This is a genomic window from Methylocapsa sp. S129 (assembly GCF_009765995.1).
GTDB lineage: Bacteria > Pseudomonadota > Alphaproteobacteria > Rhizobiales > Beijerinckiaceae > Roseiarcus.
The window spans coordinates 1-56,361 of record NZ_LMUI01000047.1 but is presented as its reverse complement, the minus strand read 5'-3'; the positions used below and the strand labels follow the sequence as shown (position 1 = coordinate 56,361).

Here is a 56,361-nt window from a genome sequence, read left to right as displayed (position 1 = left end):
TAGGCCCACCGCCGTTGGTCTGGGCGGCCCTCGAAAATTTGAACGATATCGCCCATCGCAGAGCCAATCAGGCGGCAGGATGCGGGCACATTTGCCGGGAGAGGATTCGCAGCCCGCGCCCTCCGACTTTGACGGACCCGATCTAATGACGCCACCCGGTGGCCTGCTTACTTATCTTCTAAATCATTGAAATCGCTGGCTGGGGGGCCTGGATACGTTTAGAACTTTGTCCAAAGCGCTGCATGAAGCGAGAGATCAACGCCGTTAGTCTAACATTCTGTGTTGCCTAAACAAGCCACGTTCCTATTTTGTCCCACCCGTATATACTCGACCTTGGCAATGGATTCGAGGGTTCCCCATGGGGGCTTTGTGTAACCTTATGTGACCGCAACCCACCCTGCGAGGGCTAGGTTGGCACACCAAACGATAGAGAATGACCCAAAAAATGGCCCAACTAGCGCGGAAACAAGAAAAGCCAGCGAACAACGTCCTGCGCTTTCCATCGAAGCTTGAAGTGAAAATCGAAACTTTGGACAACCTGAAGTTCATGCGAAAGCTTGACGATCAGTCGATGCAACTGATTGTAAGTTCTCCGCCATATAACCTTGGAAAGTCTTACGAATCCAAACGCTCTCAGGACATTTATCTCGAAGAGCAAGCCGCAACGATTGCTGAGGCGGTCAGGCTGCTAAAGCCAGAAGGGTCTATCTGCTGGCAAGTTGGAAATCACGTCGCAGATGGAGAAATTTTTCCTCTCGACATCCTTTTGTATCCGCTGTTTCGGAACCACGGATTGATGCTGAGAAATAGAATTGTCTGGACCTTTGGACATGGACTGCATTGCCAAAAGCGCTTTTCGGGACGCCATGAAACAATCCTTTGGTTCACAAAGAGCGACGATTACACCTTCAATCTCGATCCAGTGCGTGTAGCTTCGAAGTATCCTGAGAAAAAGCACTTCAAGGGCCCCAAGAAAGGGCAAATGTCTGGCAACCCGCTCGGTAAAAACCCTTCCGACGTATGGGATATCCCGAACGTCAAGGCCAACCATGTCGAGAAGACGGACCATCCTTGCCAATTTCCCGTCGGCCTGGTTGAACGCTTGGTACTTGCATTGACCAAAGCGGGTGACAACGTGCTCGACCCATATCTTGGAGTGGGTTCGTCTGCGATCGCAGCTTTGAAGAATGGACGCAACGCGTACGGATGCGACAGCCTATCCGAATACACTGCGATCGCGCGCGATCGCGTCCAGAAGTTTTTTGCTGGGGAACTGCGAACGCGCCCCATGAATAAACCTGTGTACGAACCGTTGCCGCAGGAGACCGAATGAGACTCGCGTTCACCTATGATGATCACCACAACGCAGGCGCGGAGTGGGAGCGTCGTGAACTGAAAGAGTGGTTGACCGACGTTTTTGAGGCCCCAGCCTTGAAGATTCAGCAGAAGTGCACCTCGGAAATCCACCAGCACGTCGAGCAGGAATTCGTCAATGAGGGTTGGGCTCTCAACTTTCGTCTCGATCAGCAGCATCAACTAGCGGTGACCGCGATTAAGGACGACTTGGCGTTTCAACTACAAACGGGCAACATGAGCCGCGCGCCGTACGACTTGCTAAAATTGCAGTACCTATATCAAAGTAAACGCATCGCGGCCGCGGCGCTTGCGCTTCCCACGCGGGGTGCCGCTAAAGTCATCGGCGACAATCTGGCTAATGCCGAGCGCGTATGTCGTGAGATGAAACTCTTCGATCGCGTCATCACAGTGCCAATCATTGTTGTTGCATTCCAATAAGAGGCGCAGATGGCGAAATACGAAATCAAGCTTACCCCTCGATCGGAGCGCGAAGCCGTCATTCAAAAGCGGCTTGAGTCGGCGATCGATACTGACGTGCTGTGGGATTTTCGTGGTGAGAAAGCTGTACTGAAAGTTATCAGCCTTCCGGTCGATCTGCCCGTCTACCGCATGGCAAACTGCCGAACTTATTCCGAGCAGGAGGACGCGATCGCTAAGGGCGGACTCGATAAGAACTATTTCGCAAAAGGCCAGGAGCTGAGCACGGTGCAGGCCGCGCAACATGCACTCCTTGCGAAGCTGGCGAAGAAAGAATCCACGTCTGTCTCGTCCATTCTCGATGTGCTGGAAACAGAAGGTCAGCGTAATCCAATTCTCATTACGAGCACTGGGACGGTTGTGAACGGCAATCGTCGCCTGAGCGCCATGCGCGAACTCTACGCGGACGATGAGTCAGTCAATTCGCGATATGCCCACATTAAGTGTTTGGTGCTTCCCGCGGACACCAATCCCGATGAGGTAGATGATATCGAGGCCAACGAGCAAGCACGGCCTCAGACAAAACTCGAGTATGATTGGATCGGCGACGCACAGCTCGTTCGCAGGCAGGTGAACAAAGGAAGACAGCCGAAGGTAGTCGCAGTGCAACTGCGACGCAGCGAAGCCGATGTCCGAAACCTTCTACAATCCATCGATGAGGCCGATCTTTACCTCAATGAGTGGGTCAAAAAACCTGGCCAGTATTCCATCTTGAGTGGTGACGGCGAACAGATTTTCGGCGACTTACCTAGACGGCTTTCCGGTCAGACCGTTGCTCTTCAGAGCGCCAGCCGTGCAATCGCATGGTCGCTGTTTGACAATCGGGACAAGGTCCCGGGGCGGGTCTACTCGTACAATGCCGCTTTTGGCAAACTCGCGCCTGTCGTTCTCGCCATCGTCGCGGAGCAGCTCGATTTGCCAACGGCTTCAGTAACCGGGGCAGACGACGACGATGAAGGGTTCTCGGTCGACATCGCGGGAGGTGCCACGGCGGGCGAGGACTACTCCCGCATTATCGCCGCCCTCAAGAGCGACGAAACGAAAGAAGACGCCGTAGAGGCACTGATTGAAGCTTGCATCAGTACTCTCGAACGCGATCGGGGACAGCGTTCCAAAGGAGCCGCGCTGAAAGCATTCGTCCAAGTGCACGCTAAACTCGCGGGCATTGATCTTTCGACGGCGGGCGTGAACACTTATCTAGGAATCGGCAAGCAGCTCGAATCCATCCGCGAACTTCTTGGCAAGCTCGATACCAAGCTAGCCATTCTGAAGAAATCGCCGCCATCCGACACCGAAGACTAAGGCGCTTCTGTTCATGAGCGACCCGACTTCCATTAAGATCGAATACGGCGCAGGCAATACCGGGTGCTTCGTTATTGCGCCCGAGGACACCTCCGCACCGATATGGTCGCGCATTCGCGCTCTTATTGTCGAGAGCGATCTTAGCGCCAGCATAACGGCATCAACCATCCATCTGGCATGGCCCGACGCGTTGAATGTTGTCCGAGAGTTTGGCTCGAAGGCAACCCAACGCGCCTTGAATTTTCGGTTCAGGCCGGACGAAAGCGCTGCGGCGCGCATTCAAGCTTTTTCCTCGGAAGTGCGGTCCGCGCGAGAATGTCAGCAGGCGCTCGCTCCTGTGCGCACGCCGGAGCAGATTGAGGCCGATCTCTGGTCGATGGGTTTCCAGAGACGGAAACTCAAGGATTTTCAGCTTCGCGACCTCTCACATCTCATGACGCTTGCGAACGGTGCAAATTTCTCGGTCCCCGGCGCGGGCAAAACCACAGTCACATTTGCTTTGCACCTGATGGTCCGCAAGCCTGCTCAGCAACTTTTTGTCGTTGCACCAAAGGCCGCCTTTCAGGCGTGGCGGGACATAGTTGATGAATGCATGATTGCTGATGCATCGGACGGCGCATCAGAACAGTTCATCGTTCTCGATGGGCGCGAACAAGAGACAGCGCTCGCCCTTGTGTCCGGTGCAACACGGTTCCTCATGTCGTACGATCTGATGATCCGTCAGCAAGGGTTGATCGCATCGCATTTCGCGAGCCACTCGATCCATTTGGTTTTGGATGAAGCGCATCGCATGAAGGCTGGGTTGCTTTCGCAGCGCGGTGCATTTTTGCTCAACGTCGCCACGCTGCCTGCCCGGCGCGACATTCTTACCGGGACGCCAATGCCTCAAGCAGCGTCCGACATTCAATCGCAGCTAGATTTTCTTTGGCCAGGCCACGGGCTCGGTGTGGAAGTTGCGCGAGGTAAAGCGCCGCGCGAAGTGCTGGGCAACCTCTACGTCCGCACGACGAAGACCGAATTGGGGCTTCCAAAGGTAAAGCGGCATTTCATCGATATCACGATGAGGCCCGGACAACTCGCACTTTACTCCGTCGTGCGTAGCGAGTTCCTGCGGCAGTTCGCATCGCAAATGAACTATAAGATGGGGCAATCGCAGATATTGAGGGCGCGCCGATCGGTAATGCGGCTCCTCCAACTCTCTGTGAGCCCCAGCCAAGCGCTAACCGCAATGGCAAATGATGAGTATCAAATTGCGTCCGGCATCGCAGACACCGTTATGGAAGAGGGACACTCGGCGAAGCTGAGCGCCGTTATGGATCACGCGCGTGCATTGGCGCACGCGGGCGAAAAGGTTGTGATATGGACTATTTTTACCGACACCATCAGAAGCCTTGCTTCGGCGCTAGCCGACCTCAATCCTGTGGTACTACATGGCGGCGTACCGTCGGGCTCTGAAAGTGATCCCGACACTCGCGAAGGGCGGGTAAACCGCTTCCATGTTGATGGAAGTTGTTCCGTGCTGATCGCCAATCCGGCAGCAGCGGGCGAAGGCATCAGCCTCCATACAGTTTGCCACAACGCTATTTACGTCGATCGAAGCTACATTTCCACCCACTACCTCCAATCGATCGACCGTATCCACCGTCTCGGCTTGGAGGCGCATCAGAAAACAGATATTTTCTTATATCGCTCTAAGGCTCCGCCAGAAATCGGAAGCATCGACCTTTCCGTCAGTCGCAGACTGACCGAGAAAATTCGCAACATGCAGATACTTTTGAACGATCCCGATCTTCATGAAATTGCTCTCGACGAAGAGGAAGCAGATGATCCGATCGACTACGATATCACTACCGATGATATCATAGATCTGATCCGTGAGTTGGAGGGCAAAGGCCTGCCTTCGTCCGAAGAGGACGAATGACCGGCGCGCCTTCAACTGAGAGAGTCTTTGCTCTCTCCGCCTTTGAGGGCGTGCGATTGATTCGGGCTTATTCCGTCAAGCAACCGGACACGCCGATCGTCGAACTTCTGGCAATCATCGAGCACATCGAATCTGACGCACCGAACCTTGATTTAGAGGCTTCGGTGTATCTGCATGGCCTCGTCGAGGCGGAATGTCCGCTGAACGGCGACGGATTCTATCAAGCCTGCATCTCGGCAGTTGTCACAAAACATCAGCCGAATTGGTGCAAGGCCATGAAACAAGGGCGTATGCGGTTCCTGGACTCTTTGGCCACCAACGATCGTGACGTGTTTGCGGCGGCCGGTCTTGCAAAGGACCCACCGCCCATTTCCGTAGTGACGTGGTGGGATACCGTCACGGGCTTTGCGCGACTTATCGCGGATATCGCAAAAATGGAGCAAGCGCGCGAAGCTGAACAGCTTTCGATGGATTACGAGACACAGCGCCTCGCGAAATTGGGACTCAACCGCACGCCCGAGTGGAAGGGATTAGACGATAATTTTGCCGGTTATGATGTCCTCTCTTACGACGCGGGGGAGTTCGGTCCAATCAGCCGCATGATCGAAGTGAAATCCACGATCGCGTCTCCACTTCGCTTTATCATAACTAGGCACGAATGGGATCAGGCGGCGAAAATCGGCCCGGCTTATATCTTCCACGTATGGGACATGGCGAAAGTTCCCCCCGTGCTTTACGAGCGCAAGTCAGAGCAAGTGGCTCCGCACATTCCGCAAGACAACGAGAAAGGAAAGTGGAAGACGGCTGAAATCCCACTTGGAGTTTAATTCATCGCGGCGGTGGCTTCGACCTATTCGTGCAATTGGGTTTCCGCATCGCAAAAGAAATCTGCGAACCTGCGCCCGAGAAGCTTGACAGCCGCCAATCCCGCGACCGAGCCCGAAGCGGAAAGGTGTTCACATGTTTCCTCATGAAGTATCGAACACTATTTTGCCCCCCCCCGCTGATCTTCGAGCGCAGTGAGGAGATTCAGTGACGTGGGTGACGTCGCCAAACCTTTTAGCAGCGTCACAAAATATTATGCAATTATTTCAATTCTTTATTGGCTGGGGGACCTGGATTCGAACCAAGATTGACGGAGTCAGAGTCCGCAGTTCTACCGTTGAACTATCCCCCAAGCGACAGGAGCGTGGGGCCGCTAGATAGCGAAGGCGCGGGCGCGGCGCAAGAGCGGCGAGCGGCGCCGCGCCGCTGTTGTCGCAAAACCCTCTCATTCCGCGCGCACCTATTGCCGCGTGAGGCGTCGCGACTTGCCGCGACGCGGCCGCGAGGGCAAAGTCGTCCCGCTCGCCGGGGCGCCCTGGCGCGGCGCAGGGCGAGCGGGGCTCAAAGGGAGGGGAGACAACCTCATGGTGCAGAAAATTCTCGTCGCCCAGGGGGGCGGGCCCACGGCCGTCATCAACCAGTCGCTGGTCGGCGTCGCGCTGGAGGCGCGTAAATTCGCCAGCGTGGAGCGCGTCTATGGCGCGGCTTTCGGGGTGCGCGGCATCGTCAATGAGGATTTCGTCGATCTGTCGCGCGAGACCAGCCGCAATCTGGAGGCGGTCGCCAATACGCCGTCCTCGGCTCTGGGCTCGACTCGCGACAAGCCGGACCTCGCCTATTGCCAGGAAATTCTCAAAGTCCTGAAGGCCCATGCGATCGGTCATTTCTTCTATATCGGCGGCAATGATTCGTCCGACACCGTGCGCATCGTCGCCGACGAAGCGCGCAAGAGCGGCTATGCCCTGCGCTGCGTGCATATCCCCAAGACCATCGACAACGATCTGGTCGGCAACGACCATACGCCGGGCTTTCCCTCGGCGGCGCGTTTCGTCACGCAGGCGTTCATGGGCGTCAATCTCGACAATGCCGCGCTGAAAGGCGTCTATTGCGCCGTGATCATGGGCCGGCATGCGGGGTTCCTGACCGCGGCTTCGGCTTTGGCGCGCAAATTCCCCGACGATGGCCCCCATCTCATCTATCTGCCCGAACGCACTTTCACGATCGACGGCTTTCTCGCCGATGTGAAGGCGACGTTTGAGAAGCATGGCCGCTGCATCATCGCCGCCTCCGAGGGCATTCATGACGAGCAGGGCGCGCCCATCATCACCAAGCTCGCCAGCACGGTCGAGAAAGACGCGCATGGCAATGTGCAGCTCTCGGGCACCGGCGCGCTCGCCGACCTCTTGTGCGAAGAGATCAAGACCAAGCTTGGCATCAAGCGCGTGCGCGGCGACACGTTCGGCTATCTCCAGCGCTCATTCGCCGGCTGCGTCTCCGACGTCGACCAGCGCGAAGCGCGCGAGGTCGGCGAGAAGGCGGTGCAATATGCGCTCTGGGGACAGACCGACGGCTCGGTCGCCATCCAGCGGACCGGCGCCTACGCCGTCGATTATCCGCTGATCCCGCTGGAGAATGTCGCGGGCAAGACGCGCGTGATGGAGGACGAATTCATCACCAAGGCGGGCAATGACGTGACGGAAGCGTTCCATTCCTATCTGCGCCCGCTGCTTGGCGCGGGGCTGCCCGAAGTCGAGCGGCTGCGGATGAGCAGGGTCGCGAAGATCCTGAAATAGCGGGCAAGGCGCGCGATCTCCCTCTCCCCTTGTGGGGGAGGGTTGGGGTGGGGGGTCGCGCTAACCTCTCAGATTACTGGGCTTTATGAAGATTCGGAGGGGCCGGTGCGACCCCCCTCCCTAACCCTCCCCCACAAGGGGGGAGGGGATTCCCGTGCTCGAATCGTGTCGCCAAATCCGAGTCCACTGAGGCGCGATTCGCTTCAATCGACCGTCTCGCACGCGGCTTAACTTGCGCTATCTCGCAACAACACGACGCCTTCGCGCTGGCGCTGCCTACGCGCGGCTCGATCCCTTGCGCCCTCTTGGCAACTGATATAATGAGTATGTCACGATATCAACGTGCGAAGCCGGTGTATTGGCGGCCGAAAATCACAAACTGGGAGGGTCGAATGAGGGGGTTAGGGTTTTTGGGGCGCGTGGCGGCGTTCAGCGGCATGATGATGGCGGCGGCCGTTCCCGCGCATGCCCAGGCGATCAAATTATGGACGCTGAACTTCGCCAATGACTCGGCCAATCAGGCCTTCCAATCGATCATCAAGCAATTCGAGACCGCCAATCCCGGCATGACCGTTCAGGTCGAAACGCGCGGCGTCGACGAACACAAGGCCGCGCTGCGCGTGGCGGCGGGATCGGATCAAGGTCCCGATATTTTCTTTAGCTGGGCCGGGCTCGGCCTTGGCGGCGAATTCGTCAAATCGGGCCTCGCGCTGCCGATGGACAAATATTACGCCCAATATAAATGGGACGACGAATTCCTTCCCGCGGCGGATATTTTCTCCAAGCAATATGCGGGCGGTCGCTATGGCGTGCCCTACTCATTCCACGGCGAAGCGCTCTATTACAACAAGGCTTTGTTCGCCAAAGCCGGCATCACGAGCGAGCCCAAAACCTACGCCGATCTCTTGGCCGACGCCGATAAGCTCGCCGCCGCCGGAATCCCCGCCATCACCTTCGGCGGCACCGTCAACTGGCATGTAATGCGCCTGCTCGACGAGATTCTGGAGACGCAATGCGGCGCCGAAAAGCATGATGCGCTGATGACCATGCAGGCGAGCTGGGCGAGCGAGCCTTGCGCGACCAAATCCTTCACGGAATTCCACAATTGGTCGTCGAAATATTTCCTGAAGCCGTTCATGGGCATCGGCCAGGATCAATCGTTTAATCTGTTTCTCGCCGGCCGAGCCGGGATGATGCTGGAGGGCGACTGGCTGGTCGGCCAGCTCAAGCAGAACAACAAGCTGGCCGATTATGGGCTGTTTCTGTTCCCCACCGGCGGCAGCCGCCTCTATGGCTTCTCGGAATATAATTACATCAGCTCTAAGAGCAAAAACCCGGATGTCGCCGCCAAATTCCTCGACTTCCTCGCCTCAAAGGACGTGCAGCAGGCCCATCTTGGCGATTTTGGATCGATCTCGATCAACAAGAACGTCAAATACACCAGCACGGAGCCGCTCGATCAGGAATGGGTGAAGATTTTCAATGAGGTCAACGGCACTTTCGTCAACGGCGACCAGGCGTTTCCGCTCGATGTGACGACTGAATATTGGCGCATCATCAATGAGGTCGCGAGCGACAATCTCGATCCGTCCAAGGCGGCCGCCGAGCTTCAGAAGTTCATCGGCAATCGCAAATAAGCTTCTGACGTCGGGCGCTCCGGTTCTCCGCCGGGGCGTTCTTCGTTGGTCCGGAGAACAGGGCGCAGGATGCAATTGAGTCGACGGCTCCAGTCGCCGCCTTTTCAAGGCGCCATGCTGCTCGCCCCTGCTTTGATCGTCTATGGCGTTTTCGCGCTCTATCCGCTGATCGATGTGTTCGGGCTCAGTTTCATGAAATGGAACGGCCTGACGCCGACGCGCACTTTCGTCGGCCTCGATAATTATGTGCAGGTCTTCAATAACGATCCTGTCTTCTGGGGCGCGCTGAGGAACACGATTCTCTGGACGATCATGTCCGTCGCGTTTCCGCCGTTGATTGGATTTGGCCTCGCGCTCGGGCTCAATCAGAACATACCGGGGCGCGCGCCGCTCCGCGCCCTCTATTACATGCCGGTGATCATCGCGCCGATCGCGGTCGCGACGATGTGGCGCTGGATGTACGACCCGTTCTTTGGCCTGTTCAATCAGATGCTCGCCGGCGTCGGGCTGCAGAGCGTGATCAAGGACTGGCTCGGCGACCGCAATGTCGCGCTGTTTTCGGTCTTCATCGCTTATGTCTGGCAGACCGTCGGCTTCTCGATGGTGTTGTTTCTGGCGGGGCTGCAGAGCGTTTCGCAGACACTCGTCGAAGCCTCGCGCATCGACGGGGCAGGGCGGTTCGGCGTGTTCCGTTATGTCACGCTGCCCGCGCTAAAGCCGACCATCACCATTGTCGTCATCCTGTCGCTGATCAATTCGCTCAAAGCCTTTGAGATCGTCTACGGCATGACCGGCGGCGGCCCGGCGCAATCGACGCAGATGCTCGCGATGTGGGCCTATACCGAGGCGATGCAGCTCGGCGATTTCGGCCGCGGCAGCGCCATTTCCGTCGTCCTGCTGCTGATCACGCTGGCGGTCGTCATTCCGTATCTCCGGTGGTCGCTGCGCCGCCAGGACGCCAATCAATGAGCGCGCTCGCCCATCCCTTTCGCCCCGCCGGCGCCAACAAGATCGATCCGGTGCTGGTGATGCTGTGGATCCTTTTGATCGCCGTGGCGGCGCTATGGATCGCGCCCTTCATTTTCATCGTCTTCACCTCGCTCAAATCCAACGCAATGGTAATGGGCACGGGAGCGTTCGCGCCGCCCAGCGAAGCCGATTGGGGCAATTATTCGCGCGCCTGGGCGCGTGGTAAATTCAGCACGACCGTGCTCAACAGCGCCATCATCACCATCATCAAAGTGCCGCTCGGGCTGGCGATCTCAGCGATGGCGGCTTATGCGCTTAGCCGCATCCAGATGGTTGGACGACGCATCGCTTTCCTCGCGATCGTCTTCGGCACGATGATCCCGTTCCAGGTCATGCTGGCGCCGCTTTTCACGCTGGTGAACAGCCTCGGCCTGATCAATACCTATGTCGGCATCATTCTGCCCTATCTGGCGTTCGGCGTGCCTTACCAGGTTTTCATCCTGCATGGCTTCTTCAGGGATGTGCCCAAGGAATTGAGCGAGGCCGCCTTGATCGACGGGGCCTCGCATTTCACCACCTTTCGCCGGATCTTCCTGCCGATTTCGCTGCCCGTTCTGGCGGCCCTGCTGATCCTCGATTTCGTCGCGACATGGAACGAATTCGCGATGGCGCTCGTCATTCTGCAGGACAACAGCAAGTGGACGCTGCCTCTGGGGCTGATGTCGTTTCAGAGCCAGTTCTCGAACGATTATGGTCAGCTCAATTCGGCGATCGTCATGACGGTGCTGCCCGCCACGATCGTCTACCTTATCTTTCAGCGCTATTTCATCAGCGGGCTCACATCGGGCGCCGTCAAGGAATAGATCGAGGATTTTTTCGCTCATCGCCCGAGTCAACGAGGATTTAATGGATCGCCAATCGCCAATCGCCCAATGGGATATTTTCGAGGCCGCCTTCCAGGGGCCAGCGGCGGGCAATCCCTATCTCGACGTGACGATCGAGGCTGTCTTCTCGTTCGGCAATCGCGACGTGCGGGTTCCCGGTTTCTATGACGGCGAGGGGATATTCCGCGTGCGTTTCATGCCGGATGCGCAGGGCGAATGGCGCTATCGCACGATCGCCAATGTGAGCGAGCTCGACGGGCGAACCGGGAGCTTTGCCTGCGGCGGACCCCGCGCGGGCATGCACGGCCCGGTTCACGTGCGCGACAAATTCCATTTCGCTCACGCCGACGGCAAACCCTATTTTCCGTTCGGCACCACCTGTTACGCCTGGACGCACCAGCCGCTCGCCATGCAGGCGCAGACGCTGGCGACGCTGAAAGATACCCGCTTCAACAAGCTGCGCATGGGCGTCTTTCCCAAGGATTACATCTACAATCAGAACGAGCCGCTTTATCCCGCCTTCGAGACGGGGGCCGACGGCAAGGAAGATTTCGATCGCCCGAACGCGACAATGTTCCGCCATTTCGAGAACCAGGTCGGCGCGTTGCGGGAGCTTGGCGTCGAGGCCGACATCATCATCTTCCACCCCTATGACCGCTGGGGCTATTGCGACATGGGCGCCGAGCGGGACTTTCGCTATCTGCGCTATCTCGTCGCGCGGCTCGCCGCCTATGCCAACGTCTGGTGGTCGCTCGCCAACGAATATGACTTTCTGCTCGATTGCAAACCGATCGCCCAATGGGATCGCTATTTCCATATCATCGAGGAAAACGATCCCTATCGACACCTGAAATCGATCCATAACGGCGAGGCGACGATGAATTTCGATCATCGCAAGCCATGGGTCGACCACGTCTGCATCCAGAACTGGGACGTCAAACGCACGGCCGAATGGCGCGAAGCCTGGGGCAAGCCGATCGTCAATGACGAGCCCGAATATGAAGGCGACATCCCGCGCCCCTGGGGCAATATCAGCGCGATCGAACTCGTCCATCGCTTTTGGGTGACAATCATGCGCGGCGGCTATGCCGGGCATGGCGAAACCTTCATGCATCCGGAAGATTTGCTGTGGTGGGCCAAGGGCGGCGAATTGCGCGGCGAAAGCTGGAAGCGGATCGGCTTTCTGCGCGACCTCATCGAGGCGGATGTGAAGCATGGTTTGACGCCGTTCACGCCGCAAGACGGCCGTTGGGTGTTCTCGCGGGTCTCGGGCGCCAGCGACGGCGATGTGACCTATCTCTATTTCGGCGAACATCAGCCGGCCGCCTGGGCTGTCGGCCTGCCGATGGAGGACGGCGATTATGAAATCGACCTGATCGATATCTGGGCCATGACGATCGAACGGATCGGCAAGGCGCCGCTGCCCGCTTCGCCCGGGCTGCGTCAGCGCAATGGCGCGATCGTCGGGGGAGAGCCCGAAGCGGCTTTCGGGATCCATCTGCCGGGCAAGCCGTACCAGGCGGTCCGCATTCGGGTTAGGAAATAGGCGTCAAAACGCGCCTGAGGAATTGCAAGAGACGGAAGCCGCCATGCATTCGGTCGAAATAAGCAACGTCAAGAAATTCTATGGATCGACCGAGGTCCTGCATGGATTGTCGCTCGATATCGACGACGGCGAATTCGTGATTCTGGTTGGGCCGTCGGGATGCGGCAAGTCGACGCTTTTGCGGATGATCGCCGGCCTCGAGACCATCTCGTCCGGCACGATCAAGATCGCCGACCGCGTCGTGAACGACCTGCAGCCCAAAGAGCGCGATATTGCGATGGTCTTCCAGAACTATGCGCTTTATCCGCAGATGACGGTCGCCGACAATATCGGGTTCTCGCTGCAAATGGCGAAGATCCCTAGGGAGGAGCGCGTCAGGCTGATCGCCGATGCGGCCGCTATTCTCGGTCTTGAGCCCTTGCTTGGCCGCTATCCCCGTCAATTGTCGGGAGGCCAGCGCCAGCGGGTCGCGATGGGCCGCGCGATCGTGCGCAAGCCGAAAGTCTTTCTATTCGACGAGCCGCTCTCCAATCTAGACGCCAAGCTGCGGGTGCAGATGCGGGCGGAGATAAAATCGCTGCAAAAGCGTCTCAACACGACGACCGTCTATGTGACGCACGATCAGATCGAGGCCATGACGATGGCGGACAAGATCGTGGTCATGCATGCCGGCTCGGTCGAGCAAATCGGCGCGCCGCTGGAGCTTTACGATCGCCCCGTCAATACGTTCGTCGCCAGTTTTATTGGTTCGCCTTCCATGAACCTTGTGAACGGGACGTTGCTCGATGCGGGCAGACCCGGTCTTAAACTCGACGATGGCGTCATTCTTCCGCTGGCGGAGACGCCCAAAGGGCTTTCGGGGCGAAATGTCATTTTCGGCATACGCCCCGAGCATATCGTCGTCGACCCGGAAGCGGGCGTTCCCGCCGAGATCAAAACTGTCGAGCCGACAGGCTCGGAAACGCATGCGAGCGCATTCATCGGCAAACAGGAATTCTCCTGCGTGTTTCGCTCGCGCATCGCCATTGCGCCCGGCGACAAACTGCCCCTGAGCTTTGCCCAGGGGCCTGGCCATTTCTTTGATCCGGCGACGACCATGCGAATATAGATCCGGTTGGCGGGGCCACGCTGGCCCTGGCTCCGGAGATCCGCGATCAGCCGAACGTGAAGGCGAAAGCCTGGGCGCCGGGATCGAGAAACTCGATCTCGAACTGCCGATCGGCGGAGGGTTTGCTCTGCCGGATCAATTGGTAGAGGCGCTGTCCGACGATCGTCCCGTTCCCCTGATCGTCGATATCGGCGCCGTGATCGCCTTCGGGCGCCTTGCCATCGATCAGCACGCGGAACCGCACCGGTTTGCCGTCAGCCGAAGGCCCCAGGACAAGATGCAGATCGCGCGCATGGAAGCGATACGCGATGCGCCCGTTCGCCGCATTCAGAACGGCGCGCTCGCCGCCGATCGTCCAGTCGCCCGCGAGCGCCCATTGGTTGAGCTGCAATTGCGGCGCGATGGAATAGGTCTGGGGCTTGTCGGAGACGGCGCCGCCGGGCGAGGCGAAATTTTCGGCGCGCATATAGCCGAGATAGGTTTCCGGCGATTTCACATCGTTCATATCGGCCGCGGCCTCCGCGCCTTGCGCGTTCACCGCAACGATATCTTGTGAAACGCCGCTCGCGCCGGCCTCGGCCAGAAGCTGCTGGATGATCTTTTCCGACTGGTCGTATTCGCCCTCGCCGAAATGATGGTGGCGAAGGCGCCCCTGCGCGTCGATGAAATAATGGGCCGGCCAATATTGATTGTCGAAGGCGCGCCAGATCGCATAATCATTGTCGATCGCCACGGGATAATCGACCTTCAAGTCCTTGGTCGCCTGACGGACATTGTCGATATTTTTCTCGAATGCGAATTCGGGCGCATGGACGCCGATCACGACCAGGCCCTGGTTCTTATATTTTTCTGCCCAGGCGCGGATGTAGGGCAGGGAGCGCAGGCAGTTGATGCAGGAATAGGTCCAGAAATCGACCAGGACGACCTTGCCGCGCAGCGCCTCGATGCTCAAAGGCGGCGAATTGAGCCATTCGACCGCGCCCGCCAGCGAAGGGGCCGGCCCTTCGACCGGCAGCGCGTCGGCCGCCGGCTTGGCCTTCATCATCATCATGGCCGGCCCGCCCTTCATCGCGTCGGACCCGCTCATCATCGCCGGCGCGCCGTTCGCCGCATTGGATGCGCTCATCATCGCGCCTGAATCGCCCTTCATGATCACCGACGGTTGCGGCTGATCGCTGGCGTGTTCCGCCGGCACTTTGTCGATCAGCGTCTGCTCGACACTCGCTGTGCTCGCGAGCGAAACCCGCGTCAGCAGCCCGGTGTCGAGGCCCAAGGCGATCGCCACGACGCCGCACAGAACCGCGGCGCCAAGACCGCGCCGGATCCATTCGCCGGCGCCGAGCGATTGCTTCATCGCCTTGAAGACACGGCCGCCGATCAGAAGAGCGAGGGCGAGCGATGTCGCGGCCCCCGCCGCATAGGCCAACAGCAGCAGTGAGGTCTGGACATTGGCGCCCTGCAGCGCCGCGCCCGTCAGGACGAGGCCCAGAATCGGGCCGGCGCAAGGCGCCCAGAGCAGGCCGGTCGCGATGCCGAGCAGAAACGACGGCCCGAAGGACGAGCCGGATCTATTGGGATCATCCGCCTTCTGCGAGAGACGTCCGCCAAGCGCGACCAGCGGGCGCGTCAGCCGGTCCGCGAGCTCTGGAAACAGCAGCGTCACGCCGAATAAGGCGAGAAGCACGATCGCTGCGAACCGCCCGTACTGGTTGGCCTGCACGGCCCAGCCGCCGCCGACCGCCGCCAGCGTGGCGACGCCGGCGAAAGTGATCGCCATGCCCAGCAGCAGCGGCAGGCCGCTCTTGACGAAAGGCTGGTCGGCGCGCGCAAAGACGAAGGGAAGGACCGGCAGAATGCACGGACTGACAATGGTCAGCACGCCGCCCAGATACGAAACAACGAACAGGATCATCGTCTTTGCTCACTCTTGCTGGCGGTCAGGCGGCGGCTGGAACGAATTTCAACGCGACGCCGTTCATGCAATAGCGCAGCCCCGTCGGTTTGGGCCCATCGTCGAAGACATGGCCGATATGGCCGACGCAGCGCCGGCAGTCGATGGCGGTGCGGGTCATGCCGAACGAAGTGTCCTGCTTTTCGCTGACCGCATTGTCGAGGGGCGCCCAGAAGCTTGGCCAGCCCGTGCCGCTGTCGAACTTGGTCTTCGAGGAAAAAAGCGGCAGATCGCATCCTGCGCAGGCGAAAGCCCCCACGCGTTCTTCATGCAAGAGCGGGCTCGTGAAGGGCCGCTCGGTCGCCGCCTCCCGCAACACGGCATATTGGTCGGCGGTCAGCATCTTCCGCCATTCCGCATCCGTATGCGTGACCGGGTCGTCGGTCGCGGCGCGCGCGGCTAACAGGGGAATGAATGAGCCGGCCGAGATCGCGGCCACGCCCCAAAAACTTCCGTTCAAGACTTGTCTGCGTGTCGGCATGTTCCGCCCTCATGTTTGTCCGGTCGCGATGAGTGTCGCCAATGCCAATACGTAATGCGCCGCGCTATCGTTACCGGAATAATTGCGATCACGGCGAGTTGATCGTTTGAGGCTCGTTGTTTGAGCGGCGTCTTTGCCGCGTCCGGCATCGCCGCCTCTTGGCAGATGAGCCTCATCGCTATATTCATTGAGATATAGCGATGATGGTTGAAGATCACACGCCCAGGGAGGTTTCAATGACAATTGCGATACGCAGGCCCGCGCTCGGTTCAGCCGCGACGGCGTTCCTGGCAAAGAAACATCAAATGCTGATCGACGGCAAATGGGTCGACGCCCGCAGCGGCCAGACCTTCGCGGTTGAGGATCCGGCCACCGAGGAAATCATCGCCCATGTCCCAGCCGGCGATAAAGCCGACATCGATCTGGCCGTCGCCGCCGCGCGCCGCGCCTTCGAGACCGGACCGTGGTCGCGCATCTCGCCGGCCGCTCGCCAGCGTCTCGTCTGGTCGCTCGGCGACCTCATCGAGCGCCACGCCGACGAACTCGCCGAATTGGAGGCGCTCGACAACGGCAAGCCGGTGACCAACGCCCGCCGCGACGATGTCGGCGGCTCCATCGAGATGTTCCGCTATATGGCGGGTTGGGCGACGCGCATGAACGGCGAGCAGATTCCGGTGTCCTCGCCCGGCGACTGGCATGTCTACAGCATGCGCGAACCGGTCGGCGTCGTCGGCCAGATCATCCCGTGGAATTTTCCGCTGATGATGGCCGCCTGGAAGCTGGCGCCCGCTCTGGCGGCCGGATGCACGATCGTGCTGAAGCCCGCCGAACAGACGCCGCTGTCGGCGATCCGTCTTGGCGAACTCGTCACCGAAGCCGGTTTCCCCGATGGCGTCCTCAATATCGTCACCGGCTTTGGCGAAACGGCGGGCGCGGCGCTTGCCGAGCACCCGGATGTCGACAAAGTGGCTTTCACCGGCTCGACCGAAGTCGGCAAGCTGATTGTCAAGGCGGCGGCCGGCAATTTGAAGCGCGTTTCGTTGGAGCTCGGCGGCAAATCGCCCGCCATCGTCTTCCCCGACGCCGATCTCGAACTCGCCATCGCCGGAACGGCGAGCGCGATCTTCTATAATCAGGGCCAGTGCTGCACCGCGGGTTCGCGGTTGTTCGCCCATAAGTCGATCTACGACAAGATCGTCGAAGGCGTCTCCGCGGAGGCGGGCAAGCTGAAGGTCGGGCATGGCCTCGACCCCTCAGTCAATCTGGGGCCGCTGGTCTCCAAGGAGCAGCATATGCGCGTCCAGGGCTTCCTCGAAGCAGGACGCAAAGAGGGCGCCGAGGTCGTGACGGGCGGCAAGGTCCACGGCAACCAGGGCTATTTCGTCGAGCCGACGGTTCTGGCCCGCACCGACCGTTCGATGAAAGTGGTGCGCGAGGAAATCTTCGGGCCGGTCGTCTGCGTCCAGTCCTTCGACGACGCCGATCTCGACGCCGTCGCCAAATTCGCCAACGACACCGAATATGGCCTGTCCTCAAGCGTCTGGACGCGCAACCTGAAGGCGGCCCATATGATGGCGCGCAAGATCAGGGCCGGCACGGTCTGCATCAACACCCATAATTACGGCGACCCCGCCTGGCCGTTCGGCGGCTACAAGCAATCGGGCTGGGGCCGCGAAATGGGCAAAGAGGTCATGGAGCATTACACCGAGACCAAGGCAGTCGCCGCCCGGCTTTGAAGCTCAGACAGTCCGGTGGCGTCTGTCGGCAGGCGCTGCCGGCCGGTCTTATTGCTCGTCACCTGCAGGCGGCGCTTTGAGCAGCGCCGCATCTGTTGCGAGATAGTCGGCGAAGGCGCGCGCCGCGGGCTTCGCCGCTCCAGCAGGGAAGACGGCGAAAAGGTCGACGGAATCCATTGTCCAGTCAGCCATGACGCGCACGAGATCGCCGCGTTCCAGTTCGGCTCGACAGCCCCAGAAAGTCATCGATGCTACGCCCAGGCTCTCGACCGCGGCGGCGGTGACGGCTTCGTTGGCCGAAGCGGCGACCCGCCAGCGCGGCGGTACGATCGACTCCCGATGGTCGTCTTTTGCAAACGACCATTCGCGGCGCGACCGGCTTCCCGGTCCAAGAATGAGGGTGTGGCCAGCAAGGTCGGAAGGCGTGCGGGGCGCGCCGCGCGTTCGCAAATATCTTGGCGAGGCGAAGAGCGCCAAAGTCGTGCGTCCGAGCCGGCGGACCACAAGCGAGGAATCGGCGGCCGAGCCGAAGCGGAGCGCCAGATCCACGCCCTCCCGCAGCAAATCCTGGCGGGCGTCATCGATGGCGAGGTCGACGCGAAGCGAGGGATGCCGCTCCAGAAAGGCGGGGAGGCGCGGAACGATCTCGCGGATGCCAAAGCTGGTGCCGACGCCGATGCGCAACAGCCCCTTGAGCTCGCCCGTCCCCCGCGCGGCGTGATCGGCCTCTTCGAGCGCGGCGAGGATCGGCTCGATGTGGGCGAGGTAATCGGCGCCGGCCTCGGTCGTCGTGACCGCTCTCGTCGTGCGCGTAAGAAGCTTCGCCCCAACCTCCCGCTCCAGATTCGCGACGATGCGCGACGCCGACGGCTGCGACAAGCCCAGTTCCTTTCCGGCGCGCGAAAAGGCGCCCAGTCGCGCGACCCGAGCAAAAAGCCTCAGCGCCTGAAGCCGGTCATTCATTTGAATTCCAAATATGTCCTACTCGATTCTACCGTCTACCGGATGCGCGAGCCAACGCCAACCTGTCAAGCGTCGGCGCTGTTCGCCGCGAGAGGAGAGAACATGTCACTTCAAGATCGGCTCGATGCGTTCAAGACGGAATTCCTCAAGAAGGTTCCGCCCGAAGCCGCCGGCATCATGGATAAGGCGACCGCCGCGCTTGTCGCTTCCGGTCAAGCGAAACAGGCCCTCGGCGTCGGCGGCGAGGCGCCGAAATTCAACCTGCCCAGCGCCGATGGCGCTGTTGTCGCATCGTCGGATCTATTGGCCAAGGGACCGCTCGTCGTCGTCTTCTATCGCGGCGCCTGGTGTCCCTATTGCAATCTGGACCTTAAGGCGATCGAGGAAACCGCTTCCGACATTCGCGCTCTTGGCGCGTCGCTGATCGCGATTTCACCGCAAACCGCGCCGAATAGCAGAAAAATGCAAGAGCAAAACGGCCTGAGCTTTCCGATTCTCAGCGATCAGGGCGGCGCGATCGCCGAAGCGTTTGGCCTGCGATTTCGCTTGCCGGACGATCTGGTCAAACTGATGACGGGCTTTGGCGTCGACCTGGCGATGTACAACGATGATCCCAACGGAACGTTGCCGATGCCGGCCCGCTATGTCATCGACAAAAATGGAATCGTCGCCTATGCGGAAGTCAGTCCCGACTACACGCGCCGGCCGGACCCATCGGAGCTTTTGCCGACGCTGCGCCGCCTGCGCGAACTCGCTGCGGCGTGATCTCTCGCCCCCGCGTCGCCGGATGCGCCGACGCGGGGGCGCATCCACGCGAACGGGCGATTTGAAAATCAAACGGTGAAGCTAACCCCGCAGCCGCAGGACGCGACCGCGTTCGGATTCTTGACCTTGAACGATTGTCCCATCAGATCGTCGACGAAATCGACTTCCGAGCCCTTCATATATTCAAGCGAGACCGGGTCGACGAGAATGACCGCGCCATCGCGTTCGATGACGAGATCGTCTTCGGCCCGCCCCTTTTCGATGTCGAAGGCGTATTGAAAGCCGGAACAGCCGCCCCCCTTGACCGAAATGCGCAGCGCGGCGCCTGCGTCGGCGCTCAAAATCTTGGTCAATCGGCGCGCCGCGCTGGCGCTCATCGAGACGGGCGCGGAATCACTTGTCGAGGAAGGGGCGTGGTCCATGTCGCTCTCTTTGCCGCGGGGGCGTTCATCCCCCGCCGTGCTAAGATAGGCCCGACACGGTTAGCGTTCAATGCTTACGTAAAAGGCGCGCGATGCAAGGCGGCAGGGGGACATGGGTTCAGCGGGCGCCTTATGCGGCCGATCCGGGGGCTTCTCAAGGGCGGCTTCACGCCGAAGCGCCTTCGCCGACGCGAACGCCCTTTCAGCGCGACCGCGACCGGATCGTGCATTCCACCGCCTTCCGCCGCCTCGCCCATAAGACGCAAGTGTTTGTGCATCATGAGGGCGACCATTTTCGCACCCGCCTGACCCATACGATCGAAGTGGCGCAGATCGCCCGCGCGCTGGCCAAGGCTTTGGGGCTCGATGAAGACCTCAGCGAAGCGGTCGCGCTGGCGCATGATCTTGGCCACACGCCCTTCGGCCATACCGGCGAGGATGCGCTTGACGCCTGCATGACGCCGTTCGGCGGCTTCGATCACAACAGCCATGGCCTGCGCCTCGTCACGGAGCTTGAGCGGCGCTACGCCAATTTCGACGGGCTGAACCTGACTTTCGAGACCCTGGAAGGCCTGGTGAAACACAATGGCCCGCTGCTGGACGGCCAGGGGCGCCCGCTGGCGCGCTGGCGCGCGCGCGGCATTCCCGCCGCCATCGCCGCTTACGACAAGCGCCAAAACCTGGGCCTTGCCGCCTTCGCCAGCTTGGAGGCGCAGACGGCGGCGATCGCCGACGACATCGCCTATAACGCGCATGATATGGATGACGGTCTGCGGGCTGGCCTGTTCCGTATCGAGGCGATCCGCGCCATTCCCTTCATCGGCGAATTGCTCAGCGAGATCGACGCCCTTTATCCCGGCCTTGAGCGCCCGCGCGTCATTCATGAACTGGGACGCCGGGTCATCACAAGGTTCATCGAGGACGTTATGGCGGAAAGCCGGCGCCGGATCGGGCAGGCGGGCGTGCGCACGATCGAGGATGTGCGCGCGGCGGGGCGACAGCTCGTCGGCCTCTCGCCGGCCCTTGAATCGGCTGAGGCCGACGTCAAGCAGTTTCTGTTCGCGAATATGTACCGGCATCCCGAAGTGAAACGTGTGCGCGAAAGGGCCGATTTTGTCGTGCGGCGGCTGTTCGCCGCTTTTTCCAGCGATCCCGCTACTATGCCGGAAGAATGGGCGGTCGGCGCGGCGGGGGCGGGCGAGAGCGACCGCGCGCGGCTGGCCGCCGATTATATTGCGGGGATGACCGACCGCTTCGCCATCGCCGAGCACCGGCGCCTTTTTGACGATGCCCCCGACTTGCGTTAGAGCGGCGCCCTTCTCTCAAGGCGAGTTTTATGAATATTTTCATGGATTTTCAGCGGCGGGTCGCGGGGCTGCTCGCCGGGATCGTCAAGGCCGGCAATTTGCCGCAAACGCTTGATCTGACCCGTTTTGTCGTCGAACCGCCGCGCGATCCGAGCCATGGCGATCTCTCGACCAATGCGGCGATGGTCTACGCCAAAGAAGCCAAGGCGGCAGGTTCGAACGCGCGCACGCTGGCCATCGAAATCGCCGCCGGGCTGGCGGAACAGCCGGATGTCGACCAGGCCGAGGTCGCGGGACCTGGATTCATCAATATTCGACTGAAACCAGTGGTTTACACCGAGGTCTTGCGGGCGGTGTTGAACGGAGACGGGCGTTTTGGCGCAAGCGTTCAGACGGATTCCAGTCCGGTCAATGTCGAATATGTCAGCGCCAATCCGACGGGCCCCATGCATGTCGGTCATGCCCGCGGTGCGGTTTTCGGCGACGCCTTGGCCAGTTTGCTCGCCTTCGCCGGCCGCAAGGTGACGCGCGAATATTACATCAATGACGCGGGCGCGCAGGTCGATGTGCTCGCCCGCTCCGCCCATCTGCGCTACCTCCAGGCCTTGGGGGACGACATCAAGGCGATCCCTGAGGGGCTTTATCCCGGCGATTACCTAGTTCCTGTGGGAGAGGCTTTGGCGCGCGAATTCGGCGCTTCCCTGCGCGGCAAGCCGCAGGAGGAATGGTTGCCGGTCGTGCGCGCGCGCGCGATCGACGCGATGATGGCGATGATTCGCGAGGATTTGAAAGCGCTCAACGTCGTCCACGACCTGTTCTCGTCCGAACGCGCCCTGACCGGCGTGGACGGCGGCGCCGACCAGGTGCGGGCGGCGATCGACGATTTGCGCGCGCGCGGCATCGTCTATCTCGGACGCCTGGAGCCGCCCAAGGGCGCGCCCATTGAAGATTGGGAGGATCGCGAGCAGACGCTGTTCCGCTCGACCGATTTTGGCGACGACGTCGACCGCCCGCTGATCAAATCGGATGGCGGCTACACCTATTTCGCTACCGATATCGCCTATCACAAGAGCAAGATCGATCGCGGCTTTCTCGCCCTCGTCGACGTCTGGGGCGCGGACCACGGCGGCTATGTCAAGCGTATGCAGGCGGCGGTCGCCGCCGTCTCCAACGGTAAGGCGACGCTCGACGTGCGCCTATGCCAGTTGGTGCGCCTGATGCGGGCCGGTGAGCCGGTAAAAATGTCAAAGCGTTCCGGTGACTTCGTGACGTTGCGTGAAGTTGTGGATGAAGTCGGCGTCGACGCTGTGCGCTTCATGATGCTGCTGCGCAAGAACGATGCTCCGCTCGATTTCGACCTTGCCAAAGTCATCGAGCAGAGCCAGGATAACCCGGTTTTCTATGTGCAATATGCGCATGCGCGGGGGAGCAGCGTCTTGCGTCAGGGGCGGACGACATTCCCCGACCTCGATCTGTCGCCAAAGGCTCTCGCCAACGCCAACCTCGCCTTGCTCGACGACGAGAGCGAAGGTGCGATTTTGCGGCTGATCGCTCAATTTCCCAGGATCGTCGATCAAGCGGCGACGGCGCGCGAGCCGCACCGCGTCGCCTTTTACGCGCATGATCTGGCCACCAGCTTTCACGCGCATTGGAACAGGGGCAAAGATTTGCCGCATTTGCGATTCGTTAATGAAATTAATAGAGATTTGACTAATGCGAGGATGGCGTTGGCCAGTTCGGTAACTTTGGTTCTGGCCGCCGCGCTGGCGATTCTGGGGGTCAAGGCGCCCCAAGAGATGCGATAGAAATTTAACGATGACTTTCTTTTCAACGCGGGACCGTCAAGCATTTGCCTCAGTGCGCCTGCAAGAGGGCACGGCGGTTTTAGCGATCGCCCAGTGTCACGGCGCGTTCATATGCGGTTATCGCGTTACGATGAATGAGGTTTTCAATGAGCGGTTCGGCGTTGATGGCTCCCCAGGTCAATCTCGACGAGTTTGAGCGCAGACTGCGCGCGGCGGGCTCGCCCGTCGGCCCGCAAGAAGATCCGCTTGACGAATTGGCGCGTTTGGTCGGGATGGATGTCCGCGAATCCAAGCCAACCCGGTCCAAGCCGCCCCAGAGAACATTTGGCTTCGCGCCCAAGGCGGAAGCGCCGCGGCTTCCCGCCGTCCACCTGCTTCATGTCGATGAATCAAGCCATGAGGCAAGCGCGCACGACCATCTTTCGCCGACGGAGGAGGCTCCGACGATGGAAGAGGCTTCTCTGCGAGGCTCCCTCGAAGACGATGCGCTTGTCCAGGATTTCGGCCCGCAGGATGAGATGGCGCATCCCGACGCTGTTTATCATGAAGCCATGGCGCCGGCTGACGAAGCCGCGCCGCGCCGCTCCGGCCGGATGGCGTTGACTTTGGGCTCTTTGGTCGCGATCGGCGCGGCCGGCCTTGTCGGTGCCTGGGTCGTCAAAGGCGCCCCCGGCCTGCCAAAAACGCCGCCGATCATTATGGCGGTGGACGGTCCGACCAAAGTTCAGCCGCCGACCCAGGACACAATCGCCTCGCCGAGCGATTCGGCCTCGGTTCTCCTCAAGGACCAGAGCGGCAAGCCCGGTCCCGTCAATCTCGTCTCCAATGTCGAGCAGCCGGTCGATCTGCAGCAGACCAAACCGCAGCCCGCGCCGGCCGCCCCCTCGGCGGCGGCTCCTGCAGCGCCGTCTCCAGCGCCTGCGATTCCCGTCATTGCTTCTTCATCGGCGACGGTTCCCGCGGCTTCCGCTCCGGCGGCCTCAGCGCCGCCCGTGCCTTTGGCGCCCCCATCGCTGTCTCCCACGCGAAGCATCGCTCTGACGAGCGTCGGCTCGACGGCTGCGCCGCCGGCCGCTCCGGCGCCGTTTCCCGAGCCCAAGCGCGTGAAAACCGTTTCTGTCCGGCCCGATGGCTCCGTCATTTCGAGCGGCAACGAAGTGATCGCGAGCGCCGGCGCTTCGGCGACGGCTCCCTCCGCGCCTTCCGCCGCCGCGCCCGCCGACGCCGCGGCTTCCCCCGCATTCCCTGACGCGGCGCCGCAGCCGGCCAATCCGCCGGTGCCGCGCGCCCGCCCACAGTTCGACGCTTCGACCAGCGGCGCGGCGCAACCCGCCACGCCCAAGCTTGATTTGCCAACCAAGCTTTCGCCCAAATCGACGGCGCGCGTGCCGATCGCCAAAACGGATACGACCGTCGCCACGGGGCCCGCCCAGTCGCCCCAAGCGCCGCCGCAACCAGTGCCGAATCTGCTGCAAAAATTCGCCAATGCGGTGACTGGCCAACCGGATACGCAAGTCGCGGCGGCTGACCCGGCTGCGACAGCGACGACTCCCGCGGCGGGCGGCGGCGTGTATTCCGTGCAGCTTGCCGCGCCGGGCACGGAGCAGGAAGCGCAAAGCGCCTCGACCCGCCTGCAGGCGAAATATGCGAGCGCGCTTGGCGGCATGCAGCCGGCCATTCATCCGGCCGAGGTCAATGGCCGCCAGATCTATCGGGTGCGCCTCAGCAGCCTGTCGAAGGCTGACGCCGTGGCGCTGTGCCTCAGGCTCAAGGCCGTCGGCGGCGACGCCGCCTGTTTTGTCGCGAAGAATTAGGCCCGCGATCTGCTGAAACCGGTTTTTCTCGCCTGACGGTTGGATGCCATGACTCTAGCGTTCATTTGCGGCTGCGCGGGGACCGTTCTTGACGCGCAAGAGCGCGCCTTCATCCGGCAGCGCCAGCCATGGGGTTTGATTCTCTTCAAACGCAATGTCGCCGATCCCGAACAAATGCGGGCCCTGACGGATTCGTTTCGCGAGCTGGTCGGCCGCGCCGACGCGCCGGTGCTCATCGACCAGGAGGGGGGCCGCGTCCAGCGCATGGGGCCACCCCATTGGCAGGCCTATCCGAGCGCAGCGAATTTCGGAGCGCTTGGCGACCGGGACGGGGCGATCGCGGCGGCGCGAACCGCCGCTCGGCTGATCGCCCATGATCTCAGGCAAGTCGGCGTCAATGTCGATTGCACGCCGGTGCTCGATGTTGCGCAGGCCGGCATGCATGCCGTGATCGGCACGCGCTCCTGGTCGGGCGATCCCGGCCGGGTCGCCGCTTTCGGACGCGCTGTTGCGCACGGGCTGATGGCGGGCGGCGTCGCGCCGGTGATCAAACATATTCCTGGCCATGGCCGCGCCAGCGTCGACAGCCATCTCGAATTGCCTGTCGTCAGCGCCAGTCGCGCCGACCTCGAGGCGCATGATTTCGCGCCGTTTGTCGCGCTGCGCGATCTGCCGATGGCGATGACCGCGCACGTCGTCTATGACGCGATCGATCCGACCCGGCCCACGACCACCTCGCGCCTTGTCGTCGACACGATCATCCGCGGCGTGATCGGCTTCGATGGACTACTCCTGTCGGACGATATGTCCATGAAGGCGCTCGGCGGGCCCTTTGCGGCGCGCGCGGCGGCGACATTTGCCGCCGGCGTCGATATCGCGCTTCATTGCAACGGCGATCTCGCGGAAGCGCGGGAGGTGGCGGCGTCCTCGCCTGTGCTGGCGGGCAAGGCGTTGGAGCGTGCGCGGGCGGCTCTGGCGACCATCGCAGGCGGCGCCGAGCCGTTCGATGTGGACCAAGCAAGAGCCGAACTCGCCTCGGCGTTCGAGCCGGCGGCGACCCATTAAAGACTGAACGGGGCCTTCCGCCGCCTAAGGCGAGAGCAGGGAGGTGTGGACCCCCGGCTCGCGGCGCTTGCGATCGGCCGTCCTAGCGTTAAAACATCGACGTTAGCGCGCAAAAGGTGATTCGTGGCGGCCCAACTGGCTTTCGAAATGGAAGAAGCGGCGGAACGAGGCGAGGGCGAACCCTCCTTCGTCGTCGATATCGATGGATTCGAGGGGCCGCTCGATCTGCTGCTGGAGCTTGCCCGGCGGCAGAAGGTTGATCTGGCGCGCATTTCCGTTCTCGCCTTGGCCGAACAATACCTCGCCTTCATCGAACAGGCGCAAAAGGTCAGGCTGGAGCTCGCCGCCGACTATCTCGTCATGGCCGCCTGGCTCGCCTATCTCAAATCGCGCCTGCTCTTGCCTGAGCCGCCCAAGGCGGAGGAGCCGGGCGCCGCGGAACTGGCGGATGCGTTGGCCCGCCGTCTGCAAAGGCTGGAGCAGATACGCCTGGCCGCGGAAAAGCTGATCAATCGGCCGCGGTTCGGGCGCGACTTTTTCTCGCGTGGCGAGCCCGAGGCGGTGGCGATCACAAAGCGGTCGCAATATGAGGCCAGCCTTTATGACCTGCTGGCCGCCTATGCGCGCCAGCGGCAAAAACATGCGCTCGCGCGCGTCCGGTTGAAGCGCCGGATCGTCTGGTCGCTGGCTGAGGCGCGCGAGGCCTTGTCGCGGCTGCTCGGCATAGCGGTGGATTGGGTCGACATGGATGATTGGCTGATCAGCTATTGCGTCGACCCCAAATTGCGCCGCACGGCGCGCGCCTCGTCCTTTTCGGCTTCGCTCGAACTGGTGCGCGAGGGAAAACTGGAACTGCGGCAGGACAAGGCGTTTTCGCCGATCTGGGCGCGTGCGCGGCCGGATAATTCAACGCAAGCGGCATGATGGACAAGCACGCCGGTTTTTTGAGAGGCTTGAATGGGGGAAGTCGCACAATTATTCGATCGGCTCGGCGTGACGCCGAAGTTTGAGCCGGAGGCTTTGCGCATCGCCGAGGCGCTGGTGTTCGCCGCCGCCGAGCCGCTTGACGAGGCGGCGATCGCCAGCCGTTTGCCCGACGGCGCCGATGTCGCGGCGGTTATGACCGAATTGCAGCGCGTCTATGCGGGCAGGGGCGTCAATCTCGTGCGCGTCGCGCGCAAATGGACTTTCCGCACCGCCGTCGATCTCTCCTGGCTGCTGGCCCGCGAAGATCGCGAACAGAAGAAGCTGTCGCGCGCCGCGATCGAGACGCTCGCCATCATCGCCTATCACCAGCCGGTGACGCGCGCCGACATCGAAGACATCAGGGGCGTCGCGGTGTCCAAGGGCGCGCTCGATGTGCTGATGGAGGCGGGCTGGATTCGCATGCGCGGCCGGCGGCGCTCGCCGGGCCGACCCATCACTTACGGCACCAATCAGGAATTCCTGATCCATTTCGGCCTCGATTCCATCGGCGATCTGCCCGGTCTCGATGAACTGAAAGGGGCGGGACTGTTCGACGGCAAATTGCCGACGGGCTTTGGCGTGCCATTGCCCAATGACGATTCAGGGCTCGCCGAAGACGAAGAGCCGCTTGAGGCGGAGGGCGATTTGAAGGAGGTATGGGGAGAGCCGGGCGAGGAGGAGGGGGCGTAAAACCTACTCGTCTTGCGGCGCGATGCTCCCGGAGTTGTCGACGAGGTCGAAGGCGGCACGATCGCGCCGCTCCGCGAGGCCGCGCCGCGACAGCATGATTGATGTACTATGCCGCGCGAATTTTGCGGCGTTTTTCGCGGTTTTGGGATGTTTCGATGAAGCAGCCAAATCTCACGCGACGGGCCCTGTTCGGGCTCGCCTGGTTCGCGGTCATTCTGGCGGCGATGATCTTCGGCCCGGCGTGGTCGCTCGCCTATTGGCAGGGCTGGACGTTCTGGTTCCTCATGCTCGCATGCTGTTTGGCGACTACGCTCTATCTCCTGCGGCATGACCCCGCGCTGGTCGAACGGCGGATGCGCTCAGGCCCGACCGCTGAGCGCGAATCGAGCCAGAAATGGATCATGACGTGCACGGGCGTTTTGTTCTGCGCGATCGTCATTGCGCCCGCGCTTGATCATCGCTTCGGCTGGTCGTCGGTTCCCGCTTTTATCGTCATCGGCGGCGATTGTCTGATCGCGCTCAGCTTCGTCTTCATATTGCGGGTGTTTCGCGAGAATTCTTTCGCATCGGCGGTCATTGAGGTGAGCGCCGGCCAGAAGGTTGTCTCGACTGGTCCTTATGCGTGGGTGCGCCATCCGATGTACGCCGGCGCGCTGCCGCTGCTGGCCGGGGTTCCACTCGCGCTCGGATCGTATTGGGGCCTTGCGCCTGTCGCGCCCTTGCTCGGCGCCATCGTCTGGCGATTGCTGGACGAGGAGCGCTATCTCTCACGCAATCTTGCGGGCTATCAGGATTATTGCCGCAAGGTGAGATGGAGACTGGCGCCCGGCGTCTGGTAATCGCTACCCGGCGATGCGTCGCGCCAGAGCGATCATCGGGAAATAGTGCCGGTACATGTTGAACGAGATCATGAAGCCGCGCGACAATTCGGAGCCCTGGCCGAGCTTTTCCTGCAGCAGCGGATCGCGCAGATCGATGCGGGCGCCGACGCCATAGCCGGGAAAGCCCGTCGCGGTGTAATGGGCTTCATCCCAGGTTCCGTCGGCGCGCTGCGTCGCGCAGAGATGCTCGAATCCGCGCGTCAGCGGCGGGGCCGCCGGCTCCAAGCCCGCCGCCATCAGCGCCATCAGCGCCCAGGCGGTTTGCGAAGGCGTGCTCGCGCCGCGGCCGATCCAGTCGGCGTCCATATAGGACTCGCAGCTTTCGCCCCAGCCGCCATCGGCATTCTGCTTGCCGACCAGCCATGCGGCGGCCTTCTGGACATAGGGCGCGTTCATATCCTCGCCGATCGCGGCGAGCCCCGGCAGCACGGCGCCGATTCCATAGATGTGGTTGACGCCCCAGCGTCCGAACCACGAGCCTTCCGGCTCCTGCTCGGCCAGGATGAAAGCTCGCGCCTTGGCGACTTCAGGATGTTCGCCGCGCATGCCCAAGGCGCCTAAAGCCTCGAGCACATGGGCGGTCACGTCGACGCTGGGCGGGTCGAGCGCTTCGCCAAAATTGCAGAAGGGGATTTTGGAAATGATCGCCTTGTCATTGTCGCGATCGAAAGCCGCCCAGCCGCCATTGGCGCATTGCATCCCGAAAACCCACGCGAGGGCCCGTTCGATCGCAAAATCGACGCGCCCGCGCAGGTCGCCGCTGGCGCTCCGCAGCTTGGCCAGAACTAGCAGGGCCAGCGCGGTATCGTCGACATCGGGATAGCGGACATTGGCCCGCTCGAAAGCCCAACCGCCGCACGCAATGCCTTTGACATTCATCGACCAGTCGCCAGGCTCCAGGATCTGATGATCGAGGATGTAGACCAGCGCCCTGCGCATGGCGGGCGTCTCCGCCAGCGTATGGCCCGCCTCGACCATCGCCAGCAGGCAGAACAAAGTATCCCAGATCGGCGATTCGCTGGCTTGGATATGCGTGCCGCCGTCCCGTTCGTAGCTCCAATGTTCGCCGAGCGCCGCCAGGCCGCGCGCGACGACGGGATGATTGAGGCCATAGCCTTCGCCGCGCAGCGCCATCAGCCCATAGATCCAGGGCGGTTGGATGCCGCCCCAGGCGCCGTCGGCGTCCTGATGGCGGATCATCCATTCGAGGCAGAGCTTGATCGAATTCTCGCGGAACGGGATCAGCCGCCACGTCTGCAGCCGATGCAGGCCCTTGTCGATCCATTCGAACAGAGCCTCGAGCGACCAGGGCCGCGATTTCTTCACCGGGATCGAGAAATCGAGATTGGCGATGCCGTTGGGGAACAATTCTTCCAGCTTGCCCGCCTCGGGCAGCGGATAGACGGGGCGCCGCGCGCAGAGCACGGCGAGCGGGACCATGGTGGCGCGCGCCCATTGCGCGAAATTATAGATGTTGAAGGGAAACCACAGGGGAAAGCGGACGATTTCGGGCGGCAGGTTGGGAATATCCTTCCACGGCCAGATGCCGATCAGGGCGAGCCAGTAGCGCGTGAAGACGCGCACGTCCTTCAAACCCCCATGCGTGTGAATCCACGCGCGCGCCCTGGCCAACTCCGCCCGGTCCATCGGCTCGCCCATCGCGCGCAAAGCCGCATAGACCTCGACCGTGGAATTGATGTCGCCGGCCGGCGCGTCGGGATAGATGTCCCACGAACCGTCCGGGCGCTGACGGTTGAACAAGGCCTGCATGACGCCCGCCTTGATCGGCAGGTCTATGCCCAGAATGTGCGAGCACAACAGCCATTGCGCCTCGATGCAGGAATTGGATTCGACCATGCCGACCCAATAGCCCTCTGGCTTTTGCGCGCCGAGGAGCCAGGTCGTGGCGCGGGCGAGGGTTTGTTCGATGCTGGGGTTCAAGGCCGGCCTTTGCGTTCGAAAAGAGAGGGCGCTTCTTAGCGCAAATGGGCCGATTGCCCCAACCCCGACTACCAGGCCCTTTCCAGAAAGCGATTACCGGTCGGCCCCACGCCGCCCTCAATTAGCCTTCCCCGCCGTCCATGCTTGTTTTTGCAGGCCGACGCGCTTAGGTTCGGATAAGGATCAAGCTTGGCCGCGCGGCTGGAATCTCGGTGGTCGCGGTTTTAACGCTAGGGATGGCAGTCATGGGTAGCTTTAGCATCTGGCACTGGATGTTGTTTGGCGCAGTCGCGCTTCTGCTTTTCGGCGGCAAAGGCAAGATTTCGGATTTGATGGGCGACGTCGCTAAAGGCATCAAATCGTTCAAGAAAGGCATGGCGGAAGACGATAGCGACGGGAAAGCCCCGACGCCGGCTTCGCTGCCGATTGAAAGCCGCGGCGTGACGATCGACGCGAGCGACAAACAAAAAGTCAGCTAACCCCAGGACGGAGCGAGCCAAAGCCAAGGCTCCGGGGCAGGCGCGCGGAGCGCGCCTTGCTAGCGGGCGCTTGGCCGGCCCATAGCCATGTTCGATATTGACGCAGGCAAGATACTGGTCGTTGGCGTCGTCGCCTTGCTCGTCATCGGGCCAAAGGATTTGCCGCGCGTGTTGCGCACCGTCGGCCAGACCGTCGGCAAAATGCGGCGGATGGCGTCGGAATTCCAGAACCAGTTCATGGAAGCGATCAAGGAAGCCGATCTCGAAGACGTCAAAAAGGAATTCACCGCAATCCGGGATTCGGCCAATATCGACACGTCGTTCGACGCCGCTTCGATCATGCGGGATGAAATAACGACCGCTGTCGAAGGCCCCAAGGAGATCGGCCATTCGACCGTCGATCTGACCGGGACCGGGCCGATGAAGGAAATAACCGCCGGTCCGGTCGACGCGGCGCCGCAGGCATTGGGTTCGCTCGCCGCGGCCGAGTCGCCCCTCGATCCGCCAAAAGACGCCCAATCCACCGCCCTCGATCTGAACGGCGCCGGGCCGATGAAGGAAGCTGCGTCCTTGGAGGCGCCTTCCCTGGCTCCAGCGGAATCCCCCGTCGCCTCGAAAGACGCGGCGCCTCATGGCGGCGAGGCCGCTGAACGCGCGGACGCGGCCGTCTCGCAGAGCCGCCACGGATGACGGACGAGGATATAGACGCGACCAAAGCGCCGTTGATGGATCATTTGATCGAACTGCGCGCCAGGCTGATCCGCGCGGTCATCGCGTTCATGGTCGCGTTTCTCGGCTGCTTCTATTTCTCCAAGGCGATTTACAATATTCTCACCGAGCCTTACGTGCGGGTGGTCGGCGCGGAAAACGCCAAGCTGATCGCGACCCATTTCCTCGAGCAATTCTACACCAACATCCAGCTCAGCATGTTCGGCGCCGGCGTCATCGCCTTTCCGATCATCGCCCAGCAGATCTATAAATTCGTGGCGCCGGGTCTCTACAAACACGAAAAGCGGGCGTTCTTTCCCTATCTGATCGCGACGCCGATCTTCTTCGTGCTCGGCGGCCTGCTGGTCTATTTCGTCGTCATGCCGCTGCTGATCCGCTTTTCGGTGTCGCTGCAGCAGGTCAATGTTCCCGGCGAGGCGACGATCGAACTGTTGCCCAAGGTCAGCGAATATCTCTCGTTGATCATGACGCTGATTTTCGCTTTCGGCATCGCGTTTCAATTGCCGGTCATTCTGACGCTGCTCGGCCATGTCGGCATCGTCGATTCGAAATATCTCAGCTCGATGCGCCGCTATGCGATCGTCGCCGTGGTCGGCCTCGCCGCGATCCTGACGCCGCCCGATCTCATCAGCATGTGCTCGCTGGCGCTGCCGATGCTGGCGCTCTATGAAGGCGCCGTCATCGCGGTGCGCATCGTCGAGAACAGACGCGCCGCGGCGGCCAAGGCTTCGGGCGGTTCGCCGGGTCCGTCGTCGACCTGATCCTGACAGCCCGCCGGAGCCTCGCATGAGCCTTCGCGATATTCTGGCGGCGATCGTCGCCGCCACCGCGCTCGGGCTGGCGTTCATCGCCATCAAGATCGGCGTCGGCGAGGCGCCGCCCTTGCTGCTGACCGCGTTGCGCTTCGCCTTCGCGGCGTTTCCGGCGATCCTGTTCGTCAAGCCGCCGCGCGCGCCGGTCGCGATGGTCGCGCTCTACGGCCTGCTGATCGGCGTCGGGCAATTCGGTCTGCTGTTTCTTTCGATCGACTTAGGGATGCCGGTCGGGCTCGCCTCGCTGGTCATTCAGCTTCAGGCCTTCATCACGATCTTTCTCGCGTGGATTGTGATGGGCGAGCGGCCGAGCCCGGTCCAGTTGATTGGCGCCGGAATCGCGCTTTTGGGCATTCTCGTGATCGGCGTGTCCCGGCTCAGCGGCGCCAGCTTTGGCCCGTTTCTGATGATGGTCGGCGCGGCGTTCTGCTGGGGCGCCGGCAATCTCGTCGGCAAAAAGGCGGGGCGGATCGATATGTTCGCCTTCACCGTCTGGTCGAGCCTCGCCGCGCCCCTTCCGCTGTTCCTGCTGTCTTTGCTGTTCGAGGGCGGCCGCATCTTGCCGGCGCTGGCGCATCCAAGCTGGACGCTGGCGGCCTGCGTCGCCTGGTTAGCCTATGGCGGCACGATCATCGGCTTTGGGCTTTGGAGCCGACTGCTCGCCATTCATTCCGCCGCCAAAGTCGCGCCCTTCGCGCTGCTCATTCCCGTCGTCGGCATGATCGGGGCGCGCCTGGTTTTCAACGAACCGCTCGGCCCATTTGAACTCCTGGGCGCGGTTCTGGTAATGGCAGGGCTTGTGTTCAATGTGTTCGGCGACAGGCTGCTCGCCCTGCGCGCGTCGTAGTCGTTCTCCCTCCCCCCTTGTGGGGGAGGGCCGGGGTGGGGGGTCGCACTGTACTATCGGAAAATGTAACGGCGTCTCAACCCGATAGTTCGGCGCGACCCCCCTCCCTAACCCTCCCCCACAAGGGGGGAGGGAATCGCCTGAATTGCGTCGCCGTAAGCCACTAAAGAATCGGATCAAACCTGTGCATGACATCAAGACGATCCGGGACGATCCGGAAGCTTTCGACGCGGGCCTTAAGCGGCGGGGTCTCGACCCGCTCGCGCAGGCGCTGATCGCGCTCGACGACAGGCGCCGGGCGGCGATCGGCGAATTGCAAAAAGCGCAGGAGCGCCGCAACGCCGCTTCCAAGGAAATCGGCCAGGCGATGGCGCGCAAGGACGCGGCGGCGGCCGAGGCGTTGAAGGCCGAGGTCGCGACGCTGAAGACGCGGATGCCGGAGATGGAGGCTGAGGAGAAGGTTGCGCTCAAGGAGCTAGAGGAGAAACTCGCCGCCATCCCCAATCTGCCCGCGCATGATGCGCCGAACGGTCGCGATGAAAACGACAATGTCGAAGTGCGCCGCATCGGCGCAAAGCCGCATTTCCCCAACAGCTACAAGCCGCGCGAGCATTTCGAAATCGGCGAAGCGCTTGGCCTGATGGATTTCGAGACGGCGGCGAAAATGTCGGGCGCGCGCTTTGTCGTGCTGAAAGGCGTGCTGGCGCGGATGGAGCGCGCGCTGACGCAATTCATGCTCGATCTGCATACGGGCGAGCATGGGTACGAGGAGGTCGCGCCGCCGTTGCTTGTGCGCGATGACGCAATGTTTGGCACGGCGCAACTGCCGAAATTTGTTGACGACCAATTTGCTGCGGTTGGTCTCAGGGAGTTCGGGAAATCGATCAGCTTCGACCGAGGTGCTAGGAATACCGTCAACATTTTTGAGAACATAGCAGAACGAGAGATTAAGGACGACGCTGACCTAGAGCGGCGGGTTGATGCAGAGAAAGCGATGAACGAGGCTGTGTTAGGGGCTGGTTTAGCTGCTGCTGCCAAACACTGGCTCATCCCCACCGCCGAAGTCCCGCTCACCAATCTCGTGCGCGAATCCATCGTCGACGAGAAGCGACTGCCTCTGCGCTACACCGCCGGCACGCCGTGTTTCCGCGCCGAGGCGGGCGCGGCGGGGCGCGATACGCGCGGCATGATCCGTATGCACCAGTTCAACAAGGTCGAACTCGTCTCGATCACGACGCCGGAGGAATCCGCCGCCGAGCACCAGCGCATGACCGCCTGCGCCGAGAACGTGCTGAAACGCCTCGGCCTGCATTTCCGCACCATGGCGCTTTGCACCGGCGACATGGGCTTCGCCTCGCAAAAAACCTACGACATCGAAGTGTGGCTGCCGGGGCAGGGGCGTTTTCGCGAAATCTCGTCCTGCTCGGTCTGCGGCGATTTCCAGGCGCGCCGCATGAACGCCCGCAGCAAGGCGGCCGACGCCAAACACACGCGCTTCGTCCACACGCTCAACGGCTCGGGCGTCGCGACGGGCCGCGCTTTGGTGGCGGTGCTGGAGAATTACCAGAACCCCGACGGCTCCGTGACGGTGCCCGAAGCGCTCAGGCCCTATATGGGCGGGCTGGAGCGGATCGAAGCGCGGGGATGACGGGGATAGCGCCCCTTCTCCCGCCTTCGGCGGGAGAAGGTGTCGTGCGGAGCACGACGGATGAGGGCGGCGGCCCTGGTTACGACGCCAACCGCCCCGCGGTATTTAGGGCCATCACGCCGATAGGCCCTCGTCCGACCTTCGCTTACGCGAAGGCCACCTTCTCCCGCGAAGCGGGAGAAGGGGTTGGTGCGACCTTGACGCAGTCGCGCGAATCGCGCCGGCGCGCTAGAAGACGGCTCACTCATTGACGCGCCTTGCGCGCGAACGGATAGTCCATGCGCATCCTCCTGACCAATGACGACGGCATCCATGCGCCGGGCCTTGCGATATTGGAGGCGATCGCCAAGACCCTTTCCGACGATGTCGTCGTGGTCGCGCCCGAGACCGACCAGTCGGGCGTCGCCCATTCGCTGTCGTTGAACAATCCGCTGCGGCTGCGCGAAATCAGTCCGCGCCATTTCGCCGTGCAGGGCACGCCGACCGATTGCGTCATCATGGGCGTGCGCAAGATCATGGCTGACGCCAGGCCCGATCTGATCCTGTCGGGCGTCAATCGCGGCCAGAACGTCGCCGAGGACGTCACCTATTCCGGCACGATCGCCGCGACCATGGAGGGCACGCTGATCGGCGTTCCCTCGATCGCTTTATCGCAGGCCTATGGCGGCCCGGAGGGGCACAAGAGCATCCGTTGGGATTGCGCCGAGACTCACGCGCCTTCGGTGATCGCCAAAATATTGAAGACCGGCATTGCGCCGGGCATTCTGGTCAATGTCAATTTTCCCGCCTGCGCGCCCGACGAGGTCGCCGGAATCGCCATAACGACGCAGGGGCGGCGCGACACGGAATTGCTGCGCATCGAGGAAAGGCGCGATGGGCGCGGCAACCCTTATTATTGGCTGATGTTCAAGCGCGGCAATTTCACCCCCGAAGCGGGGACCGATATCGAGGCGATCGCGGCGGGGAAGATTTCGCTGACGCCGCTGCGCCTCGATTTGACCGACGCCGAGACGCGAAGCCGCTATGCCAAGGCCTTCGCCTGAATTTGAATTGTTGCGGGAGGATGCGATGCGACGACGTCGCTCTTGCGGGAGCGAGAATTGAGCGACAACGTCGACGCGCAGGAGCGGGCGCAATTCATGTTGCGCATGCGCGCGCGCGGCATTCAGGATTTGAGCCTGTTGCGCGCGCTGGAGCGCGCGCCCCGCTCTCTATTCATGCCCCAGCGATACCAGGACATCGCGGCGCGCGACATTGCGTTGCCGATCGGCTGCGGCCAAACCGCGCCGCCTCCCTCGATCGTTGCTTCGATGATCGAGGCGCTGAATCTGAGCCGCGCCCATAGCATTTTCGAAATTGGCGCCGGGACCGGCTACGCCACGGCCCTGCTCTCGCAACTCGCCGGACAGGTTCTCTCAGTCGAGCGCTGCCAGACGCTGGCGCTGGAGGCCTCGACGCGGCTCGAGGCCTTTGGCGTCGACAATGCGCAGGTGGCCTGGGCGGATGGGCTGTCGCCAAGCGCGCAAGTCGGGCCGTTCGATCGCATTATCGTCCATGGGCTGATCGACTCTCCCGATAGCCTCGCCCAGCTTCTGACCCCCGACGGCGTGCTGGTGGCGGTCATGGCGGAGGAAGGCCATGAGCAGCGCATCGTCCGCCTGACGCGCGACGGCGAGGGCCAGATCGTCACTGGCGATCGCGGCCCCGCGCGCTCCTTCATGCGCCTCGCCGAAGGGCTGACGCGCGGCCTTTGATCGGGCCGGCGGAACGCGAACGCTCAAGGTCGATCGCTTTTTCACAAAGTTTTCTCAATTCGATTCATCTTAAACCTTCCCTTAACTGAGAGAGGGCACACTGACTTTATCGTTAAGTGCGTTTCCGAGTGGACAAAGTCGATGAGTGAAAGTGCAGCGTTGAATAAGACGCGGATTGCCGCGCGTATCGCTCTTGCCAGCCTGCTCGGGGCGTGGCTTGCAGGCTGTTCGTCGGACTCGACGCGCCTGTCGGAAAGCCCCTTCGCCAATCCGTTCGCCAGCGCTTCCAACGACGAGAGGCCGGTTCCGAACGCCAATGTCTCGATGAATACGTCATCGCAACCCAACGCCAATTACGCCGCTGCGGCCCATCCGAGCCCGGTCGCCGTATCGGCCTTGCCTGCGCCCGCCCCGACCTCGACGGGCGCGATCGCCAGGCCGACGACGACTCAGCCGATCACCGGTTTTGGCAATGGCTGGCGCGCGGCCGGCGGATCGCCGGTCGTCGTGGCCGACGGCGACAACCTCGACAGCGTTTCCCGCCGTTACGGCGTGCCGCCAGGGGCGCTCATGAAGGCCAATGGCTTCACCTCGCCCTCGCAGGTGCATGGCGGCGTCCGCTTGATCGTTCCCGTCTATGACGCTTCCAGCAAATCGGCCTCGGCCGATGTGCAGGACTCGCCTGCGCCAAAGGCTTCGAACAAGAAGGTCGTCGACAAGGCCGATAGGGCAGACAAGGCCGATAGGGCAGACAAGGCCGATAGGGCTGACAAGGCCCGCAAGATCGCGGATGAGAAGGCCGACGCGACGCACAAGGTTAAGAAGAAGCCCATCGACGCCGACGCGGCCAAGCTTGTCGCCACGGCCAAGCCTAAGGTCGCCGAAGCGGCGCCCAAGCCAGTCAATGTCGCCAAGGCTGATGTCTCAGCCCCCGTGGCGACGGCGTCCAAAAAGAAGCCGATCGACGCGACGCCGACAGGCAACGTGAATGCCCAGCAAGCTGTTGTCGCCCCGGCGCTTACAGGCACCCAGGCCGATGCGGCGGGCGTTGCCCCCGAGTTCCGCTGGCCGGCGCGCGGCCGCATCATTCAGGGTTTTAAGGCGGGCGGCAACGACGGCATCAACATCGCCGTGCCGGAAGGCACGTCGGTCAAGGCGGCCGAGAGCGGCGTCGTCGCCTATGCCGGCAGCGAATTGAAGGGCTATGGCAATCTTATTCTGATCCGCCATCCCAACGGCTTCGTCTCCGCCTACGCCAATAACGGCGAACTGGACGTCAAGCGCGGCGAAAGCGTCAAGCGCGGCCAGATCATCGCCAAGTCAGGCCAGAGCGGCAATGTGTCCTCGCCGCAATTGCACTTCGAATTGCGCAAAGGCTCGACGCCGGTCGATCCCACGAGTTTTCTCGCCGGCCTCTGATTTTCCGGCGGGAGATACGTCCAGCCTCCAATCTGGACCCGAAGAGAACCCGCAAGCCTATCGCGAGACACGTTCGGTCTGTGGGTGTAGACGAAGGCGGCGGGTCCAAAGAAAGGCCCGCCGCTTTTCTGTTTATTCGTCGATCCGGCGCTCGAGCCGTCCAGCCAGATCCTGAATGAATTGCCACGCGGTGCGCCCCGAGCGCGAACCGCGCGTCGTCGCCCATTCCAGCGCATCGCGCTCGGTCTGTTCGCGCGGCGCATCGAGGCCATAATGATCGGCATAGCCGAACACCATTGCGAGATATTCGTCCTGGCTGCAGCGGTGGAAGCCGAGCCAGAGGCCGAAACGGTCCGACAGCGAGACCTTCTCCTCCACGGCCTCGCCGGGATTGATCGCGGTCGAGCGTTCATTTTCCATCATGTCGCGCGGCAGCAGATGGCGGCGATTGGATGTGGCGTAGAACAGGACATTGTCGGGCCGCCCTTCAATGCCGCCCTCAAGGACCGCTTTGAGCGACTTGTAGGAGGCGTCGTCGCCGTCGAACGAAAGGTCGTCGCAAAAGACGAGAAACCGCAGCGGCGCATCGCGCAGCAAAGCCATCAGCCCGGGCAGGCTTTCGATATCCTCGCGATGGATCTCGATCAGTTTCAGCCTGGGCCCATCGCCGGCGGATCGCAGAATCTCGGCATGCGCCGCCTTGACGAGCGATGATTTGCCCATGCCGCGCGCGCCCCATAACAGCGCATTGTTGGCGGGCAATCCCCTGGCGAAGCGTTCGGTGTTTTGCGCAAGCGAGTCGCGGACCCGGTCGATGCCGCGCAGCAGCGCCATATCGACCCGATTGACGCGCGCGACCGGCGCGAGGCGCCCCTCGTCCGCATGCCAGACGAAGGCGTCGGCGGCGTTGAAGTCAGGCGCGGGCGGCGGCGGGGGCGCCAGCCGCTCCAGGGCTTCGGCGATGCGGGCGAGCAACGCGCCGGCCTCTGGTGACGAATTCGACATGGGGCTTTCCTGATGCCAAGCGCGTCATTTGCCACAATAATGCGCCGGGCTCCAGCAGCGGCGTTGTTTTGCTCGCCGATTTGCGGGCGCAGGGCTGGGCCTATCTGCGGCCATAACTCGCCCTGTTAATATCCGTCCGGCATTGCTATATTGGGCAAGAATTCGCCGGGCCTTGAACCCGGTCGAAGGAGAGACCGATGGGATCGATAAGCTCCAGATTCAAGGTGATGACGCTGACCGAGGCGGCGGCCGAGCGGGTGCGCGAGATCATCGCCGCCTCCGACAAGCCGATCGCCGGCTTGCGGGTCGGCGTCAAGAACGGCGGTTGCGCCGGCATGTCCTATACGATGGAATTTGCCGAAAGCTCCGCGCCTCATGACGAGATCATCGAGGACAAAGGCGTGCGGGTGTTGATCGACCCCAAAGCGGTGCTGTTCCTGCTCGGCACGCGGATGGACTTCAAGACCGATCGCCTGTCGGCGGGCTTCGTGTTCGTCAATCCCAACGAGACCTCGGCCTGCGGCTGCGGCGAGAGCGTTGCGATTACGCCGGCCAGCGCCGACGCTCTGTCCGCGAGCGCCTGAGCGGGGCGACGCATGGACGCTGAGGGGCTGAAGGAACTGTTCGAGCCCTTTGGCCCGGTCAGCGTCAAGCGGATGTTCAGCGGCCACGGAATCTACGCCGACGGATGGTGTTTCGCTTTATCGCTGCGCGGCGAGATTTATCTGAGAACCGATGCGGAGAGCGCGGCGGCGTTGGCCGCCGCCGGATCGTCGCCGTTCGTCTATGAGCGCGGCGAGAAGTCGATAACGACGAACCTGTGGCGGCTGATCGCCAGCGCCTATGACGATCCGGACGAACTCAAGCGATGGAGCAACCTCGCTCTGGCCGCGGCGCGACGCATCGGGGAAGCGAAGGCGCACAAGGCCATGGCGCGCAAAGCCAAGGCGACGGCGCCCCGCAAGAAGACCGCGCGCAAGAAAATCTGAACCTGGCCGCAGCGCTATCAAAATAGGTCGTGAAAATGGCGACGCACATCACCAATGCATTTGTCGTGGTCGCCGATGATTGCCCAGCTCCGCGCGGCGTTGCTCCCGCGCGAAAGGGCGGAAAATCCACGGTCGCTGTTCTCGAATACGAACTTCTGTCCGCGCATCCCTACCGGCACACGCTCGAAGATCTCATCTTCGAAGTTCATCTGGCGCGAAGCAAAATTTCCGATGAGGAGCGTCAGGCGCGCGGCGATGAAATCCGCGCCGCGCTTTTCCAGAAACCGCACGCCTGCATGCGCGCATCGCCCTTGACCAAAAGCTATGGCTGGGGCGCCCATTATGACCAGGACGGCAGACTGGCGATCTATCCGCGCGAGTCGCCCGAATATGCGCGCCTGTCGAAAGCCAAGAGTTTGGACGTCTCCAAGGCGATGCGAAACAAGCGCGCCTGAGCGCTATTCCTCCGCTTCGACCTTGACCGGCGGCAGTTTGACGGCGCGGAGGAGAAAACTAGGCACATGATCGCCCATGCCGACGATCCGCGCATCCGAATCGTCAGCGCCGCGATGCGGCGCGGCGCTTTCGCGCGGCGGCCGGCTGGCGTCGCCCGGTCGAACCGGCTGGCGATGTTGGCGGGCCTCGCGCGGGGCGTGAACCGCCTCCGTCTTCTCCGATTGCGGCGGGCGATGGCGCTCCTGGCGCCGAGGCTCATGACTTTCAGATTCCGGGCTGGCCTCGATCGCGGCGGGCCGCTCGGCGCGATGGCGGCGCGGCTCGCCGCTGGTCGACCGGCCGCCGCGTTCGCGGCCGCGTCGCGGGCTGCGTTCCTCCCGCGGTTCCGCCACAGTCTCTTCGACGTTGGGTTCTTCGCCGCCGACCTGCCAATCGATCTTGCGTTCGATCAGTTTTTCGATGTCGTCGATGGCGCGCGCATCGGCGCGCGAAACGATGGTCAGCGCCGCGCCGAGCTTGCCCGCGCGCCCCGTGCGGCCGATCCGATGCACATAATCTTCGGCATGATGCGGCGGATCGTAATTGATGACATGGCTGACGTCGGGAATATCGAGCCCACGCGCCGCCACATCCGAGCAAACGAGCAATTGCACCTGGTCATTGCGGAAGGCGTCGAGCGCGGCCATGCGCGTGCGCTGATCAAGATCGCCATGCAGCGCGGCGACGGAAAAGCCGTGCTTCTCCAGCGAGCGATAAACGACCGCGACGTCGCGCTTGCGATTGCAGAAGATGATGGCGTTCTTGAAGTTCTCGGCGCCGCGAATGATCTTGCGTAAACTCGCGCGCTTCTCTTCCGGCGATGAACCCGAACGCACGAGCGTTTGCGTGATCCCCGCCGCCGTCGAGGCGGCGCGAGCGACTTCGATGCGAATGGGATTATGCAGGAACGTGTCGACGAGACGGGTGATTTCCGGGGGCATCGTTGCCGAGAAAAACAAGGTCTGGCGTGTGAACGGCACCAGCTTGCAGATGCGCTCGATATCGGGAATGAAGCCCATGTCGAGCATGCGATCGGCTTCGTCGATGACCAGGATTTCAATGCCGGTCAGCAGCAACTTGCCGCGTTCGACAAAGTCGAGCAGACGGCCGGGCGTCGCGATGAGGACGTCGGCGCCGCGCATGATCTTGGCTTCTTGATCGCCGAACGAGACGCCGCCGATCAGCAGCGCGAGATTGAGTTTGTGATTGACGCCATATTTGGCGAAGGCTTCCTCGACCTGCGCGGCGAGTTCGCGCGTCGGCTCAAGGATCAGCGTGCGCGGCATGCGCGCCCGGGCGCGCCCTTTTTCCAGCCGCGAAAGCATGGGCAAGGTAAAGGCGGCTGTCTTGCCGGTGCCTGTCTGGGCTATGCCCAGCACATCGCGGCCCTCAAGGGCGTGGGGAATGGCTTGTTCCTGGATGGGCGTCGGCGTGTCATATCCCGACGATTCGACGGCTTTGAGCACTTTCTCGCTCAGGCCGAGTTCATTAAACTTCATTTGTTCTGCCTAGATGAGGCGCTTTGAGCGCTTGAAGCGCGCCGCGCGCCGATAGCGCTATTCATGGGAGGGCGCGCTCTTCGCGCCACGCAACGCCGGACCCGCGCAAGGGCTCTCGGCGCGGGCAGCTATAGGGCCATTTCGCGCAAAGTCAATGAAATTGCGAATTTTCGGCGCAATCAGGCGTGCGCCGCGGCCGCTTGAGGGAGAGGCGCTCGGGCCCAGCCGGACGCTTTGCGAGCATATTTGACCGCTTTTTGAGCAGCCCGCTGGCCGCGCTGATATTCGGTTAACCTTCGTTCACTATGATCATCGCCATGACGTGTCGATTCCGCCGCGCGCATGCGGCGGATCGAGGGCATGACGCCGTACGTTCTCCCGGCTTCGCTCCGGAATGTGTGTGCTCCACCTCTCATTTTTGCACAATGACATTCTGCTCATTCCTCGGCGATGCGCCAATCTCGGAGTCACCATGTTCAGTCGGCTGAAAATCGCGTCGAAGCTGTTGATTGGGTTTAGCGCGATTCTCCTGCTGCTGATCGGGATCAGCGCTCTGGCGACCATCAGCAGCATGCGATCCAAGGACGCCCTTGAGAACGTTACAAAATTGAAGGGCGACGAGGTTCTGGAACAGCGCGTCGAAAAGCGCGTATTCGAGGCGCGGATGCATTTCTGGATCGCGCTTGGATCGGGCGATTCAAAGCACTGGAATAAGTCCGGCGAAGGCTTTGCGGTCGCTGACGAATGGCTGGACGATCTGCTCGCGAGCACCACCGATGCGGAGCTCCACGGCAACGCGCAAAAAATGTCTGAATTGGTCAAAGGCTACCGGAAGCTGGCGAACCGCTTGCGCTTCGCGCAGCAGCAGGACGGCAGCCTGAGCGCCGACGCGATCAAAGCCGCGACCGCCGACGCGGCCAAGATCGAAGATTCAATGACAATGCTGGGAGAGGAGCTGTCGACGCAATATCGGAACGCCTCCGAAGCGACGGTGGCCGAAGCCAAGGAATCGGCGAGCTATGTCCAGACGCTGATCTTTTGGGCTGGAAGCGCTGGCATCACATTGGGAATTTTGCTTTCATTAGTGTTCACCAGGAGCATCGGCCAGCCCATCATCAAGCTGACCCGCGTCATGAAATCGCTCGCGACGGGCGATCTGAATGTGTCGCTCGCCAATGCCGCGGACCGGAATGAAATCGGCGAGATGGCCAAAGCGATCCTGGTGTTTCGGGATGCGGCGATCGAAAAGGCTCGTCTCGAGGAAGAGGCAGCGAAACAGCGCCTTCATGCGGATGACGAACGCAATCGCAACGAGCAGGGGCAACGCGAAGCGATCGCGCGGGAGCGCGCGACTGTCGCTGATTCGGTCGGCGCGGGATTGTCGAGATTGGCGGCCAAGGACCTGACCTACCGCATGTCGCGCGACATTCCCGACGCCTATCGCAAGCTTCAGATGGATTTCAACGCGGCGATTTCGCAACTTGAAGAAGCGATGCTCGGCGTCGTTGGAAGCGCCGATGCGATCCATTCGGGATCGCAGGAAATTTCGGCGGCGACGGCTGATCTGTCGCGGCGCACCGAGCAGCAGGCGGCGAGCCTCGAGGAAACGGCGGCGACGCTCGATCAGGTCACCGCGACGGTCAGGAAGGCGGCTGAAAGCACGATCCACGCCCGCAAGGTGGTGGCGACAGCCCAGGGCGACGCGCAAAAGAGCGGGGAAGTCATCCGCAAAGCGGTCGCCGCGATGGGCGCCATCGAGAAGTCCTCGCAGCAGATCAGCCAGATCATCGGGGTCATCGACGAGATTGCGTTCCAGACGAGCCTGCTCGCGCTGAACGCCGGCGTCGAAGCGGCGCGGGCGGGCGACGCCGGCAGGGGCTTTGCCGTCGTGGCTTCCGAGGTGCGGGCGCTCGCGCAGCGTTCGGCGGAAGCGGCCAAGGAGATCAAAGGTCTGATTTCGACCTCGACGACGCAGGTCAGCCACGGGGTCGCGTTGGTGGCGGAAACCGGCAGCTCGCTTGAACGGATCATGGCGCAGGTCACGGAGATCAACAATGTCGTCTCCGAGATCGCCGCGGGCGCGAAAGAGCAATCGACGGCGCTCGAGGAAGTCAATTCGGCGATCAACCAGATGGACCAGGTGACGCAGCAGAACGCGGCGATGGTCGAGCAGTCGACCGCGGCCAGTTACGCGCTGGCGGAGGAGACCGAACAGCTTTCCGTGTTGATCGGTCAATTCCAGGTCGGCGGCCGGGAAGAGGACGACCCCATTCGACGCCAATTGCAAGAGGTCGCGCCGCACGCTTTTCCGGCAAAATCCGCGACCGCGAACGGCGCGCGCCTTGACGCGGGCGATGCGCCCCGGCGGCCGGTCCGCGCCTCGCTCGTCGGCGAGTTGGCGGGCGTCGCAACGGGCGCACGCTGAGGCGCCCGGCTGATCAACGAGCGCCTTGAGGCTCCAACTATTTCGGCTTGATCGTCAGTCTCTGAAATCCTGCGCCGGCCAGCACGGGCTTCTTTGCGGAAATGACGCGCGAGTTGACGCCGGTCCAGCCGATCTCGCCGGAAAGGCGGCCGTATTCGATTTTCGGACAGCGGTTCATCACGACTTTGACGCCGCGCGCCTCGGCGCGCGCCGCCGCCGCGTCATTGCGCACGCTCAATTGCATCCAGATCACGCTCGGCAAGGGGACAAGCGTCAGCGCTTCGTCGACGACAGCGCCGGCCGCTTCCGAATTTCGGAAAATATCGACCATATCGATCGGCCCCGGCGCCTCCGCCAGCGATCCATAGACCTTGATCCTGTCGATCGTCCCGCCGGCCAGCCCCGGATTGATCGGCAGCATATTGTAGCCGCGCCCCGCCAGATATTTGAGGACGAAATAGGACGGCCGCGCCTGATTGGCCGAGGCGCCGACCATCGCGATCGTCTTCACCGCGCCCAGAATGCCGCGGATGTAAGCGTCGGGATAAGAATCGTGGTTCATTGGGGCGACCGACGCGTCATCATTCGCGTTCCCATTGCGGCGGCCGCTTCTCCAGAAACGCGTCAATGCCCTCGGCGGCGTCGGGAAGCAGCAAATTCTCGACCATCGCGCGCCCGGCGACCGCATAGGCCTCGCTCAAGCTCAACTCGACCTGTTCGTAAAATGTCTTTTTGCCGATGGCCAAGGTCTTGGCCGAGCGCTGCGCCAGGCCCGCCGCCATTTCCTGTGCGCGCGCCAAGGCCTGACCCGCGGGAACGACCCGGTTGATCAGACCGAAACGCTCGGCGTCGTCGGCCGAATAAAGCGCTCCGGTCCAGGCCATTTCCATCGCGTGCTTGCGCGATATCGTGCGCGCAATGGCGACCATGGGCGTCGAACAGAACAGGCCGATATTGACGCCCGGCGTCGCAAAGCGGGCGCCTTGTCCCGCAATCGCCAGATCGCAGGACGCGACAAGCTGACATCCCGCCGCCGTTGCGACGCCTTCGACCGCGGCGATCACGGGCTTGGGCAAATTGACGATCGCCTGCATCATTTGCCCGCACGAGCGCATCAGACGCTCATAGAATTCCTTGCCCCCGTCGCGATCGTTCCTATGAGCGGCGATCTCGCGCAGATCGTGCCCTGACGAGAATGCCGGCCCCTGGCCTGCGAAGACGATGGCGCGCACGTCCGGCTGATGCGCGATATCGGCCAGCGCATCGTTCAACGCCTCGATCATCGCCAATGAAAGGGCGTTGCGGGAGCCGGGATCGTTGAGCGTCAATGTCGCCACGCCCATGCTGTCGCTGCGACGCAGAAACGGGGCAGGGGCGGCGACATCCTTCGGAGCGGATTTCATCTTCGCTTGCTCATAAGGCGTCCTGATCGCGTTTCAACCTGAAATTGGGGTCCAGATTGCGAGTCCCTATCCCAGATAAGATCGTTTCGCACAATGCAATCTTCAAGCGTCCCAGCTTAACGCAGATACGCCTTCTCCAGCTCTCGCATGCGCGCATCGCCCTGCAGGGCGAACACGTCGGCGACGGAGGCGATGTCGCCTTCCACCCCGGCGATGCCGCCTTCAGCCAGAATGCGCTTAAAAGCGCTCCGCATCGCGGCGATGGCCGCGCGAATGGCGTGATTGCCGCAGATGACCAGTCCGACCTTGCCCAGTTCAGCGATATCCGCGAACGAAAGCTGGGGATAGCTGGTGGGCACCAGCGCCAGCGGCGTGCGCCTTGGCCAGGCGCGACAAAAGGATAGGATCTCGTCGGGCGTTTTCTGCTTGCTATGGATCAAAATAGCGTCCGCACCCGCCTCGACATAGGCCGCGCCGCGGCGGAGCGCCTCGTCCTGACCCAGCCCGGCGATCAGCGCCTCCGTGCGCGCGACCACCAGCATGCCGCCGACCGCCTTGGCCGCTTCGATCTTGCCCTGGAATTCAGCGATCGACACGAGCGCCTGCCGCCCGCCTGGACGCAGGCTGCTATCCTTCGGAAAGGTCTTGTCCTCCATGACCACGGCCGCTACGCCAGCCGCCGCGTAGCGCGGTACCGCATAGGCGACGTTCACCGCATTGCCAAAGCCCGTGTCGATGTCGGCGATGACGGGGGCGTCCTGCGCCTCTCCGATCGCGCGCATCATCTCCAGATGCGTTCCCATCGGCAGGATGCTGGCGTCGGGGACAGCGTAGGAGGCGGACAATTCGAAGCCGCTGCCCCATATCGCGTCGAAGCCGGCTTCGGCGGCGAGCTTGGCGGCGAGCGGGTTGTGCGCGGCCATCGCCAAAGCGGGCCGGCTGGTGTCGAGCCGGACGCGCAGCGCTGCCGCTTTTGAATTGCCCTGACCCATCATGTCGTCCTTGCGAGACTTGAGCGCCACGGCTCGCTATCCGAGCCTCAGCGTTCCCAATTCACCAGAAATACGCCGAAGAGAACAGGAGGAATTGGATCGGCTTCTCGGCAAGCTGCTCGAGCCTTGGGGCAGGGGGCAAAGGCTCGGGTTAGTCAGTAGCTGTGCAATCAAGGTGCGTCTTGATGCGCCCTCTGAAAGATTGGAAGATCCGCGAAATCCGTCTTGCCGCGCCGAATATCCGTCGCGCCCGGCTCCACATCGATCAAGCCGGAATTATGGGCGTCGTAGAGTTCAGCGACAAGGCCAGCGTAATTGGCGCTCAGACCGCCGCGCATCAGGGTCGGAAGCCAATCCGGGCGCGGCAATTCGCGGGCGGCGACATCGCGGCCAAACGCGCCGCTGAGCACCTTCGCGACATCCAGCGCGGTATAACGGCACGGCCCTTCGACATAGACCACGCGGGGCGTTTCGGCGAAGCCAGGCGACGCGAGAAGATCGGCGGCGACGAGACCCACGTCGCTTGCCGAGACCATCGGAAAAAGCTTGGTCAGCGGATGATGCAGGCTCGGCAGAATGCCCGTGTCGGCGGCGACCTTGAACAGACGCGACCAATTCTGCATATGCTCGGACGATCGCAGCAATATCAGGGCCCGGGCTGTCTTGCGCAATTGCGCCTCCAGATAATGGAAGGCGAGCGTAACGCCCGTCCCCGCGCCGCGTTCGGCGCCATAATCCGAGATCGCAAGGACCCTGGCGGGTCGGGCGATGGCGAGCGCGTCGCAGATCGCATCGACGATAGCGCGCATATCGGTCGCGGGGTCTTGCATTTGCGGGCTGATCGGACAGATCGCCTGCACGGCTTGCGCGCCCTCGATCGCCTTCGCGATCGCACCCGCGTCGCCCAAATCGGCGATTGCGATCTCGCAACCCAAGGCCTCAAGATCCAGCGCTTTCGATCGATCGCGCACGACGGCCCTTACTGGCAGTCCGCGTTTGCGCAATTCGCCAACCGTTGCTCGGCCGGCCTTCCCGGTTGCGCCAATGATGGCGAACATATTCGTCTCCTGCGAAAGAATTCGCGGAAGATGCCGAGATTTCGCTGGGCGGTCGCGCAGATTCGGACAGCCTAGCGCAAATTCCGCCGGAAATTTCGCCCTTGGGCGGCCGCGCCGAAATGGGTCGCTAGCGGCGCATGGCGACGATCTGACGAGGCGTAACCCCGAGGATGCGTTTCATGCATTGCGCCATATGGCTCTGATGCGCAAAGCCTGCTTCCAGCGCGACCTGGCTGATCGGCGCTTCGCCTAAATGCAGCAGGGATTGGGCGCGCTCGACGCGGCGACGCATGACATATTGATGGACCGGCAGGCCGATCGTCTGCGGAAACAGCGCCTTCAATTGCGACACGCCTATGCCGGCGACGAGCGCCAGATCGGCGAGCGAAAGGCTTTGATCGAGATGGGCCTCGATATACGTCAGAAGCCGCCGCTTCTGGGGAGGCGAGAGCGTTGGCCTAGCCGGCCGGAAAGCGCCGGGCCGATCGGCTTGCAAATGGACCAGCCGCACAGCCAAAGCGACGCCGAGGCTGTCGACATAGAGGCGATCCGAAAAAATTGTCGCCTCCAGTTCGGCCTTGAGGGCCCAGGCGATATGTTCGATCCGCGGGTCGCGCATCTGGAAGCGCGGCGAGAAGACCATGCGGTCCGTGTTCATTCCGACATCTTCGGCGGCCTGTCGAACGAGGGCGTCGCTCACCGAAACGCGCAAAATGGTGCAATCGGCATCGTCTTCCCATTCCCCGTCGAACCCCGCAGGCACGAAATCGGCGTCGCCATGCGATTGAACGCGCCGGTGAAATTGGCCATCGCAGCGGCAAGCGGCGTTGACGGCGGCGCCGTAATGCACGCCGAGCCTGTGCGACGGGGTCGCCGCGACCCGCGTCGGGCCTGCGAGAATGTGCCGAAATTCGGCTTCGAGGCCGCGCCAGCCGCGACCCTGGCTGGTCAGGGCCGCGCGCGCATCTGCGGGAGTAGGGGAATCGGGTGGTTCGATGGAGGAAATATCCATTTCAACTCCGCAAGATTATGACGCCCCGACGAACGCGGCGCAGGCGGCCATCGCGAAAGGCCTATCGGTAGGCTCTTGATGTAAGCCATGCCGTCTGGATTTCACCTATGGCAAGGCCGATCAAATGAAATGGCGTCGCATTCGGCTTCGGGCTATTGGTCGGGCGCTTGCTCGCAACGGACGCCAGAATGCACTCACCCGCCACGCCGCCTGTTCTCGACGCGGAAGCCGTCTCCGCCTATCTCGCGGCGGAATTTCCGCAGATCGGGATCGGGCGAAATTTCAGCGTCGAGGCGGTTGGGCCGATGAGCGCGCGCCTGCGGCTTCACTTCCGCGCCGACCAATTGCGCCCCGGCGGCACGATTTCGGGACCGACGATTTTCGCGCTCGCCGATGTCGCGCTTTACGTCGCCATTCTGGCGCAGGTCGGCCATGTCAAACTCGCCGTCACCACCAATCTCAACATCAATTTTCTGCGCAAGCCTGGCCCGAGCGATCTCATCGGCGATGCGCGGCTGTTGAAGCTGGGCAAGCGGCTGGCGGTCGGCGAAGTGACGATGTTTTCTGTCGGCGCGCCGGAAATCGTCGCCCATGCGACAGGAACCTATTCGATCCCGCCGCGCAACGAAGATGAGGTATTATAATACCGCATCCTTGAACGCCGCATATTTCTAGGGGTTCAGCGGACTATTCGTTGCGATTTGGCATTGACGCTCGACCCTTTCCACCTCTATAAGCCCGCTGCTGACCGGGTCGCCGCAGCGGCGGCCGGCATTCTTTTTACGGAATTTTGCTTCATGTTCGGTAAGACCCATTCGACCAAGACGGCCGATGTCGAGAAGAAATGGCTTCTCATCGACGCCAAGGGTCTTGTTGTCGGACGCCTTGCGACGATCGTCGCCATGCATCTGCGCGGCAAGCATAAACCCTCGTTCACGCCCCATATCGACGATGGCGATAATGTCATCATCATCAACGCCGAAAAGGTGGTCCTGACCGGCCGCAAGCGCGACAACAAGGTCTACCATCACTACACCGGCTATATCGGCGGCATCAAAGAGCGGTCCGCCAAGTCGATCCTCGAAGGGAAGTTTCCCGAGCGCATCGTCGAAAAGGCGGTCGAGCGCATGTTGCCGCGCGGACCGCTGGGACGCCAGCAGTTCAGCAATCTGCGCGTCTACAAGGGCCCCGATCACCCGCACGCCGCCCAGACGCCTGTCGTTTTCGACATCGCTAGCCTTAACGCCAAGAACAGCCGGAGCGTTTGACAGATATGGCCGATACTCTTTCATCGCTCGCGGACCTGAAGGGCTCAGAAGCCGCGCCGTCCGACGCGCCCCATTACGTGCAGAAGCTCGACAAGCAAGGCCGCGCCTATGCGACCGGCAAACGCAAGAATGCGGTCGCCCGCGTCTGGATCAAGCCCGGCAAGGGCGCTGTGACGGTCAACGGCCGTCCGCTCGACGTCTATTTCGCGCGCCCGGTTTTGCGCATGATCCTCAATCAGCCGCTGGTCGTCGCCAACCGGCTCGCCCAATATGACCTGATGATCACCGTCGCCGGCGGCGGTCTGTCGGGCCAGGCGGGCGCGGTGCGCCATGGCCTGTCCAAGGCCTTGACCCATTATGAGCCCGATCTGCGCGGCGCCCTTAAGAAAGAGGGCTTCCTGACGCGCGATTCACGCGTCGTCGAACGCAAGAAATACGGGCACAAGAAAGCCCGCGCGAGCTTCCAGTTCTCGAAGCGCTGATTGCGCGGACATTTCCACTTCTGGACAAAGGGCGGCTTCGGCCGCCCTTTCTTTTTGGGCGGTTCAATAATCCTATCGCAATGATTGTGGATCAATTCGATCAAGAATCATCCCGCTCATCGACGCAGGGGTCTTTCCCGGCCCATTCGGCGGCGTCGGTGTGCGCCTGCCGGTCGGATATTTCCTCGAAGCCGGCGGGCTAGCCGATAAGCGGAAGGCCGATGCAAGAATCTAGGGTTGGTTTGCCCGGAAGCGTGGCCGCTGTTAAACGTCCCGTGTTGGCGTTCGGCTGGGCGACACCATACGGCGAGGCGGCATGACCACGGCCAAAAGAACCTTTACGCGGCGCGAGCCGAGGCAGCAACGCTCGCGGCAGACCGTGGACTGGGTGCTTGAGGCGGTCCAACTTGTGGTGAAGCGTCACGGAACCCAGGCCATCACCACGAATCGCATCGCGGAGGCCGCCGGCGTTAGCGTCGGGTCGCTTTATCAGTACTTCCCCGACAAGCGCGCAATCTTCACCGCCCTTCATGACCGACACGTCGACGATGTACGGCAGGTCATCGGGCAGACGACGGCTGCCTGCGCCTCGGCTCCGCTGCAGGAATTCACGCGCGAACTCGTCCAGGGCCTGGTGAATGTGCACGCGGAAGGTGCGGAACTGCACGAGATTGTCTCGTCCGCCGTTCCGGAGAGCGCTCTGGGCTTCAAGAACGCGCTGCATGACACGTTCGGATGGGTATTGTCACGCGCCGACCAGGAGCGGTACAGCCTCGACGAGAAGGAGCGAATGCTCTTTGTCCTTCCACGCATGGTGGAATCGCTCGTGCACGGAGCGGTCCCCCAAGCGCGCGCGCTCTCGCGTGATGTCGCCAGGAGCGAGGCGATCCGTACCGTACTGGTCTACGTGAATTCTTTTCAGGGGGCACGACAAGAACGGCACGAAATTGTACGCTAAGCTAGTGGAAAGAATCTGACACTTGATACCCGCCGCTGGCGCGCCGAAGGCGACGTAGCGGGACCGCGCTTCTGGTAGGAAGCGGACCTCGTCATGGTCGTAGAAGGGCGGAAAGCAGCCGTTTCAGCTAAGCGTGGTTACGAGGCGGAGAGACCGAACCGCGCCCTCATGCCAGCGAAGAAGGTCGCATCATCGACGGCGCGGCGCTGTGCAAGCAGCTGCACCGCGTCCGGCGTCGCCTCGTACCGAAGTTGATCCGCGCCATCTGTAGCCGCGGTGAAAATGACCTCTGCGACCGCCTCGGGGGAGGTTCCCGCTCCCGAGCCCGGGCCGAGCGCGCGGGCGAGCGCCTGCACAAGGGGCTGATACTCGGTCAGGCTGGCGTCATTGCTGAAGTCGAAGGATCGTCCGCCGAAATCGGTCTTGACCCGACCGGGCTCGATGATCTTCACGCGAACGCCGAGCGGGGCCAGCTCATAGTGCAGGGCTTCGGAAATGCCTTCCACGGCGAACTTGCTGCCGTGATAGAGCGTGCCGAGCGGGAAGGTCATCCGACCGCCGATTGACGAGACATTCAAGATCACGCCGGCGCCCTGCTTGCGGAAGTAGGGCAGCACCGCCTGCGTCGTCGCCATGAGGCCGATGACATTGGTGTCGAACTGGCGGCGAATCTTCTCGAGCGGGGTCGCTTCCAGCGGGCCGTAGGCGCCGTAGCCCGCATTGTTGAGAAGAGCGTCGATACGACCGAAGCGGCTGATTCCCGCGTCCACCGCTAACGAGATCGAGTCGATGTCCTGCACATCCAGGCGAGTCACAAGAGTACGTTCAAGGGCCGTGAGCTCGGCTTCCTTGTCCGGGTCGCGCATCGTGGCGATCACGTTCCAGCCTTTGACCTGGAAGAGCTGAGCCGTGGCGCGGCCAATGCCGCTCGATGCGCCGGTGATCAGGATAGTGTTGGTCATGGGACGTCGTCCTTTTGAATTACAGAGAAGGAGGGTGAGGGTCGAGGTGAGCTGATGAGAAGCGTCGTACGGCGCTCAGAGCAGACCTTCGGCGCTGAGGCTTCGCGCCGTGTCGGCGATGGCGTCGTCGTTGGATCGCGGAGCCCAGCCGAGCTCGCGCTTCGCCTTTTCCGCCGAAACGGGGCGCAGCTTGTTCAGTTCATACATCCGCGCGCGAACGGCGGGATTGCGCAGGGCGGACAGCCGAACAAGCCAGCTCGGCAGACGACGGGTGGGCACGCGGCCGGCCAGCTCGGGCGTCCGCTCCCGCAGGGCGCGGCCTACGTCCTGCAACCAGTAGAAGTCCCCTGCGCCAATGAAGCGCTGGCTTGCCGCGTTCAGCGACCGGAGGGCCCTGATATGCAGGTCTGCGATGTCGCGCACATCCACCAGGGGCCAGCCGAAACGCGGCAGCCCGGGCATCGAGGTGCGCAGCAGCGAGCGCACGATCTCCACCGAGGCGGAGAAGTCTCGTCCCAGCACCGGCCCGATCACTGCGCCGGGGCAGATCGTGACGAGCTCCAACGCGCCACCTTCGCGCGCATGCCAGTCCCAGGCGGCGCGCTCCGCAATCATCTTCGACCGCTCATAGGCGGAGCTGTCTGTCCTGTCCCTCGGGTCCGACCAGTCGGCCTCGGTATAAGGCTTCGACCGTCCGCCGTGGCCGTAGCAGACGGCGGCCGACGAGGACGTCATCACCACCCGGCGCACGCCGGCGTCCCGGGCCGCCTTCAGCACGCGAAGCGCGCCATCACGGGCTGGGCGCACCAGCTCGTCATCGTTCTTGGGGCTCTCCGACGGGATCGGCGACGCCACGTGCAGCACGCCCGAGCACCCGGCGCAGGCGTCCCACCAGCCGTCGTCACCGTTCAGATCGGCGACCCGCACCTCCAGTCGTCCGTCAGCATCTGCGAGCTTTGCGATCGCCTGACGCACGTCCGCCTCTCGGGTACGGCTGCGAACCGTCGTCACGACGGAGGCGCCCTCACGAAGAAGCTGGGCGATGCAGAAGCTTGCGATATATCCTGACCCGCCGGTCACCAGCACGCGATCAAACTCAGCCATGAAATCCTCCTTGCCTGCGGGCCCAAATAGACACAAAGGTCACATTATGTCTAGTATGTCTGATCAAGGAATGCAACGGATCCTCATCGCGGCGTCGACCCTGTTTGGGCGCAACGGCTTCCAGCGCACGAGCATGGCCGACATCGCCCGCGAGGCGGGGATCGCGCGGGCGACCCTCTATCTGCGGTTTTCAGAAAAGCGCGCCGTCTTCGAAGCGCTGGCCGCCGCCCTGGTCGATGAGGCGCTCAAGGCCGCGGAAGCCGCGTGGGACGACGCGGCGCCGCTCTCAAAGAATCTCGCGGAGACCATGCTGGCGAAAGAACTCATGTTCTTTCGGATATTGAGGAACAGCCCGCACGGCGCCGAGATGATGGACCTCCAGGCGGAGATCAGCCCGACCCAGGCGCAGCGGCTCGGCGACGGCTATGGCGCCTTGCTCGCGCGCCGGGGCCATGAGGCGGCTGAAGGCGGAGCGGATCTGTCGACGTTCGGCGGCGCTGACGGTTTCGCAGCGTTCCTGGTGAAATCGGGGTCCGGCCTGAAATACGAAATGCATACCGAGGAAGAGTTGCGGGAAGGCGTTGTTCGGCTTTCCAAGGTCGCTGCGCGGGCAGCCGGTCGAAACTGAATGTCTTCGCAACAGCCGCAATCTTAACCGGGCTGATCGTCGTAGCGCCTCCGCCATGGATCAGAACGCCAGGGAAATGTCAGCTTTGGGTCGTTTCTTACCGTTGGGTTCGGGGCTAAAAGCGGACGTTCCGCTAATCGTCGACCGCGCGCCAAAATCGGGGACTCAAACGTCAGATTTGCACCACCAGAACGGACTGAGAACCCCGTCGCGTGTGCATGAAGCTATGCCGCCAGCGAGAAGGCCTTGCCGCACTGGAGCGATCGAAAACCATCCGGCAAATCCGGGCGCTCATTCCAGGAATATATTCCGGTCAGATTGATAGGCTCCCAGGTCAAAGGCGATCTCACCAGCTCTGCCGGCAAACTGACCATGGGCGCCATCAATACGGTCGCGAGATGATGCTTCTCAGCCCGTTCTGGCTTAGCTAACGTAGAAACATCAATGGATCAGGATCACATAGGCAAATTTCCTGCCTCTTGCCGGGAGACGCTGCATTCGGCGTTGAGAGCCGCCTTTGGCTCCATCAGGATCGATAAGATTGCCCCGATATCGGGAGGCGTTTCGGGCGCCTTCCCTTTTCGTGTCGATATCGGGGACCGCCGTTACGTTGTTCGGGTGGAGGGTCCCACCCGCCCCTTACGCAATCCGCATCAATATGATTCGATGCGGATCGCGGCCGAGGCCGGCATTTCGCCAAAAGTTCATTACATTGATGAGCCAAGTCGGGTTGTCGTGATGGACTTTATCGAGGTACGACCACTGCGATCCTATCCAGACGGGCCCCAGGGGCTGGCTCGGGCCTTGGGAGAATTACTGCGTCGCTTGCAGGCAACAGCGCCCTTTCAATCATTTGTCGCCTATCCGGATATGGTTGACCGCCTGTGGCGATGGGTGTGTCAGACAGGATTGATCGCGCCCGGGCTGCTGGATCCCTATACGGAGCGTCTGGCGCATATCCGCGAAACTTGTATCTGGGAGCCGGCCAATCTTGTTTCCAGCCACAGCGATCCTGTCCCGCTTAACATCCTCTTCGACGGCAACCGTCTTTGGCTGATCGACTGGGAAAATGCATTTCGCAACGATCCTCTTGTCGACGTGGCGATCGTCCTGGACAATCTTGCGCCATCGCCCGAGTTGGAAAGCGCGCTATTGAGGGCTTGGCTTGGCCGCGATCCCGACGACGAACTTCGTATCCGACTTGTCCAGGTGCGAGCGCTTACTCGCCTTTTCTATGCGGGTGTCCTCTTCAGCGCCTCCGCCGCAGCCTCTGGCGCGTTGGCCGACGATGATCTTTCGGCCATGCCCACCGCAGAATTCCGGCATGCTATTCGCGAGGGCCGATTGCAACTTGGCGGAGAAGGCGCCGAAGGCGGCCGCGGCGGGATGGGTTCTGGCCCCGTTGGAGGGCCGCCGCCAGATAGTAGAGAGATTGATCGGGGGCGCCATCCTTTCATTCAAGGGCTTCTAAAGTCCCTGCCGGAGCCTGATACAAATTGGGCAGTGGAAGGGCGCGCTAAGTGGTTGCAAGCGGCTGCAAATTGCTTCGATTTGATGTACAAAGGCAGCGGCGAGATTCATATCACAGCGAAGGCGGAGCCGACGCGAAGTGAGCATTAATGCCCGCGAAAAAACACCAAATCACCGACGTCGACCGCGCCGCTAACATCCGCAAGCTGGCGCGCGAAGTCGAGGCCAGCAACGATCCGGCAGTGCTAGACGGGGCGCTTAGAGTCCGTCCCATAACTTCGCGATTAATTACATAGCTTTCGGAGCATGAGGCGGATC

52 protein-coding genes, 1 tRNA gene and 1 pseudogene are annotated in these 56,361 nt (G+C 62.1%); 39 read left to right on the top strand and 15 right to left on the bottom strand.

Annotated elements, in window-relative coordinates:
• Positions 1-433: 433 nt before the first annotated feature.
• Genes GSQ90_RS24510 through GSQ90_RS24490 form a run of 5 tightly spaced genes read left to right on the top strand, consistent with a single transcriptional unit; the run spans position 434 to position 5,883 of the window.
• On the top strand, positions 434-1,333 hold the full coding sequence (locus GSQ90_RS24510; RefSeq protein ID WP_246731755.1) for a site-specific DNA-methyltransferase: 900 nt from the start codon (positions 434-436) through the stop codon (positions 1,331-1,333).
• A complete protein-coding gene (locus tag GSQ90_RS24505; protein ID WP_158817595.1) occupies positions 1,330-1,794 on the top strand; it encodes a restriction endonuclease in 465 nt (154 codons plus the stop codon). Before GSQ90_RS24510 ends, GSQ90_RS24505 begins: the two co-directional genes overlap by 4 nt.
• 9 nt (positions 1,795-1,803) lie before the next feature.
• On the top strand, positions 1,804-3,135 hold the full coding sequence (locus GSQ90_RS24500) for a hypothetical protein (RefSeq protein WP_158817594.1): 1,332 nt from the start codon (positions 1,804-1,806) through the stop codon (positions 3,133-3,135).
• 13 nt (positions 3,136-3,148) lie between these two features.
• A complete protein-coding gene (locus GSQ90_RS24495; RefSeq protein WP_158817593.1) occupies positions 3,149-5,056 on the top strand; it encodes a DEAD/DEAH box helicase in 1,908 nt (635 codons plus the stop codon).
• Complete coding sequence (locus tag GSQ90_RS24490) at positions 5,053-5,883, top strand: DUF3883 domain-containing protein (protein ID WP_158817592.1); 831 nt, start codon at positions 5,053-5,055, stop codon at positions 5,881-5,883. Before GSQ90_RS24495 ends, GSQ90_RS24490 begins: the two co-directional genes overlap by 4 nt.
• 276 nt (positions 5,884-6,159) lie before the next feature.
• Here the strand turns inward: GSQ90_RS24490 and GSQ90_RS24485 are convergent.
• A tRNA-Gln gene (locus GSQ90_RS24485) sits at positions 6,160-6,233 on the bottom strand.
• 232 nt (positions 6,234-6,465) lie between these two features.
• Between GSQ90_RS24485 and GSQ90_RS24480 the strand changes: the two genes are divergently transcribed.
• The 6 genes from GSQ90_RS24480 to GSQ90_RS24455 all read left to right on the top strand — a co-directional run bounded on the left by GSQ90_RS24480 (position 6,466) and on the right by GSQ90_RS24455 (position 13,818).
• On the top strand, positions 6,466-7,674 hold the full coding sequence (locus GSQ90_RS24480; protein WP_158817591.1) for a 6-phosphofructokinase: 1,209 nt from the start codon (positions 6,466-6,468) through the stop codon (positions 7,672-7,674).
• Between the two features lie 392 nt (positions 7,675-8,066).
• The gene (locus GSQ90_RS24475) at positions 8,067-9,311 is read left to right on the top strand and encodes an extracellular solute-binding protein (protein ID WP_158817590.1); all 1,245 of its coding nucleotides are present in this window, start codon (positions 8,067-8,069) and stop codon (positions 9,309-9,311) included.
• Positions 9,312-9,380: 69 nt separating this feature from the next.
• Positions 9,381-10,280 (top strand): carbohydrate ABC transporter permease, encoded by a 900-nt coding sequence (locus tag GSQ90_RS24470; protein ID WP_158817589.1) that lies wholly within the window; start codon positions 9,381-9,383, stop codon positions 10,278-10,280.
• Entirely contained in the window at positions 10,277-11,143 is an 867-nt protein-coding gene (locus tag GSQ90_RS24465; RefSeq protein WP_158817588.1) for a carbohydrate ABC transporter permease, read from the top strand. The genes GSQ90_RS24470 and GSQ90_RS24465 overlap by 4 nt, the downstream gene beginning before the upstream one ends.
• A gap of 43 nt (positions 11,144-11,186) precedes the next feature.
• Positions 11,187-12,710 (top strand): DUF5060 domain-containing protein, encoded by a 1,524-nt coding sequence (locus GSQ90_RS24460; protein WP_158817587.1) that lies wholly within the window; start codon positions 11,187-11,189, stop codon positions 12,708-12,710.
• A gap of 43 nt (positions 12,711-12,753) precedes the next feature.
• Positions 12,754-13,818 carry an ABC transporter ATP-binding protein gene (locus GSQ90_RS24455; RefSeq protein WP_158817586.1) on the top strand — a complete coding sequence of 355 codons (1,065 nt, stop codon included), beginning with the start codon at positions 12,754-12,756 and terminating at the stop codon, positions 13,816-13,818.
• A 46-nt stretch (positions 13,819-13,864) separates the two neighbouring features.
• On the opposite strand, the gene GSQ90_RS24450 is transcribed toward GSQ90_RS24455, so the two are convergent.
• Complete coding sequence (locus GSQ90_RS24450) at positions 13,865-15,730, bottom strand: cytochrome c biogenesis protein DipZ (RefSeq protein WP_158817585.1); 1,866 nt, start codon at positions 15,728-15,730, stop codon at positions 13,865-13,867.
• Positions 15,731-15,755: 25 nt separating this feature from the next.
• On the bottom strand, positions 15,756-16,250 hold the full coding sequence (gene msrB, locus GSQ90_RS24445; protein WP_158817584.1) for a peptide-methionine (R)-S-oxide reductase MsrB: 495 nt from the start codon (positions 16,248-16,250) through the stop codon (positions 15,756-15,758).
• Between the two features lie 236 nt (positions 16,251-16,486).
• Between msrB and GSQ90_RS24440 the strand changes: the two genes are divergently transcribed.
• Positions 16,487-17,986, top strand: coding sequence for an aldehyde dehydrogenase family protein (locus GSQ90_RS24440; protein WP_158817583.1), 1,500 nt, complete (start codon positions 16,487-16,489; stop codon positions 17,984-17,986).
• Between the two features lie 48 nt (positions 17,987-18,034).
• Here GSQ90_RS24440 and GSQ90_RS24435 read toward each other — a convergent pair whose 3' ends face one another.
• A complete protein-coding gene (locus GSQ90_RS24435) occupies positions 18,035-18,949 on the bottom strand; it encodes a LysR family transcriptional regulator (RefSeq protein WP_158817582.1) in 915 nt (304 codons plus the stop codon).
• Between the two features lie 102 nt (positions 18,950-19,051).
• Between GSQ90_RS24435 and GSQ90_RS24430 the strand changes: the two genes are divergently transcribed.
• Complete coding sequence (locus GSQ90_RS24430; RefSeq protein ID WP_158817581.1) at positions 19,052-19,714, top strand: peroxiredoxin-like family protein; 663 nt, start codon at positions 19,052-19,054, stop codon at positions 19,712-19,714.
• Positions 19,715-19,782: 68 nt separating this feature from the next.
• Here the strand turns inward: GSQ90_RS24430 and erpA are convergent, their stop codons facing one another.
• Entirely contained in the window at positions 19,783-20,136 is a 354-nt protein-coding gene (gene erpA / locus GSQ90_RS24425) for an iron-sulfur cluster insertion protein ErpA (RefSeq protein ID WP_158817580.1), read from the bottom strand.
• Positions 20,137-20,228: 92 nt separating this feature from the next.
• Between erpA and GSQ90_RS24420 the strand changes: the two genes are divergently transcribed.
• The 7 genes from GSQ90_RS24420 (at position 20,229) to GSQ90_RS24390 (ending at position 28,622) form a co-directional block, all read left to right on the top strand.
• Positions 20,229-21,443, top strand: a complete 1,215-nt coding sequence (locus GSQ90_RS24420) for a deoxyguanosinetriphosphate triphosphohydrolase (RefSeq protein ID WP_158817579.1) — start codon at positions 20,229-20,231, stop codon at positions 21,441-21,443.
• A gap of 29 nt (positions 21,444-21,472) precedes the next feature.
• Positions 21,473-23,248, top strand: coding sequence for an arginine--tRNA ligase (argS, locus tag GSQ90_RS24415; protein ID WP_158817578.1), 1,776 nt, complete (start codon positions 21,473-21,475; stop codon positions 23,246-23,248).
• A gap of 146 nt (positions 23,249-23,394) precedes the next feature.
• Positions 23,395-25,062, top strand: coding sequence for an SPOR domain-containing protein (locus tag GSQ90_RS24410; RefSeq protein WP_158817577.1), 1,668 nt, complete (start codon positions 23,395-23,397; stop codon positions 25,060-25,062).
• Positions 25,063-25,110: 48 nt separating this feature from the next.
• Positions 25,111-26,127 (top strand): beta-N-acetylhexosaminidase, encoded by a 1,017-nt coding sequence (nagZ, locus tag GSQ90_RS24405; protein ID WP_158817576.1) that lies wholly within the window; start codon positions 25,111-25,113, stop codon positions 26,125-26,127.
• Between the two features lie 123 nt (positions 26,128-26,250).
• Positions 26,251-27,051: a ScpA family protein gene (locus GSQ90_RS24400; RefSeq protein ID WP_158817575.1), complete on the top strand. Its 801-nt coding sequence runs from the start codon at positions 26,251-26,253 to the stop codon at positions 27,049-27,051.
• Positions 27,052-27,084: 33 nt separating this feature from the next.
• Positions 27,085-27,783: an SMC-Scp complex subunit ScpB gene (gene scpB, locus GSQ90_RS24395; RefSeq protein ID WP_158817574.1), complete on the top strand. Its 699-nt coding sequence runs from the start codon at positions 27,085-27,087 to the stop codon at positions 27,781-27,783.
• A 155-nt stretch (positions 27,784-27,938) separates the two neighbouring features.
• On the top strand, positions 27,939-28,622 hold the full coding sequence (locus GSQ90_RS24390) for an isoprenylcysteine carboxylmethyltransferase family protein (RefSeq protein WP_158817573.1): 684 nt from the start codon (positions 27,939-27,941) through the stop codon (positions 28,620-28,622).
• Positions 28,623-28,625: 3 nt separating this feature from the next.
• Here GSQ90_RS24390 and shc read toward each other — a convergent pair whose 3' ends face one another.
• Positions 28,626-30,605, bottom strand: coding sequence for a squalene--hopene cyclase (gene shc / locus GSQ90_RS24385; protein ID WP_210254972.1), 1,980 nt, complete (start codon positions 30,603-30,605; stop codon positions 28,626-28,628).
• A gap of 245 nt (positions 30,606-30,850) precedes the next feature.
• On the opposite strand from shc, the gene GSQ90_RS24380 reads away from it, so the two are divergent.
• The 9 genes and pseudogenes from GSQ90_RS24380 (at position 30,851) to GSQ90_RS24345 (ending at position 38,293) form a co-directional block, all read left to right on the top strand.
• Positions 30,851-31,084 (top strand): twin-arginine translocase TatA/TatE family subunit, encoded by a 234-nt coding sequence (locus tag GSQ90_RS24380; protein ID WP_158817572.1) that lies wholly within the window; start codon positions 30,851-30,853, stop codon positions 31,082-31,084.
• Positions 31,085-31,171: 87 nt separating this feature from the next.
• Positions 31,172-31,774, top strand: coding sequence for a Sec-independent protein translocase protein TatB (gene tatB, locus GSQ90_RS24375; RefSeq protein ID WP_158817571.1), 603 nt, complete (start codon positions 31,172-31,174; stop codon positions 31,772-31,774).
• Positions 31,771-32,574, top strand: coding sequence for a twin-arginine translocase subunit TatC (tatC, locus tag GSQ90_RS24370; protein ID WP_158817570.1), 804 nt, complete (start codon positions 31,771-31,773; stop codon positions 32,572-32,574). Before tatB ends, tatC begins: the two co-directional genes overlap by 4 nt.
• 25 nt (positions 32,575-32,599) lie before the next feature.
• Positions 32,600-33,472: an EamA family transporter gene (locus GSQ90_RS24365; protein ID WP_158817569.1), complete on the top strand. Its 873-nt coding sequence runs from the start codon at positions 32,600-32,602 to the stop codon at positions 33,470-33,472.
• Between the two features lie 184 nt (positions 33,473-33,656).
• Positions 33,657-34,322 (top strand): annotated as a pseudogene (locus tag GSQ90_RS32935) (serine--tRNA ligase); the annotation flags it as partial.
• Between the two features lie 144 nt (positions 34,323-34,466).
• Positions 34,467-35,120, top strand: a complete 654-nt coding sequence (gene serS, locus GSQ90_RS32930; RefSeq protein ID WP_371418444.1) for a serine--tRNA ligase — start codon at positions 34,467-34,469, stop codon at positions 35,118-35,120.
• Between the two features lie 278 nt (positions 35,121-35,398).
• Positions 35,399-36,163, top strand: a complete 765-nt coding sequence (gene surE / locus GSQ90_RS24355) for a 5'/3'-nucleotidase SurE (RefSeq protein WP_158817567.1) — start codon at positions 35,399-35,401, stop codon at positions 36,161-36,163.
• Positions 36,164-36,220: 57 nt separating this feature from the next.
• Positions 36,221-36,874 (top strand): protein-L-isoaspartate O-methyltransferase, encoded by a 654-nt coding sequence (locus GSQ90_RS24350; RefSeq protein WP_158817566.1) that lies wholly within the window; start codon positions 36,221-36,223, stop codon positions 36,872-36,874.
• Positions 36,875-37,015: 141 nt separating this feature from the next.
• Positions 37,016-38,293, top strand: a complete 1,278-nt coding sequence (locus GSQ90_RS24345) for a peptidoglycan DD-metalloendopeptidase family protein (RefSeq protein ID WP_158817565.1) — start codon at positions 37,016-37,018, stop codon at positions 38,291-38,293.
• 132 nt (positions 38,294-38,425) lie between these two features.
• Here GSQ90_RS24345 and GSQ90_RS24340 read toward each other — a convergent pair whose 3' ends face one another.
• On the bottom strand, positions 38,426-39,298 hold the full coding sequence (locus GSQ90_RS24340; RefSeq protein WP_158817564.1) for an ATP-binding protein: 873 nt from the start codon (positions 39,296-39,298) through the stop codon (positions 38,426-38,428).
• A gap of 197 nt (positions 39,299-39,495) precedes the next feature.
• On the opposite strand from GSQ90_RS24340, the gene GSQ90_RS24335 reads away from it, so the two are divergent.
• From GSQ90_RS24335 to GSQ90_RS24325, 3 genes are read left to right on the top strand one after another with little or no spacing between them, the layout of a single operon-like run.
• Positions 39,496-39,882: an iron-sulfur cluster assembly accessory protein gene (locus GSQ90_RS24335; RefSeq protein WP_246731753.1), complete on the top strand. Its 387-nt coding sequence runs from the start codon at positions 39,496-39,498 to the stop codon at positions 39,880-39,882.
• 12 nt (positions 39,883-39,894) lie between these two features.
• Positions 39,895-40,287, top strand: coding sequence for a TfoX/Sxy family protein (locus tag GSQ90_RS24330; RefSeq protein WP_158817563.1), 393 nt, complete (start codon positions 39,895-39,897; stop codon positions 40,285-40,287).
• Between the two features lie 35 nt (positions 40,288-40,322).
• Positions 40,323-40,742, top strand: a complete 420-nt coding sequence (locus tag GSQ90_RS24325; RefSeq protein ID WP_158817562.1) for a DUF6157 family protein — start codon at positions 40,323-40,325, stop codon at positions 40,740-40,742.
• 3 nt (positions 40,743-40,745) lie between these two features.
• Here the strand turns inward: GSQ90_RS24325 and GSQ90_RS24320 are convergent, their stop codons facing one another.
• The gene (locus GSQ90_RS24320) at positions 40,746-42,281 is read right to left on the bottom strand and encodes a DEAD/DEAH box helicase (RefSeq protein ID WP_158817561.1); all 1,536 of its coding nucleotides are present in this window, start codon (positions 42,279-42,281) and stop codon (positions 40,746-40,748) included.
• A 472-nt stretch (positions 42,282-42,753) separates the two neighbouring features.
• On the opposite strand from GSQ90_RS24320, the gene GSQ90_RS24315 reads away from it, so the two are divergent.
• Positions 42,754-44,706: a methyl-accepting chemotaxis protein gene (locus GSQ90_RS24315; protein WP_158817560.1), complete on the top strand. Its 1,953-nt coding sequence runs from the start codon at positions 42,754-42,756 to the stop codon at positions 44,704-44,706.
• A 37-nt stretch (positions 44,707-44,743) separates the two neighbouring features.
• Here the strand turns inward: GSQ90_RS24315 and GSQ90_RS24310 are convergent, their stop codons facing one another.
• The 5 genes from GSQ90_RS24310 to GSQ90_RS24290 form a co-directional block, all read right to left on the bottom strand.
• Positions 44,744-45,268, bottom strand: a complete 525-nt coding sequence (locus GSQ90_RS24310; RefSeq protein WP_158817559.1) for a CoA-binding protein — start codon at positions 45,266-45,268, stop codon at positions 44,744-44,746.
• Positions 45,269-45,287: 19 nt separating this feature from the next.
• Positions 45,288-46,109, bottom strand: a complete 822-nt coding sequence (locus tag GSQ90_RS24305; protein ID WP_158817558.1) for an enoyl-CoA hydratase — start codon at positions 46,107-46,109, stop codon at positions 45,288-45,290.
• A gap of 116 nt (positions 46,110-46,225) precedes the next feature.
• The gene (locus GSQ90_RS24300) at positions 46,226-47,131 is read right to left on the bottom strand and encodes a phosphonopyruvate hydrolase (protein ID WP_246731752.1); all 906 of its coding nucleotides are present in this window, start codon (positions 47,129-47,131) and stop codon (positions 46,226-46,228) included.
• A gap of 140 nt (positions 47,132-47,271) precedes the next feature.
• Positions 47,272-48,159 carry an NAD(P)H-binding protein gene (locus tag GSQ90_RS24295; protein WP_158817557.1) on the bottom strand — a complete coding sequence of 296 codons (888 nt, stop codon included), beginning with the start codon at positions 48,157-48,159 and terminating at the stop codon, positions 47,272-47,274.
• Positions 48,160-48,286: 127 nt separating this feature from the next.
• Positions 48,287-49,171, bottom strand: a complete 885-nt coding sequence (locus GSQ90_RS24290; RefSeq protein ID WP_158817556.1) for a helix-turn-helix domain-containing protein — start codon at positions 49,169-49,171, stop codon at positions 48,287-48,289.
• A 188-nt stretch (positions 49,172-49,359) separates the two neighbouring features.
• Between GSQ90_RS24290 and GSQ90_RS24285 the strand changes: the two genes are divergently transcribed.
• The 4 genes from GSQ90_RS24285 to GSQ90_RS24270 all read left to right on the top strand — a co-directional run bounded on the left by GSQ90_RS24285 (position 49,360) and on the right by GSQ90_RS24270 (position 51,879).
• Positions 49,360-49,815: a PaaI family thioesterase gene (locus GSQ90_RS24285; protein ID WP_158817555.1), complete on the top strand. Its 456-nt coding sequence runs from the start codon at positions 49,360-49,362 to the stop codon at positions 49,813-49,815.
• Between the two features lie 153 nt (positions 49,816-49,968).
• Positions 49,969-50,439, top strand: coding sequence for a 50S ribosomal protein L13 (gene rplM, locus GSQ90_RS24280; protein ID WP_158817701.1), 471 nt, complete (start codon positions 49,969-49,971; stop codon positions 50,437-50,439).
• A gap of 5 nt (positions 50,440-50,444) precedes the next feature.
• Positions 50,445-50,921 carry a 30S ribosomal protein S9 gene (gene rpsI, locus GSQ90_RS24275; protein ID WP_158817554.1) on the top strand — a complete coding sequence of 159 codons (477 nt, stop codon included), beginning with the start codon at positions 50,445-50,447 and terminating at the stop codon, positions 50,919-50,921.
• 316 nt (positions 50,922-51,237) lie between these two features.
• Positions 51,238-51,879, top strand: a complete 642-nt coding sequence (locus GSQ90_RS24270) for a TetR/AcrR family transcriptional regulator (protein ID WP_158817553.1) — start codon at positions 51,238-51,240, stop codon at positions 51,877-51,879.
• Between the two features lie 137 nt (positions 51,880-52,016).
• Here GSQ90_RS24270 and GSQ90_RS24265 read toward each other — a convergent pair whose 3' ends face one another.
• The gene (locus GSQ90_RS24265) at positions 52,017-52,841 is read right to left on the bottom strand and encodes an SDR family oxidoreductase (protein ID WP_158817552.1); all 825 of its coding nucleotides are present in this window, start codon (positions 52,839-52,841) and stop codon (positions 52,017-52,019) included.
• Between the two features lie 75 nt (positions 52,842-52,916).
• Positions 52,917-53,945: an aldehyde reductase gene (locus tag GSQ90_RS24260; RefSeq protein ID WP_158817551.1), complete on the bottom strand. Its 1,029-nt coding sequence runs from the start codon at positions 53,943-53,945 to the stop codon at positions 52,917-52,919.
• A gap of 70 nt (positions 53,946-54,015) precedes the next feature.
• On the opposite strand from GSQ90_RS24260, the gene GSQ90_RS24255 reads away from it, so the two are divergent.
• Together GSQ90_RS24255 and GSQ90_RS24250 are read left to right on the top strand one after the other, a co-directional pair.
• Positions 54,016-54,573: a TetR/AcrR family transcriptional regulator gene (locus GSQ90_RS24255; protein WP_158817550.1), complete on the top strand. Its 558-nt coding sequence runs from the start codon at positions 54,016-54,018 to the stop codon at positions 54,571-54,573.
• Positions 54,574-55,017: 444 nt separating this feature from the next.
• A complete protein-coding gene (locus tag GSQ90_RS24250; protein ID WP_158817549.1) occupies positions 55,018-56,193 on the top strand; it encodes a phosphotransferase in 1,176 nt (391 codons plus the stop codon).
• Positions 56,194-56,361 lie beyond the last annotated feature (168 nt).

Bases quoted from the DNA above. Each gene is read 5' to 3' on its own strand.
- GSQ90_RS24325 (WP_158817562.1), top strand. From the start codon at position 40,323: ATGGCGACGCACATCACCAATGCATTTGTCGTGGTCGCCGATGATTGC.
- erpA (WP_158817580.1), bottom strand. From the start codon at position 20,136: ATGGACCACGCCCCTTCCTCGACAAGTGATTCCGCGCCCGTCTCGATG.
- GSQ90_RS24420 (WP_158817579.1), top strand. From the start codon at position 20,229: ATGCAAGGCGGCAGGGGGACATGGGTTCAGCGGGCGCCTTATGCGGCC.
- GSQ90_RS24270 (WP_158817553.1), top strand. From the start codon at position 51,238: ATGACCACGGCCAAAAGAACCTTTACGCGGCGCGAGCCGAGGCAGCAA.
- rpsI (WP_158817554.1), top strand. From the start codon at position 50,445: ATGGCCGATACTCTTTCATCGCTCGCGGACCTGAAGGGCTCAGAAGCC.
- GSQ90_RS24480 (WP_158817591.1), top strand. From the start codon at position 6,466: ATGGTGCAGAAAATTCTCGTCGCCCAGGGGGGCGGGCCCACGGCCGTC.
- surE (WP_158817567.1), top strand. From the start codon at position 35,399: ATGCGCATCCTCCTGACCAATGACGACGGCATCCATGCGCCGGGCCTT.
- GSQ90_RS24475 (WP_158817590.1), top strand. From the start codon at position 8,067: ATGAGGGGGTTAGGGTTTTTGGGGCGCGTGGCGGCGTTCAGCGGCATG.
- GSQ90_RS24255 (WP_158817550.1), top strand. From the start codon at position 54,016: ATGCAACGGATCCTCATCGCGGCGTCGACCCTGTTTGGGCGCAACGGC.
- nagZ (WP_158817576.1), top strand. From the start codon at position 25,111: ATGACTCTAGCGTTCATTTGCGGCTGCGCGGGGACCGTTCTTGACGCG.
- GSQ90_RS24495 (WP_158817593.1), top strand. From the start codon at position 3,149: ATGAGCGACCCGACTTCCATTAAGATCGAATACGGCGCAGGCAATACC.
- GSQ90_RS24365 (WP_158817569.1), top strand. From the start codon at position 32,600: ATGAGCCTTCGCGATATTCTGGCGGCGATCGTCGCCGCCACCGCGCTC.
- scpB (WP_158817574.1), top strand. From the start codon at position 27,085: ATGGGGGAAGTCGCACAATTATTCGATCGGCTCGGCGTGACGCCGAAG.
- GSQ90_RS24340 (WP_158817564.1), bottom strand. From the start codon at position 39,298: ATGTCGAATTCGTCACCAGAGGCCGGCGCGTTGCTCGCCCGCATCGCC.
- GSQ90_RS24260 (WP_158817551.1), bottom strand. From the start codon at position 53,945: ATGGCTGAGTTTGATCGCGTGCTGGTGACCGGCGGGTCAGGATATATC.
- GSQ90_RS24330 (WP_158817563.1), top strand. From the start codon at position 39,895: ATGGACGCTGAGGGGCTGAAGGAACTGTTCGAGCCCTTTGGCCCGGTC.
- argS (WP_158817578.1), top strand. From the start codon at position 21,473: ATGAATATTTTCATGGATTTTCAGCGGCGGGTCGCGGGGCTGCTCGCC.
- GSQ90_RS24435 (WP_158817582.1), bottom strand. From the start codon at position 18,949: ATGAATGACCGGCTTCAGGCGCTGAGGCTTTTTGCTCGGGTCGCGCGA.
- GSQ90_RS24490 (WP_158817592.1), top strand. From the start codon at position 5,053: ATGACCGGCGCGCCTTCAACTGAGAGAGTCTTTGCTCTCTCCGCCTTT.
- GSQ90_RS24345 (WP_158817565.1), top strand. From the start codon at position 37,016: ATGAGTGAAAGTGCAGCGTTGAATAAGACGCGGATTGCCGCGCGTATC.
- GSQ90_RS24315 (WP_158817560.1), top strand. From the start codon at position 42,754: ATGTTCAGTCGGCTGAAAATCGCGTCGAAGCTGTTGATTGGGTTTAGC.
- GSQ90_RS24265 (WP_158817552.1), bottom strand. From the start codon at position 52,841: ATGACCAACACTATCCTGATCACCGGCGCATCGAGCGGCATTGGCCGC.
- GSQ90_RS24305 (WP_158817558.1), bottom strand. From the start codon at position 46,109: ATGAAATCCGCTCCGAAGGATGTCGCCGCCCCTGCCCCGTTTCTGCGT.
- GSQ90_RS24290 (WP_158817556.1), bottom strand. From the start codon at position 49,171: ATGGATATTTCCTCCATCGAACCACCCGATTCCCCTACTCCCGCAGAT.
- GSQ90_RS24310 (WP_158817559.1), bottom strand. From the start codon at position 45,268: ATGAACCACGATTCTTATCCCGACGCTTACATCCGCGGCATTCTGGGC.
- tatC (WP_158817570.1), top strand. From the start codon at position 31,771: ATGACGGACGAGGATATAGACGCGACCAAAGCGCCGTTGATGGATCAT.
- GSQ90_RS24380 (WP_158817572.1), top strand. From the start codon at position 30,851: ATGGGTAGCTTTAGCATCTGGCACTGGATGTTGTTTGGCGCAGTCGCG.
- GSQ90_RS24295 (WP_158817557.1), bottom strand. From the start codon at position 48,159: ATGTTCGCCATCATTGGCGCAACCGGGAAGGCCGGCCGAGCAACGGTT.
- msrB (WP_158817584.1), bottom strand. From the start codon at position 16,250: ATGCCGACACGCAGACAAGTCTTGAACGGAAGTTTTTGGGGCGTGGCC.
- GSQ90_RS24500 (WP_158817594.1), top strand. From the start codon at position 1,804: ATGGCGAAATACGAAATCAAGCTTACCCCTCGATCGGAGCGCGAAGCC.
- tatB (WP_158817571.1), top strand. From the start codon at position 31,172: ATGTTCGATATTGACGCAGGCAAGATACTGGTCGTTGGCGTCGTCGCC.
- GSQ90_RS24285 (WP_158817555.1), top strand. From the start codon at position 49,360: ATGCACTCACCCGCCACGCCGCCTGTTCTCGACGCGGAAGCCGTCTCC.
- GSQ90_RS24250 (WP_158817549.1), top strand. From the start codon at position 55,018: ATGGATCAGGATCACATAGGCAAATTTCCTGCCTCTTGCCGGGAGACG.
- GSQ90_RS24410 (WP_158817577.1), top strand. From the start codon at position 23,395: ATGAGCGGTTCGGCGTTGATGGCTCCCCAGGTCAATCTCGACGAGTTT.
- GSQ90_RS24320 (WP_158817561.1), bottom strand. From the start codon at position 42,281: ATGAAGTTTAATGAACTCGGCCTGAGCGAGAAAGTGCTCAAAGCCGTC.
- GSQ90_RS24390 (WP_158817573.1), top strand. From the start codon at position 27,939: ATGAAGCAGCCAAATCTCACGCGACGGGCCCTGTTCGGGCTCGCCTGG.
- GSQ90_RS24510 (WP_246731755.1), top strand. From the start codon at position 434: ATGACCCAAAAAATGGCCCAACTAGCGCGGAAACAAGAAAAGCCAGCG.
- GSQ90_RS24430 (WP_158817581.1), top strand. From the start codon at position 19,052: ATGTCACTTCAAGATCGGCTCGATGCGTTCAAGACGGAATTCCTCAAG.
- GSQ90_RS24450 (WP_158817585.1), bottom strand. From the start codon at position 15,730: ATGATCCTGTTCGTTGTTTCGTATCTGGGCGGCGTGCTGACCATTGTC.
- rplM (WP_158817701.1), top strand. From the start codon at position 49,969: ATGTTCGGTAAGACCCATTCGACCAAGACGGCCGATGTCGAGAAGAAA.
- GSQ90_RS24460 (WP_158817587.1), top strand. From the start codon at position 11,187: ATGGATCGCCAATCGCCAATCGCCCAATGGGATATTTTCGAGGCCGCC.
- GSQ90_RS24455 (WP_158817586.1), top strand. From the start codon at position 12,754: ATGCATTCGGTCGAAATAAGCAACGTCAAGAAATTCTATGGATCGACC.
- GSQ90_RS24465 (WP_158817588.1), top strand. From the start codon at position 10,277: ATGAGCGCGCTCGCCCATCCCTTTCGCCCCGCCGGCGCCAACAAGATC.
- GSQ90_RS24505 (WP_158817595.1), top strand. From the start codon at position 1,330: ATGAGACTCGCGTTCACCTATGATGATCACCACAACGCAGGCGCGGAG.
- GSQ90_RS24440 (WP_158817583.1), top strand. From the start codon at position 16,487: ATGACAATTGCGATACGCAGGCCCGCGCTCGGTTCAGCCGCGACGGCG.
- serS (WP_371418444.1), top strand. From the start codon at position 34,467: ATGAACGAGGCTGTGTTAGGGGCTGGTTTAGCTGCTGCTGCCAAACAC.
- GSQ90_RS24335 (WP_246731753.1), top strand. From the start codon at position 39,496: ATGGGATCGATAAGCTCCAGATTCAAGGTGATGACGCTGACCGAGGCG.
- GSQ90_RS24470 (WP_158817589.1), top strand. From the start codon at position 9,381: ATGCAATTGAGTCGACGGCTCCAGTCGCCGCCTTTTCAAGGCGCCATG.